Raw genomic sequence first — 57,671 nt, forward strand, 5'->3', positions numbered from 1 at the left:
AGCCATAAGGCATACCTCGATTCTTTATGTTACCTCTATTATACTATTATTTCTGGGAAATAGTTATATTTTATAATCAAGTTCCTTTTTATCTTTATAAAGTTGAAATAAAGCAACAAATTAATGAAAACAAGCTTTCCTGCTTATGGTATAATAGTTTCATGGATAAAAAATATGAAAAAATTTCCCAAGATTTGGGTGTAACCTTAAAACAAATTGATACAGTCCTATCTTTGACAGCTGAAGGAGCTACTATTCCCTTTATCGCTCGTTATCGGAAAGACATGACTGGAACCCTAGACGAAGTAGCTATTAAGGCAATTATCGACCTTGATAAAAGTCTAACAGCTCTCAACGATCGTAAAGAAGCTGTTTTAGCAAAAATCAAAGAGCAAGGCAAGTTAACCAAGGAATTAGAAGAAGCAATTCTTTCTGCTGAAAAATTAGCAGATGTCGAAGAACTTTATCTTCCCTATAAGGAAAAACGTCGCACCAAGGCAACGATTGCGCGTGAGGCGGGACTATTTCCTCTTGCTCGCTTAATCTTACAAAATGAATCTGACCTAGAAAAAGAAGCAGAAACATTTGTCTGTGAAGGTTTTGAGACTCCACAAGATGCTTTAGCGGGTGCAGTTGATATCTTGGTTGAAGCTCTATCTGAAGATGTCAACTTGCGTTCAATGACTTATCAAGAGGTACTTAGACATTCTAAGATTACTTCCCAAGTCAAGGACGAAACTTTAGATGAAAAACAAGTCTTTCAGATTTATTATGACTTCTCAGAAACAGTTGCCAATATGCAGGGATATCGCACTCTTGCGCTTAATCGTGGTGAGAAGCTTGGTATCTTGAAAATCGGTTTTGAGCATGCGGTTGAACGTATTCAAGCCTTCTTTGCTGCTCGTTTCAAGGTTAGGAATGATTATATTGACGAAGTCATTCAGCAATCTGTTAAGAAGAAGGTATTACCAGCTATTGAGCGCCGTATTCGTACTGAATTGACAGAAAAGGCAGAAGAAGGAGCTATCCAACTCTTCTCAGAAAACCTTCGGAATCTCCTTCTCGTAGCACCACTAAAAGGGCGCGTGGTTCTTGGATTTGACCCAGCCTTTCGTACAGGTGCTAAGCTTGCGGTCGTTGATGCGACTGGTAAGATGTTGACAACACAAGTTATTTATCCAGTCAAACCAGCTTCTGCTCGTCAGATTGAAGAAGCTAAGCGTGATTTAGCAGATTTGATTGGCCAATATGGTGTTGAAATCATTGCTATCGGAAATGGAACTGCTAGCCGTGAGAGCGAAGCCTTTGTTGCTGAAGTTCTCAAAGATTTTCCAGAAGTCAGCTATGTCATTGTTAGCGAAAGTGGTGCTTCTGTATACTCTGCCAGCGAACTTGCCCGTCAAGAGTTTCCTGACTTAACTGTTGAAAAACGTTCAGCCATTTCTATCGCTCGTCGTTTGCAAGACCCCCTTGCTGAATTGGTTAAAATCGATCCCAAATCTATCGGTGTTGGTCAATACCAGCACGATGTTAGTCAAAAGAAATTGTCTGAAAGTCTGGACTTTGTCGTAGATACAGTCGTTAACCAAGTTGGTGTAAATGTCAACACAGCCAGTCCAGCGCTACTTTCCCATGTTGCAGGGCTTAACAAAACGATTTCAGAAAACATCGTCAAGTATCGTGAAGAAGAAGGTAAAATCACTTCTCGTGCCCAAATCAAAAAAGTTCCTCGCCTGGGAGCAAAAGCTTTTGAACAGGCAGCAGGTTTCCTTCGCATTCCTGAAAGCAGCAATATCCTTGATAATACAGGTGTTCACCCAGAAAACTATGCTGCAGTCAAGGAACTCTTTAAACGCTTAGATATCAAGAATTTGAATGAAGAGGCACAAGTAAAACTCAAATCTGTTTCTATCAAAGAAATGGCGCAAGAATTAGACCTTGGTCAAGAAACACTTAAAGACATTATCGCTGACCTTCTCAAACCAGGTCGTGATTTTCGTGATTCTTTTGATACCCCAGTCCTTCGTCAGGATGTCTTAGATATCAAAGACTTAAAAGTCGGACAGAAGCTTGAAGGTGTTGTCCGCAACGTTGTTGACTTTGGTGCCTTTGTTGATATTGGCATTCATGAGGATGGTCTGATTCATATCTCTCACATGAGCAAGAAATTTATCAAACATCCTAGTCAAGTCGTTTCAGTCGGTGATTTGGTTACTGTTTGGGTAAAGAAAATCGATGTCCAACGTGAAAAAGTAAATCTGTCGCTCCTTGCACCAGATGAATCTAACTGATTACGTTAGACAAGTTTCTTTAGAAGACTTCGGAAAACCTTTCAAACACCAAGCACAATGGAACTCTCGTCTACGGTCGACAGGTGGTCGATTTTTTCCTAAGGATGGTCATTTGGATTTTAATCCCAAGGTTTATCAAGAACTTGGGTTAGACGTTTTCCGAAAAATTGTCCGTCACGAACTCTGTCATTATCATCTCTATTATGAGGGAAAAGGGTATAAACATAAAGATTTAGCCTTTAAGGAACTGTTAAAAGAAGTGGATGGACTCCGCTTTGTTCCTCCCTTATCAAGTGTAAGTCAAAAAACAGCTTTGGTTTATAAATGTTACTCTTGTGGCCAACCCTATCAAAGAAAAAGACGAATTGATACCAAACGTTATCGATGTGGTCTTTGTCATGGGAATCTCATCCTACAAAATCAGCCCAAGGACTGATGCAGGGTGTTTTAGTTCATGTTATACTTATTTCAAGAATACCGAAAGAGGTACAAATCATGAATAAAAATTTTTATAAAATGAGACGAAATCGGATGATTTCGGGAGTTCTTGCTGGACTATCTGATAGATGGGATCTTGATGTGACATTGGTACGCTTCATTTTTGCTATCTTTACAATCGCAAATTTTGGACTCGGAATCATCATCTATATCATCCTAGCCTATATCCTACCAACTAAGGAAGATATCGAAGCGGAGATGTACGGAACAGGCCCACGCAAGATTAAAGAAGCCCAGCCTATTAATGACGACGAAGGTTGGTTTTGGTAACCATCTTACCATTCATTTGAAGTATTAAACCCTTGTAGTATCAAGGGTTTTTCTTTTGCTTAAAAATTTGTGGTAAACTAATAGTAGTTCATTACAAAAAAATAATCCAATCTTACAAAAATGTAAGATTACAGACCTCTTTTGTAAGGTTATGTTATGGAAACAACTCTTTTTTTAGAGTACACTTATATCAGAACGATAAATGAGCAAAACAATGAAAAATATTTTACAAAAGAAACAAACAAGTAAACCGAGTCCAAAGGATATCAAGCGAGTTGAGTTCGGCATTCAAATGATGCAGGCCAAGTTTCAATTAATGGGATATTAAAAAGGAGATTATCATGACACTATTAGATGTAAAACACGTTCAAAAGATTTATAAAACACGTTTCCAAGGCAACCAAGTAGAAGCCCTGAAAGATATTCACTTTACCGTTGAAAAAGGCGACTACGTTGCCATCATGGGTGAGTCTGGATCCGGTAAATCAACCCTACTCAATATTCTTGCTATGCTTGACAAGCCAACGCGTGGACAGGTCTTCCTAAATGGAACTGACACAGCTACCATTAAAAATTCTGAAGCATCAAGCTTCCGTCGTGAAAAGTTAGGCTTTGTCTTCCAAGACTTCAATTTGTTAGATACGCTTTCTGTTAAAGACAATATCTTACTCCCTTTGGTATTGTCTAGAAAGCCTATTACAGAAATGATGAAAAAATTGGTTGTAACGGCTGAAAATCTTGGCATCAATCAATTGCAGGAGAAGTACCCTTATGAAATTTCTGGTGGACAAAAACAACGGGTAGCAGTTGCACGCGCCATCATCACAGAACCAGAAATTCTTCTTGCTGACGAGCCAACAGGAGCTCTAGATTCTAAGTCATCTGCAGCCCTCCTTGATATCTTTGATCAGATCAACGAGCAAGGGCAAACCATTCTCATGGTGACCCACTCAACAGCAGCAGCTAGCCGAGCGAAACGTGTCCTCTTCATCAAGGACGGCATTCTCTATAATCAAATCTACCGTGGTGAAAAGACCGATCGTCAGATGTTCCAAGAAATCTCTGACACCTTGACTGTTATGGCAAGTGAGGTGAACTAGCATGTTTCGATTAACCAATAAGTTGGCCGTCTCCAACTTAATCAAAAACCGCAAACTCTATTATCCTTTTGCTCTGTCTGTCATTTTGGCAGTCACTATTAGCTATCTCTTTTATTCCCTAGCCTTTAATCCTAAAATTGGTGATTTGCGTGGTGCATCTGCTATACAATTTACCCTACAACTAGGGCTTGTCGTAGTGACACTTGCATCAGCCATTATCGTTCTTTATGCCAACAGTTTTGTCATGAAAAATCGATCCAAAGAACTGGGTGTATATGGCATGTTAGGATTAGAAAAGCGTCACTTGATTGGTATGACCTTCAAGGAACTCTTGATTTTTGGGATAGTAACAGTCACTGCTGGTATTGGGATTGGTGCCCTCTTTGACAATCTCATCTTTGCATTATTGCTTAAACTTGCAAAGATGAAGGTAGAGCTAGCCGCAACCTTCCAATGGTCCGTAGTTCTTTCAATCCTTATTGTATTTGGTCTTATCTTTTTAGTCCTTGTGTCCCTAAATGCCCTACGTATCATCCGTATGGATGCACTCCAACTCTCTCGTGAGAAAGCAAAAGGTGAAAAGAAGGGGCGTTTCCTAGTTCTTCAAACACTTGTAGGGCTAATTGCACTAGGTAGTGGCTACTATCTAGCACAAAGCGTAAAAGACCCAATTTCAGCAAGCCTTACTTTCTTTATTGCCGTCATGTTGGTAATAGTTGCGACCTATCTTTTATTCAATGCGGGTATTACAGTTTTCTTACAGTTACTCAAGAAAAACAAAAGATATTACTATAAACCCAATAACCTCATCTCTGTATCTAACCTCATCTTTCGTATGAAGAAAAATGCTGTCGGTTTAGCAACCATTGCCATACTTTCAACCATGGTTTTAGTTACTATGTCTGCAGCAACCAGCATCTACAACGGTTCTGAAAACATGAAAAAACTCATGTATCCTCACGATTTTGATGTTAAGGGAAAAAATGTAGAAGTTGAGGATTTAGAAAAGCTTTTGACTCAATATGCCAGTGAAAAGAACTTAACGATTAGCAACAAAGACGTTCTTAGATATGCCAGCTTCGGCATTTCCAGTCAAGATGGGACCAAATTAACCATCTTTGAAAAATGGCAAACCAATGTCATGCCTAAGACAGTTTTCCTAGTTTTTGACCAAAAAGACTATGAAAAAATGACTGGACAAAAGCTTCATTTAACGGATAACGAAGTAGGTCTTTGGGTTAAAAATGACCAACTAAAAGGTCAGAAAGCATTTAGTCTTAACAAACAAGAGTACCGTATCAAGGAAGAAATCCAACAAGATTTTATCATCAATCATGTTTCAAACCAGTATGCTCTCTTGATTTCGGATTATAACTACCTTGTTGTTCCAAATTTACAGAGTTTTTTGGACAAATACCAGGATTCTGCTGTCTATACTCAGTTGTACGGTGGTATGGATGTAACCGCCAGTCAAGAGGATCAGTTAAAACTAGCTAACGATTTTAATCGGTATGTGATCAACTTTAGTCATAATCTCAAGAGCGAAGACGGTATGGTATACGGTGGAGATACTGCAAGTGATGCAATTAGCCAAGCGAACGCTCTCTTTGGCGGAGTCCTCTTTATCGGTATTTTCCTCTCTATCATCTTTATGGTAGGTACTGTACTGGTCATTTACTATAAACAAATCTCAGAAGGTTATGAAGACCGTGAACGCTTTGTTATCCTGCAAAAAGTTGGCTTAGACCAAAAACAAATCAAGCAAACTATTAACAAGCAAGTCTTGACTGTCTTCTTCCTCCCTGTAATCTTCGCCTTTCTACATTTGGCATTTGCTTATCACATGTTAAGTTTGATTCTCAAGGTTATCGGGGTTATCGATACAGCCATGATGTTAACCGTAACACTTTCTATCTGTGGCGTCTTTGCTTTAGTCTATGTACTAATCTTTATAATTACTTCAAGAAGTTATCGCAAGATTGTTCAAATATAATAAGAAGTGTTTGTCAAGGAATCATAGTATTAACCCCAACGAATATTTTGGGAACGTTAAAGTTCACGATAAAAAAGATTATAGATAGACATTTCAAGAAAAAATCTTGAAACGATGTTCGCTTAAATGCATATTGGGATTATTATGGATTCTAAAAATAATTTATGAAAACAAGAGTCCCAATGAAAAGATATGGTAAGTGCTTATGAAATTAAAATTATGTATCATTGGATTCTTCTTTTGTTTGATTGCTGCAATTGGTCTGGTCACTATTAGCGATACCGAAACGCCCATACCTTTACCAATTGATGGTGCTTTTTCTATTCAAGGGAAAAGCAATCTTTCTAATAACGAAATTTACGAAATGATTCGTGACCTATCAAAAACGGAAAAAGTTACCATTTACAAGCCGATTGTTCAGAGTTCGGGTCAGTTGAAGTATGTAAATTTCGATGATGCAAACAATGAACAGTTAAAGTCAGTACCGATAATAGGGATGTATTACACCCTTGGGGAAATGGATGTAGACAGTTTGAAACCACTTACGATGACAGGACTACAAACAGTCTATATGGCTTATCCTTGGTATATAGGAGGAATCTTACAATTTACTGGAACTTTAAGAATACTGTTAATGGGTTCCATTTACTTAACTTTATTAGTTGTTTTATTTGTTGTTAGGACGAGGCAGATCAAAGAAGGAGTGATACGACGTTCTTTGGGCTTGCCTGTATACGACCTTAGAAGAGAGTATGGCATTTCTCTTATTTTTGAACTGATTATGATGGCTTTATTGATGATTTCTTACAGTTCTTTTTTGGGAAATGGTTTCTTAACCTATAGTTCTAAGTTATTTTTCTCTCTGCTTATAACGAATTTTATACTATTTCAAATCATTGATCTCATCACCTTTGTTTTATTTTGGTTGACGATTCAGATTGAAAAGCCCATTGAAATTATCAAAAACAAGGCGAAAAACAAGCTTATTTTTGTCGTATGGCTTGCTATTATTTCGATTATTATCGTTGTATCAGGAATTTTTTTACAAGAAACAAAGAGTAGCCAATCCAGTATTAACATACAGATACAGAATTTAGTACCATGGGACACAGTAAAAGACTGGAGAAGGATTGAGTTCCTTGGAATTGAAAATAACTCTGCTAAAAATGGAGAAGTAAGTGATTCGGATGGTCAGTATCTACAGATAGCTGCTTCCTTAAAAAACTTAGATTATTTATATATAGAACGATCCTCGGCCTATGTTCCAGATACATCTCATGCTTTAGAAGACTTTTCTAAACAATTAGAAAATGATGGAATAACGAACCCAGAAATAAATAAAGATCTGATTTATATCAATCAAACAGGTGCTAACCTACAAAATAAAGTGAATGGAACAAACTATCATCTTTTAGATAATAAGATAGCAACCATCTATATTCCTGAAAAATGGAAAGAAAACCAGAAATCTATTGAGAATACAGTTGTAGCAGAACAATTTATTGGAACAAACTATACAAAAGAAGAACTTGCAGTACAAATAATTCCTGATGGTGAAAAAATTTTTTATTTCAATGAGGATGCTGATATCGATCATAAAAATAAAGATATTTTTCCAATGGCAAGTGTAGCAGATAGCAAAGATAACATTGTTGTTGTGTTAGATACAGACAAAATGATCGAAAACAACAAGTTTTCTTTGGCTAGTAATATACTATATAAATCTCTTTTTAGTCCTGAAGCGGTAAAAAAAATAAATGAGATGACTACCCAGTTGAATGTTTCAATGAATCCAGTAGATGTTTACCAAATTGTGAAGTTGAAGATCCAATCCTTAGAGCACCAAATTCTACTGTCACAAATCTTGCAGAAGATAATTTACAGTATTGTCTTTATACTCATTTATCAATATGTCCAACTTTATATTGCCCTAAAACAGAATGAATATGTGAAAAAAATCATTTTGGGTCTGTCAAAAACATATATAGCAATTTCAAGTCTCAAGTACTTTATGATGACTATTACAATGGTTATTCTATTTACATTTCTTATGACAGGGCAAATAGAGCTGCTATATATTGGTCTTGCTTCTCTGCTGGTTTTGATGTTGTCAATAATCATGAGTTTTAGAAAATTATCTGAAAGCTATACTAAAATTTTAAAAGGAGATGAAACATGACAATTGACCTTTTGAACGTTTCAAAAAGTTTCGGCTCAAAAAAGATCTTTACAGACTTAAATTTAAGATTTGAATCTGGAAAAAGCTATGCATTGATTGGAGGTTCTGGCTCTGGTAAGAGTACTCTTCTTAATATTATAGGAAGATTAGAAAAAATTGATAGTGGGAATGTTTTAGTTGATGAACAGGATATTTGGAAGATAAAAGAAAGAACCTTCTTTAAAAATACTGTTGGATATGTATTTCAGAATTATTCTTTAATAGAGAACAAAACAGTATATGATAATTTGAAACTTATCACTAAAGACAAAAAAATAATAACTGATGTACTTGAAAAAGTAGGACTGTCGAGCGACCATTTACATCAAAAAATATATGAATTGTCTGGAGGGCAGGCTCAACGTGTAGCTATTGCCAGAATGTTAATGAAACCACGTAAAATTATCTTAGCAGATGAACCCACAGGAGCTTTAGATGGTGAGATTGGAAAAGAAATTATTCGTTTATTATTAAATGAAAGAGATGAAGACAAATATGTTATAATAGCGACGCATGATCCAGCTGTCTATAACAAAGTTGATGTGATCATTGATATGAAAGATATAGGGGATAATGTATGAAAAAGATAATTTATATCGCTTTGATCTTTGTAGCTGGGCTACTTGCTATTTTCTTCTTTGGAAAACAAATGATCATAAAAGAAAATACCAATAAACCAACACTGGAGTTAACAGTTTATACGGTTTCTTCTAGTGATACAGAAAAATGGAATAAAGTGAAAAAAGTAGAAACAGAAGAAGCTACATACTTCATAACTGTAAAAGAAGTAGCGTCTTCAGAAGAAGTATTTTCAAACATCATTGCAAATGGAGCTGCTATGGGGTTCGGAGTTCGTGAAGAAGAGGTGAAGCAATTTAATAATAATTTAGGAGATACTATTGAGGACTCTAAGCATAATAAACTCATTGAAATAGAATTTTTTACTTTTTCTAATGATGACGAGGGATTTGTAGTAGCAAATTTTGACTACGGTAAAGAAGAGTTGAATTCTCAGAAAAAAGATATAAAAGACTTATATAAAAAATTATATGAATCTTTTAAAGAAAAAAGTAAGTGATTGCGATTTATTTGCCTGTTTTGATAGAAAAAAGTCAATTTTTAATTCTAATATCTTATCTTGATAATCGCGCTTTTTAGTTGATAAAACTTACAAATAGTCCTGAAGAAGACAATGACATTCAGTTTACTTATATGTATCATGTGCATACAAAGTTAGGTCCATCCCATCATCAATTTATGTTTATCAATAATTGAGCAGTTGTTGCATCATTTAATATTTCAGAGGTTCAGTACCAGTATTTTATGAAAGAATCACTTTCTCATGTCATGGTTTATAATTAATACTCTTCGAAAATCAAATTCAAACTGCATTAGCGTCGCCTTGATGTACTCAAGTACAGCCTGTGGCTAGTTTGCTCTTTGATTTTCATTGAGTATTAGAGGCAAATAAGCCATTTAAACAGAGTTAGGATTCACCTTCACGACTATAAATCTAGCAAAATTGGCCAGTAGTTTAGACTCTAAAAGGTCTACTATTCAAAAACCACACAGTATTTCTTTCGGCTTGATGCTATTCAAGCTTGAAATCACTGTGTGGTTTTATTTTTAAGCTAGTTTTTCTCAGCATTATTTTTTATCTTAAATACTAAACAACTGTCCAAATAGATAAGTGACACCCATGGTCAAAAGGCCGATACAAAGGTTACGAATCATGGCTGTTTTGGTTGGTGCTTTTCCAAGTTTGGCACTTGTATATCCAGTGACTAGAAGTGAAATTGCTACAATCATAACAGTAGCAGGGATTCGATAGTCGCTTGGGAAGATAGTTATTGAAAGCATTGGCGGGAGACTTCCGAGGACAAAGGCAATAAAGCTAGATGCTGCAGCATGCCAAGGATTGGTAAATTCTTCATACTCGATACCGTATTTTTCTTCAACCAAAGCTTTAAGTGGATTTTTTAGAAAAGCTTTGTTAACTAATAGTTGAGCTGAAGTTTCGCACTCACCATTTTGAAGATAGGCTGCGTAGAGTGATTTTTTAGCAGCATCCATATCTTTATCCAAAAGTAGTTGTTCACGGGCTACAGCGGCCTCCTCCGTGTCTTTTTGAGTAGATACGGATACATACTCTCCTCCAGCCATAGAAAAGGCGCCAGCAAGGATTGCAGCTAATCCCGAAAGAAAGATAATCCAGATATTAGTTGTAGCACTGGCAACCCCTATAACAACTCCAGCGATAGAGATAATTCCATCATTAGCCCCAAGTACACCAGCACGTAAGATATTTAAACGGCCAGCAAAGTTTGCATCAATTTCATGTGTAATTTCTGACATAGTTTTCTCCTTTCTAAACATTATAATGTATACTTGAAGTGAACACAAACATATTAAACTATCTGAAAAAAGTTCTACAATTCTAATTTAAGACAAAGTAAATAGAAGTAGCCATAGCTATTTCTTATGCCAAGATATAACAAAGTTGTATTTGTAACCTAGTGGGATAGGTGATACAATGAAGCTAATGAAATCTTAGGAGGACTCACAATGACTCGTGAATTTAAATTTGAAACTCTTCAATTGCATGCAGGACAAGTGGTGGATGCTACTACCAAGTCTCGTGCTGTACCAATTTACCAAACAACATCCTTTGTATTTGATGATACACAGGAGGGTGCAGAACTCTTTGCCCTTCAAAAAGCTGGTAATATCTATACTCGTATTACCAATCCAACAACATCGGCCTTTGAAGAGCGTATCGCAGCCCTTGAAGGTGGTGTTGGTGCTCTTGCAACTGCATCAGGTATGGCTGCTATTACCTACACAATTTTAGCTCTAGCTCACGCAGGAGACCACGTCGTTGCAGCGTCAACCATCTATGGTGGTACCTTTAACCTCTTGAAAGAAACCCTTCCACGTTATGGAATCACAACGACATTTGTTGATATTGATAATCTAGAAGAAGTAGAAGCAGCGATTAAAGATAATACCAAGCTTGTCTTGATTGAAACTTTGGGAAATCCAGTTATCAATATTCCAGATATCGAAAAAATCGCTGAAATTGCTCACAAACACCAGATTCCTTTGGTTGCTGACAATACCTTCGCAACACCTTATCTTATCAATGTCTTTTCTCACGGTGTAGATATCGCAGTTCACTCTGCAACTAAGTTTATCGGTGGTCACGGTACAACTATTGGTGGTGTCATTGTTGACAGTGGTAAGTTTGACTGGGCTGTTTCAGGGAAATTCCCTCAATTAGTCGAAGAAGATCCAAGCTACCACAATATCAGTTATACTCGAGATGTTGGTGCTGCAGCTTTTATCGTTGCTGCTCGCGTGCAATTGCTTCGCGATATGGGAGCTGCCCTATCACCATTTAACTCATTCTTGCTCTTACAAGGACTTGAAACACTTTCTCTTCGTGTTGAACGTCATGTTCAAAATGCTGAGAAAATCGTTGATTTTCTTGTGAACCATCCAAAAGTTGAAAAGGTCAACTATCCAAAACTTCCAGATAGTCCTTACCATGCCTTGGCTGAAAAATACTTACCAAAAGGTATTGGTTCAATCTTTACTTTCCATGTTAAAGGTGGAGAAGCAGAAGCTCGTAAGGTGATTGACAACTTTGAAATCTTTTCGAACTTAGCCAATGTAGCAGACGCAAAATCATTGGTCGTTCATCCAGCAACTACAACTCATGCTCAATTGTCCGACTCTGATCTAGAAGCAGCAGGAGTAACTAAAAATCAAATCCGTCTTTCAATCGGTCTTGAAAATGTCGATGATTTGATTGAAGATTTGCGACTTGCTCTTGAAAAAATCTAAAAATAACTAGTTTTTATCGAATTAAGGATCCTTCTCACGAATAATTAAATGAGGAGGATTTTTTATGTATAGTATTTCATTTCAAGAAGATTCGCTTTTACCCAGAGAAAGACTTGTTAGGGAAGGAGTAGAGGCTCTCAGCAATCAAGAATTACTAGCTATTTTGCTAAGAACAGGAACAAAACAGGCCAATGTTTTTGAAATAGCACAGAAGGTCTTAAATCAGCTAACATGTTTAACCGACCTAAAAAGAATGAGCCTACAGGAATTGCAGACTCTATCGGGTATCGGACGTGTTAAGGCTATCGAATTACAAGCTGTTATCGAATTAGGCTGCCGTATCCATAAAAGGGAAACAGTGGAAATGGAGAGCATTCTTAGCAGTCGTAAATTAGCTAAAAAGATGCAAGCTGAGCTTGGAGATAAAAAACAAGAGCACCTAGTGGCGCTTTATCTGAATACACAAAATCAAATCATTCACCAGCAGACTATTTTTATAGGGTCTGCCACAAGAAGCATTGCTGAACCGAGAGAAATTCTCCACTATGCCCTAAAGCACATGGCAACATCTGTGATTCTGGTTCACAATCATCCATCAGGTGCAGTAGTTCCTAGCCCCAATGACGACCATGTTACCAAGCTTGTTAAAGAAGCCTGCGAGATAATGGGATTGGTCTTATTGGACCATCTAATTGTCTCGCATTCAGATTATTTTAGTTACCGTGAGAAGACGGATATGATATAAAAAAACCTGCATCATATACAGGTTTTACAATTCATTGACAACATAGTCAAAAAGCGTTTTATCTTTGGGGCGATTTTCAAAGAGAAATTCTGGATGCCATTGAACACCGAGATAAGGGAAACCATCTGTACTTGTTACAGCCTCGATAATACCATCTTTAGGATCATGTGCTACAACCTGAAGATTAGGAGCTAAATCTTTGATGCTCTGATGGTGGAAAGAATTTATATGAGAGATTTCTCCATAAATTTCTCGAAGAATAGTATCTGGTTCGGTAACAAGCCGCTGAGTGGTGTATTCAGCGGAAGTATCTTGCCAATGATCTTCAATATCTTGATAAAGAGACCCGCCCATGGCTACGTTAAAAAGTTGAGTACCACGACAGACAGAAAAAATTGGCTTATTTTGCTTGATTGCTTCTTTAATGAGTGCTAACTCAAAAATATCACGTTGAAGGTGGTAATCGTCACTATCAATAACTTTTGGCTCACCATAGTATTTAGGGTCTACGTTTTGTCCACCAGTTAGAATAAGTTTATCAATTAAACTAATGTAGTAACCGGCCATTTCTTCATCACCAATTGGTAGGATAATGGGGATACCTCCAGCTTCCTTAACTCCTTCAACAAAGCCTTTGGCAGCATAACTCATCATAAGATCATCATCTGGATGCGGGGTTTCATTTCCTGTAATCCCAATAACTGGTTTATTCATAAATATTTACACTTTCTAATCCTCTTTACGCATGAAATAGAGGAGAGTTTGAAGTTCACTTGTTAGATCGACATACTGAACAACCACGTCTTTAGGAAGATGCAGGTGAACAGGAGAAAAACTGAGAATACCTTTGATGCCAGCATCAACCAACAATTCAGCAACTTCCTGGGATTTAACACTAGGAACAGTAAGAATTGCTGTTTTGATATTGGCGTTTTTTAACTTTTCCTTAATTTGAGAGATTCCATAGATTGGAACACCGTCAGGAGTCTCGGTACCAACCTCTGGATGATCATCTAGGTCAAAAGCCATAACAATTTTCATCTTATTACGCTCGTGAAAGCGGTAGTGGAGGAGGGCATGTCCCATATTACCAATACCTACAAGCATCACATTGGTAATAGAATTATCATTTAAGAGATCAGCGAAAAAGTTCATGAGCTTTTTAACATCATATCCAAAACCACGTCGTCCAAGTTCCCCAAAGTAGGAGAAATCACGACGAACAGTCGCAGAATCAATACCAATTGCCTCCGCTATTTGTTTGGAATTAGCTCTTTCAATTTTTTCAGCATTAAATCTTTTAAAAATACGATAGTAGAGAGATAGTCTCTTTGCTGTTGCTTTAGGAATAGCAGACTGTTTTTCTTTCACAAAATCACAACCTTTCTATCTACTATTTTATAGAAAGTTTGTGAAAAAAGCAACAATAACGAAAAAAAACTAAGAAAAATCTTAGTTTAGCTATTTTCGTGGTAAGATTTTAAAAAACGATAGAGATCACCAAAAAGCCCCTGATAGATTTCTACTCCATTATGTGTTAATGAAGTAATAAGGGTCGTATCAGGAAGAGTTACACAACCTGATAGAGAAAGCATGAGTGCTTCATAATCTTCATATTCTTGCACACGTTCAACTTTATAAGGATCCTTGTAAGTTAATCGAAACATAACGACCTTCTATCTTTCGCTTTTTGTAAATACACCACGTTCAACCAGACTATCCATCAAGAAGTAGAATTTCTCTTGGTGAATATGTGTTTCCTCAGACTTAAAAATATCAACTAAGCGGAGTCCAGATTTATCAGTGATATTAATCTTTGCGCCTGATAGGTCTTTATTGATGATAATCTTAAGCTGGAAACCTTCTCCACTATTTGGAACTTTTTCAAGTAGACGTGTGAGTTCATAATTACCAACTTTAGTTTCAAAGAAAGTATTATCTTTAAGAGTAAATTTCTTTACAGTTGGGCTAAGTGTGTAATCGTAACGGCAATTTTTAAGTTTAATTGTTTGTTCGAATGCCATTGAGTTATCCTCCGATGATATTTTTAAGAGTATTGGCAAGAGTTATCATCTCTCGTTCTGTGTTTTGAGGTGAAATGCTGACACGAACAGACTCGTGCAAGCGATGAGAATCTTCTCCATAGAGGGACTGAAGAACATGACTGACCTGAACCACGCCAGCAGTACATGCTGAACCAGTTGAAATAGAAATCCCTTCAAGGTCTAGACGAAGTAGCAGTAGGTCGTTGCGTTGTCCTGGAAATCCAATATTGAGGACATAGGGAAGTTGCTCTTTACCCTGGTTTAGATAGTAGTTTGATCCATCCATTTCAGCTAGAAATGTTTCTTGTAGTTTTTGAACTTTTTCGAAATTAGACTCTATATGTTCAAGATCATCCTTTAGAGCTGCGACCATCCCTATAATTGCAGGAAGGTTTTCTGTTCCGGCTCTTTTTTTCTGTTCTTGATCGCCACCGTGTAGGTAGGAATCAAAATCAGTGGTAGCAGCATAAAGGAAACCAACGCCTTTGGGACCATAAAATTTGTGAGCAGAAGCGCTGAGAAAGTCAATTCCTAATTCTTCAGGTAGGATTTCAATTTTACCAACTGCCTGAACCGCATCTACATGATATACAGCCGAATGGTCATGTAATACTTTCCCAATTTCTGCAATAGGCAATAAAGTTCCTGTCTCATTATTGGCAAACATTGTAGAAACTAAAATAGTATCTTCGCGAAGAGCATTTTTGACTTGCTCTGCTGTGATTTCTTGATTTTCAGGTTCTAGAATTGTTACTTCAAACCCAAATTTTTCAACTAGATATTCAATTGGTTCAAGAACAGCATGATGTTCAATAGCAGTAGTAATAATATGTTTGCCTCGATCTTGATGGTTGAGGCAATAACCGATAATAGCGGTATTATTACTTTCAGTACCACCAGAAGTAAAGAAAATGTGTTGGGGCTTTGTTCCTAATAAACGAGCTAACTCTTGACGTGCTTCACGTAACAATTTACCCGCCTGACGCCCGTGACCATGAATACTAGAAGGGTTCCCATATGTTTCTTGCATGACTCGAGTCATTGCTGAGATAGCTGCAGCTGACATCGGTGTCGTAGCAGCATTATCCAAATATATCAAAAACTCACCTAATTTCTATTTAAATTTAAATAGTGGACTAACTGGTTTTCTTTCATGAATACGAACCATGGCATCACCAATTAATTCGCTTGCAGTAATGTATTGTACATTTTTTGGTTTTTTACTTTCTGTTACGACAGAATCTGTAACCAAGATTTCCTTAATATTAGCTGCATCAAGCAATTCTGCAGCACCGTCAACAAAAAGTCCGTGACTTGAAACTGCATAGATTTCAGTCGCTCCATCGCGTTCTAGGATTTTAGCAGCTTCAGAGAAAGTACGACCTGTATTTAGAATATCATCAATCAAGATTGCTTTCTTGCCTTCAACTTCTCCAATAATGTATCCATGGCTACGTTCAGAATCATCTTGAGCATAGTCGATGATAGCAATCGGTGCATCAAGGTACTCAGCAAGGCTACGAGCACGTTTTACACCTGAATTTTTAGGGCTAACAACAACCACATCTGAACCTGTCAAACCTTTATCACAATAATGTTTTGCAAAAAGCGGAATAGTGTAGAGGTTGTCAACAGGAATATCAAAGAAACCTTGAACCTGAACAGCGTGAAGATCAAGTGTCAATACACGACTAACTCCAGCTTTAACCAACATATTTGCAACAAGTTTAGCTGTAAGGGGTTCGCGAGAAGAAGCGATACGGTCTTGACGAGCATAACCAAAATAAGGCATGACAACATTGATTGTATTTGCACTAGCACGAACACAGGCATCAACAGTGATTAAAAGTTCCATCAAATGATTGCTAACAGGATAAGAAGTAGACTGGATGATATAAACATCATAGCCACGAACACTTTCTTCGATGTTAACTTGGATTTCACCATCTGAGAATTGACGTGATGATAATTTTCCAAGTGGAACACCTGCAGCATCTGCGATTTTTTGAGCAATTTCATGGTTTGATGAAAGTGAAAAAAGCTTCATATTCTTTGTATCTGACATTGATAAACCGTCCTCTATAAACTAAGTGAATCAGCAAAAGGAAACAATTTTAAAACAAGTGTTTTCTGTTACAGATTCTAATATTTTTTATCTCTTTTATTTTATCAAAAAAAATTGATTATTTCAGGATTTTTTCATATTTTCTATAAATCGTACTAATTTTGAAGGAGCTTTCTTGTATTCGATATCATTTGCCTGTAAAAACTCCTGAAAATCAAGACTTCCCTGGTCTCCATTTTCGACTTCCAACTCTAGTTCATAATCAACAACATCGAAGTAGCTACTTTGATCAAGTGCCATCAGTCCGATAGAGGTCTCTTTCTCATAACGAACAGTGGTTAAACAACCTAAAACAATCCATCCACTTGGTGAAACACCTCGATTTGAAAGTTCTTCTAAAATCATTCCCTGAGGAATCTTACATTCTTCTAAACATTTCTTTGCTTCTTCTAGAGTGAGAGCTTGATTGTATTCCATATTTCCAACTTTTTGAGGGATTTTTATGGTTAATTCGGCGCTATTTTCAAATGTACGAATGCGCATGGCAATCTTATGTTGACGAAGATAAAAATCAGGTGTATCTAAGTAGTAATTTTTTTGTGTAATTGGTGTAATTTCTGAAAACTGACCTTGCAATCTCTGATATTCTTCTTTACTGAGAAGTGTTTTCATTTCAATTTCTAAATGTTTCATTTTTTCAACCTTTTCTTTATATTTGAAAGCGATTTATGGTATAATAAGCATTGTATTTATTGTATCTGATTTTCACTAGAAAATCAAAAACTAGATAAATTATAGTGTAGAGAGAATTGGACGTAAGAGTTATATGATTACAGAATGGGAAGAATTTTTAGATCCTTACATTCAAGCTGTTGGAGAATTGAAAATTAAACTCCGAGGCATCCGAAAACAATATCGAAAACAAAATAAACATTCTCCTATTGAGTTTGTCACAGGTCGCGTAAAGCCAATTGAAAGCATCAAAGAAAAAATGGCACGTCGTGGGATAACCTATGACACGCTTGAACAAGATTTGCAAGATATTGCAGGATTGCGTGTGATGGTTCAATTTGTAGACGATGTGAATGAGGTTGTATCTATCCTTCGTAAAAGACAGGATATGAGAGTTGTTCAAGAACGAGATTATATCACTCATCGTAAGGCGTCAGGTTATCGTTCTTACCATGTAGTTATTGAATATACAGTCGATACTATAAATGGTGCAAAAACCATCTTAGTTGAGATTCAAATTCGTACCTTAGCTATGAACTTTTGGGCGACGATTGAACATTCACTCAACTATAAATACCAAGGTGATTTCCCGGAAGAAATTAAGGAAAGGCTTGAGATTACTGCCAGAATTTCTCATCAGCTAGACGAAGAAATGAGTAAGATACGTGCTGATATCCAGGAAGCGCAAGCACTCTTTGATCCTTTGCACAGAAAATTAAATGACGGGGTAGGAAACAGTGACGATACCGATGAAGAATACAGGTAAACGAATTGACCTTATTGCCAACCGTAAACCTCAGAGTCAAAAAGTTCTTTTTGAATTAAAAGATCGCTTAAAAAAGAATAATTTTATCCTGAATGATAAGAATCCAGACATCGTTATCTCTATTGGTGGAGATGGCATGTTACTGTCTGCATTTCATAAATATGAAAACCAACTCGATAAGGTGCGTTTTATTGGGGTCCATACTGGTCACTTAGGTTTTTATACGGATTATCGTGATTTTGAGTTGGATCAATTAGTCACAAATTTACAGCTGGATAATGGAGCTCGAGTTTCTTATCCGCTCTTAAGTGTTAAAATATTTCTTGAAAATGGAGAAGTCAAGTCTTTCCGAGCACTAAATGAGGCTAGTATTCGTCGAGCGGATCGCACTATGGTTGCGGATGTTATTATTAATCATGTTCCTTTTGAACGTTTTCGAGGAGACGGCTTGACGGTTTCAACGCCAACTGGAAGTACAGCCTACAATAAATCACTTGGTGGTGCTGTCCTACATCCGACCATAGAAGCATTACAATTGGCGGAAATTGCTAGTCTGAATAATCGAATTTATCGAACACTTGGTTCTTCAATCATTGTTCCTAAGAAAGATAAAATCGAACTAATACCAACTCGAAATGATTATCATACTATCTCTATCGATAATAGTATCTATTCTTTCCGAAATATTGAAAAAATAGAGTACCAAATCGACCACCACAAGATTCATTTCGTTGCCACTCCAAGCCACACCAGTTTTTGGAATCGAGTTAAGGATGCCTTTATTGGTGAGGTGGACGAATGAGGTTTCAGTTTATTGCTGACGAACATGTCAAGGTCAAAACCTTTCTGAAAAAACATGAAGTTTCTAAAGGGTTACTTGCTAAGATTAAGTTTCGAGGTGGTGATATTCGAGTCAACGGGCATCCACAGAACGCTACCTATCTCTTAGATATTGGGGATGAGGTTGTCATTGATATTCCTCCAGAAGAAGGTTTCGAGACATTGGAAGCAATTGATTATCCGCTAGATATTCTATTTGAAGATGATCATTTCTTGATTATTAATAAACCCTTTGGTGTTGCATCTATACCTAGTGTCAATCATTCTAATACTATTGCCAACTTTATCAAGGGTTACTATGTCAAACAAAACTATGAAAACCAACAAGTCCACATCGTTACCAGACTTGATAGAGATACCTCTGGCTTGATGCTTTTTGCTAAACACGGCTATGCGCATGCTAGGTTAGACAAGCAATTGCAAAAAAAGGCTATTGAAAAGCGTTATTACGCCCTGATTAAAGGAGAGGGTCATCTGGATCCTCAGGGAGAAATCATCGCACCAATAGCCAGAGATGAAGATTCCATCATCACTAGACGGGTCGCAAAAGGTGGGAAATATGCGCATACTTCCTATCAGATAGTAGCATCTTATGGGGATATCCATCTAATTGATATTCGTCTCCATACTGGGAGAACCCACCAGATTCGGGTTCATTTCTCGCATATTGGATTTCCATTACTCGGAGATGACCTTTATGGTGGAAGTTTAGACCACGGCATAGAGCGTCAAGCGCTTCATTGCCATTACTTATCGTTCTATCATCCTTTCTTAAAAGAACAGTTGGAGCTAGAAAGCCCACTACCGGATGATTTTAACGCACTTATTACACAGTTATCAAATAATAATTTATCTTAAAAGGAGTCAAAACTCATGGAAGTTTTTGAAAGTTTGAAAGCCAACTTAGTTGGTAAAAATGCACGCATTGTTTTACCTGAAGGTGAAGAACCACGTATCCTTCAAGCGACGAAGCGTTTGGTAAAAGAAACAGAAGTTATCCCAGTTCTCCTAGGAAACCCTGACAAGATTAAAATCTATCTCGAAATCGAAGGAATTACAGAAGGTTACGAAGTCATCGATCCAGAACATTACCCACAATTTGAAGATATGGTTGCTTCACTTGTTGAACGTCGTAAAGGAAAAATGACAGAAGAAGAAGCGAGAGAAGTACTCATCAATGATGTTAACTACTTTGGTGTTATGTTAGTTTATATGGGCTTGGTTGATGGTATGGTTTCAGGAGCTATTCACTCTACAGCTTCAACAGTTCGTCCAGCTCTTCAAATTATCAAGACTCGTCCAAATGTTAGCCGTACATCAGGTGCCTTCCTTATGGTTCGTGGTACTGAACGTTACTTGTTTGGTGACTGTGCTATCAACATCAACCCAGATGCTGATGCTCTAGCTGAAATCGCGATTAACTCAGCTATCACAGCTAAGATGTTTGGTATCGAACCTAAAATTGCTATGCTTAGCTATTCAACTAAAGGTTCAGGTTTTGGTGAAAGTGTTGATAAGGTTGTCGAAGCAACAAAAATCGCTCATGAGCTTCGTCCAGACCTTGAAATTGATGGTGAATTGCAATTTGATGCTGCTTTCGTTCCAGAAACTGCAGCTCTTAAAGCACCAGGAAGTAATGTAGCTGGACAAGCTAATGTCTTTATCTTCCCAGGTATTGAAGCTGGTAACATTGGTTACAAGATGGCTGAACGTCTCGGCGGATTTGCTGCAGTTGGACCGGTATTGCAAGGACTTAACAAACCTGTAAATGACCTTTCTCGCGGATGTAACTCTGACGATGTCTACAAATTAACTCTAATCACAGCTGCACAAGCTGTTCATCAATAAAATTTTTATCCCTCTTTTCCTCTTGGTAAAGGGGGATTTCCCTTTTATTTAGATACCATTCATCTGCAAAAATAGCTAAAATATGGTAAAATAGTCAGTAATCATATATGTTTTATAAAATAAGTTTGTATGAAGAAAAGGAAATAAAATGGCAACTATTCAATGGTTTCCTGGACATATGTCAAAAGCGCGTCGTCAAGTTCAGGAAAATTTAAAATTTGTTGATTTTGTGACGGTTTTAGTTGATGCACGTTTGCCCTTGTCTAGTCAAAATCCGATGCTGACTAAAATCATCGGAGATAAACCAAGACTATTGATTTTGAACAAGGCAGACCTTGCAGATCCAGTATTAACAAAAGAATGGCGTCAACATTTTGAATCCCAAGGCATTCAAACACTTGCCATCAACTCTAAGGAGCAAATTACAGTTAAAGTTGTAACGGAAGCTGCTAAGAAACTCATGGCAGACAAGATTGCTCGTCAGAAAGAACGTGGAATTCAAATTGAGACCTTGCGTACCATGATTATTGGGATTCCAAACGCTGGTAAATCAACTCTGATGAACCGTCTGGCGGGTAAGAAAATCGCTGTTGTTGGTAATAAACCCGGTGTTACTAAGGGTCAACAATGGCTTAAAACCAATAAAGATTTGGAAATCTTGGATACTCCAGGTATTCTTTGGCCAAAATTTGAAGATGAAACCGTAGCACTCAAGCTTGCTTTAACTGGAGCTATCAAAGATCAGTTGCTTCCAATGGATGAAGTAACGATTTTCGGTCTTAATTACTTTAAAACACATTACCCTGAAAAGCTTCAAGAACGTTTTAAACAAATGAATTTGGACGACGAAGCTCCAGAAATCATCATGGATATGACACGTATCCTTGGTTTCCGTGATGATTACGATCGCTTCTATAATCTCTTTGTCAAGGAAGTTCGTGACGGAAAACTTGGTAACTATACCTTAGATACATTGGATGATCTCAATGGCAACGATTAAAGAAATAAAAGACGCATTAGCAAAGATAACAGATCTTGAAAGTCCCCTTTTTAAGGAGTTTGAAAATGATTCTCGCTCAGGTGTACAAAAGGAAATTGAAAAGCGTAAGAAAGCTATTCAAGCTGAAATTGATGAAAATCTGCGCCTAGAAGGCATGTTATCTTATGAAAAAGAGCTTTACGCTCAAGGTTTTAGCTTAATTGCTGGTGTAGATGAGGTCGGACGTGGCCCATTAGCTGGTCCTGTTGTTGCTGCGGCAGTCATTTTACCTCAAAATTGTAAGATTAAAGGTTTAAATGACAGTAAAAAAATCCCTAAGAAAAAACACGAGGAGATTTTTCAGATTGTCAAAGAGAATGCCCTAGCAATCGGTATTGGGATTATGGATAATCATGTCATTGACCAAGTCAATATCTATGAAGCAACGAAACTAGCCATGAAGGAAGCTATCTCTCAACTTGAACCTCAACCAGAACACCTTTTGATTGATGCAATGAAGTTGGATTTGCCGATTTCTCAAACATCCATCATCAAAGGAGATGCGAATTCCCTATCCATTGCAGCTGCATCCATCATTGCTAAGGTTACAAGGGATAAGATTATGGATAACTATGACCAGGAATTCCCAGGTTATGATTTTTCTCAAAATGCTGGTTATGGAACGGCTAAACATTTAGAAGGTATAGAAAAGCACGGATTTACACCCATTCATCGCACAAGCTTTGAACCGATTAAAACGATCGTTTCAGAAGCTGAAAAAGATAATTAAAGGAGAAAATTATGGAGGAACAGTCGGAAACATTTAGTTCCAAGAAAGAATTTGCCTTTGCGTCAAGTACAATTCTATCTCAAGTAGGGCGAGGAATTATCGTTGGATTAGTCGTAGGCCTTATTGTTGGGTCGTTTCGGTTTTTGATTGAAAAGGGCTTTCATGTCATCCAAGGGCTTTATCGTGATCAAGATAATCTTGTACGTAACCTGTTGATGATTTCCTTGCTTTATCTTGGTATTTGCTGGCTTAGTGCCAAATTAACACGCTCAGAAAAAGATATTAAAGGTTCTGGTATTCCTCAAGTTGAAGCGGAGTTAAAAGGTCTCATGTCTCTCAATTGGTGGAGTGTCCTCTGGAAGAAATACATTCTAGGTATCTTGGCCATTGCGAGCGGACTCATGCTCGGTCGTGAAGGTCCCAGTATTCAACTAGGTGCCGTAGGAGGAAAAGGAATTGCCAAATGGCTGAAATCTAGTCCAGTAGAAGAACGTTCTTTAATCGCAGGTGGAGCTGCTGCTGGACTTGCCGCAGCCTTTAACGCTCCAATAGCAGGCCTGCTTTTTGTAGTAGAAGAAGTCTACCATCACTTTTCAAGATTTTTCTGGGTTTCTACCTTGGCTGCTAGTTTAGTAGCAAACTTCGTTTCTCTTCTCATCTTCGGGTTAACACCTGTTCTTGATATGCCTGATGATATCCCTCTCATGAGTCTAAGCCAGTATTGGATTTATCTGGTAATGGGAATTTTTCTTGGACTCTCAGGTTTTCTTTATGAAAAAGCCGTTCTGAATGTCGGCAAAGTTTATGAATGGATTGGCCAAAGGCTTCATATTGATAAAGCTTATCATCCAATTTTTGCTTTTATCCTGATTATTCCTGTGGGAATATTCCTACCACAGATTCTTGGAGGGGGTAATCAGGTTGTCTTGTCCTTAACGGAACAAGATTATAGTTTCCAAATTCTTTTAATTTACTTCATCATTCGCTTTATCTGGAGCATGATTAGTTACGGAAGTGGACTGCCAGGTGGTATTTTCTTACCGATTTTAGCATTGGGTTCATTACTTGGTGCTCTAATAGGTGTTATTTGTGTCAATCTTGGACTTGTTACCCAGCAGCAATTTCCTATCTTTGTGATTCTTGGAATGAGTGGTTATTTTGGGGCTATCTCAAAAGCACCTTTGACAGCAATGATTCTTGTGACGGAAATGGTTGGTGATATCCGAAACCTCATGCCTTTAGGGATGGTGACCCTAGTTGCCTATATTGTCATGGATTTGCTCAAAGGAGCGCCTGTCTATGAAGCCATGCTAGAAAAAATGCTACCTGAATCAGCAACTGATGATGGAGAAGTTACACTAATAGAAATCCCAGTTTCTGATAAGATAGCTGGTAAGCAGGTACATGAACTCAATTTACCACATAACGTACTTATCACAACCCAGGTACATAACGGTAAAAGTAAGACAGTTAATGGATCAACAAGAATGTATCTAGGTGATATGATTCATCTCGTAATTCCAAAAAGTGAAATTGGAAAAGTAAAAGATTTGCTTTTATAGAAGTATTATTTTACATAATTTTTATTACGAAAAGTTATAATAAATTTTGAAAGGTTTCTCTATGAAAAAAAATAAGGCAATTTTGGTATATTTGCTAGGAACATTTATCCAATTAGTATCAGTTTGTCTAGTTTTCTTTCTATTGAATCGTTATTCTGTTCAGTCTAATGTATTAACTATTTCAGGAATCATTCTAGGTGGAATTTCTTCAGCTCTCTGGGGAATAATTGTTGCTAATCGATATTTTCATATTCATTTTAAGAAGATTTTAAAAGATTTTTTTAACATTCATACTAGTTATAAACACTATTTATTATCTTTCTTCCTAATTATATTTGATTTTTCTTTCATATTGTTTGGTGGGAAAATGTTAGAATTTAACTGGTATCTCCCTTTTTTGATGTTCTTCAAATTTATTTTATTTGGAGGAATAGAAGAGATTGGATGGCGATATGTATTTCAACCAATTTTACAAGAACATTTGCCGTATTTCCTCTCCACAATCTTAACCTTTTTTAGTTGGGCTATTTGGCATCTGTTGTACTTTTACATAGATGGTTCTCTGGCAATATTACAATTGACGCCGTTTCTAATTGGATTACTGACAAATTCTTTCATACTATCAGCACTATATATTAAAACAAACAATCTCTGGATTTGTGTAATGACTCATTCAATTATTAATGTCTTGTCTCAACTAACCATAGATACTAATCAATACGAAACTTACTTGATAAAAATCTTCGTCATCTTAGTTTCGTGCTATATGGTAATGAATAAAAAAGAAGAGTATAGTCGTAACTGATTGTATTAGTAAACTTTCATTTTAATAAAATGAAATATAAAACTCCAAAACCAAATCAAATATGATTTGGTTTTTATGATAATAAGAATCAAATTTTACTTGAATTACATTTACTAGAGTTGAAGATCGACAGAGGAGCATTTAGCAAAAAGTATAAAAAATTTTAATCATAATAAATTAATTAAAAGAAAAACTAAAAAAATTTTTGGTAAAACTAAAAATTTATGTACAATTGACTTAACTAGAGCTAAACCATTGATAAAACTGAATTAGAAGGATAAAGTACACTCATTAAGCAGTTTACTTTATTTTTGTTTTGTACATTATTTTAGAGTGGTATTTTGTATATTTTCTAGTACATCACATACTCTAATCTAAGAAATTGTTTTGTACATTTTTACTCTAATAGGTGTAGAAGAAGTAGTGGTTCAATTGTACATTTTTTTGCTCATTTAATTTTCTATTGAAAAAAAGCTATTGGATATTCATAGTCAATAAAATTTCGAACTTTCTTTTTATATTTTCCATTATAAAAGAATATTAGGAATAATCTGTTAATTTTTAGTTTTTGTTATTTTTTTGAGCAACAAAAAACATAAAGTTATAATTTTGTGACAAATACCTTGAAAACGAGTTGTTAACGTGATAGAATAAGGTTAGAAAGGAAATATAAAGGTATAGGAGATGAATAAACAAATTGGTAACAGAATAGCAGAATTAAGAAATGCTAAATCTTTTTCTCAAGAACAAGTAGCTGAAAGAATTGGAATAAGTAGACAAAAATATGCTCGTATTGAAAACGGCATTAATAGCGTGACATTGGAAATTCTTGTAAAACTAGCTAACGTTTTTGATGTCAATGTTAATGATATTACGAAAGTCCTTGAACAAGAAGCGTCTGTAGCTTATAGATCAGGAGAACAAAAACAATCAACACGTGATATGCTTTATATGATTGATTTATTCTATGCAAACAAGCGTTTGTATGAAAAATTAACTTATCAGGATAAGGAATAGGTAACTCAATGGATAGATTACGAGAAAAAGAGATCCGAAAGAAGGCAAATGAGATCAGAGAACAATGCACCACAACAAGGTATGGTATTTCAAATCTTTTCAAAGACTGTGAAAATTTTAAAATCAAGCTTTTTCGCTATCCTATGGGTGAGGATGCTGATCTTGGTTTTACATTAAAGAGAGATAACGATATTATTATTTTTACGAATACAAGTATACGTCTTTCAAGGGAAATCTTTACACTTGCTCATGAAATCGGACACGCAGTTCTCCATTTTGAAAATAAAGAGGCTTTTTTTGATAATAATTCAACTGTGTCGGGTTCAGACGCTGATGAAAAAGAACATGAAGCAAATTATTTTGCAGCTTGCCTGTTGATGCCACAAGAGAAAGTGGAAAGCTTTATTGATTTCGAAATAGAGGATAGTGAAAGTATTTCAGCAAGAGATATAGCAAAAATGATGGTGGAGTTTAACGTTAGCTTTGACATGGTAGTTAATAGATTATGTAGTTTGCAGCTTATTGATGAACATAAAAAAACGTTATTGAATGTTGCTAAAGTAGAAACCAAAGTAGGGAATCTTATTAATTCAGTTGGTGGTGGTTCTGCTTTAAATCGACCTAGCGAGGAAATAGTCATTCCTGAAGAGTACTCAGAGTATGCACTCTATAACTTTAATAATGGGGCAATGCCGAAAGAAACATTGGAAAAAGTTTTAGGATATTATCATCTTTCACTTGAAGACTTTGAGGATGAAATTGAACAAAATAATATCTTTAGTCAGGAAGACGATGCAGAGGATATAAATTTGGATGATTTAATTGGAGGATTAAGTGATTGAACGCTTCACTGGATACAAATACTATTATTCATTTTTATAGAGCAGGATGTCAAAATATTCTTTTTGGGTATTTTGATTCTATCTATATTTGTGACCAAGTCTATTCAATTGAATTGAAAAACCATGGACAAGATATCCTGTCTAATGTAAACTTAGACATTCAAGCAGGGAAACTGGAATTATTTTCACAGGAAAAAATGGCTAGTAAAGGGATCCTCCAGCTTTTTAAGGAACACACTAAAGATCAAGAAATATTGTATAATTTGGGGGATAAAGGCGAGGCACATGCTATTGCTTTAGCAAAAACACTAGGGGCATGTTGTCTAGTCACTGATGATACAAAATTCGGTGGACCATATGCAAGTCTTTTGCAATTTGATGATGAAGTTATGCCTTTTACATTTGCGGAAGTTATTATTCTCTATTATATTTTTGGAACAATAGATGCTTCTAAAGCAATATCGTATTTTGATAAAATCAATATCACATCAACAATGAATTGGGATTTTGAAACACAGCTAAAAAATTTTTTAAGACGGTTTAACCCAAATAAGGATAGTAAAGATGCTAGGTGGCTCGATAAGGCGTTAAAGGAACAAAAAGTTAGCCTAAAATATAAAATACTAAATATGCGACAATCTTTAAAAACAAATAACCAATAGACATAAACGAAATCAATAAATTCTCTCAACTTTAATGCAATTGTATTGCCGATTATGTTATAATAATGGTAACGTGCTTCATAGAGTGATTTTTAAGCACATTTTAATAGCATTAAGCTAAAAAATAAACCGTATCAAACGGTTAAAAATGTTTTGATATAGGAAGGAAAACGATGATACAATCCATCAGCACACATTCTGTTGTCTTGGAAAGCGAGGCTTTCCAATGAGTAAAAATTTTTCTTCTGCAAGATTAAAATTTAGAAGTAAATACCTGACACGTGAGAAGTTAGAAAAATCATTCGTTCCAGTTGATGGCAAAATCTTAACTAACATTTCCATAAAAAATAAGGATAATGAACCGAATGAAGAGTTTTACAAGTGGGAGTTTATTTATGCTCTTATTGATGCCCAGTTATTCAATAAAGATTTGATTGGGACGGAGATTTATTTTCCTAAAGGAAACAAAAATTCTAATCCAATAAAAATTGATGCAGTCATTTTTTCTGATAGTAATTGGAGAAATTTATATAAAGAATATAGAGATAATAAGAATCAAGATGCACTTAGTGAATTGAGAAAACTTGCAATTGTCATGATTGAGTTCAAAAAAGAAAGTGATAAAACAATTGAACAGGTTTTTAATTCACAAATTAGAGCTGCCATCAAGGAGTCTGACAGTCTTTTTACATTAGGAGTTTATTACAATGAAGGTCGATTATATCTTTTTAAAAAAGATATCGGCGGAACAATCTCAAGGTATGATAACAGCAAAAATTTCCCAACTAGCCAGCGAATATTAGAACAATACCAGCTTGAACTAACTGATCCTTACCACGTTATTCCGAGTTATGATGAATTAGATAAAAAGATAAACGGTGTTAATTTAGAAAAATCACAGTTAAAAATAGAAGATTTAGATGTTGTTGATAGAATTTCCGATGAGAATCTTAGAAAATCGCTAAATAATATTTTAAGACAACTTTCTGAGGATAGTTTGTTTAACGAGGAAGGGTATTTACTTTTAATTCAACTGCTTGCGTTAAAAATTTTTGATGAAAATGAATCTGAAAAGTATGGTCAAGAATTAAAATTTCATATTTCTGAACATGAAATGCTAGTTAATGGAGATTTGTTAAAATCAGATACCAGAATTTTCATTGAACGCTTAAAGTCAATATATAAGAGTGCTAAAAAACAATATAAAAACATTCTTTCGGAAAATAAAATTGACTGGAATAATTCTCGTCATATTAGAGTGGCGCAAACAATTGTTCAGGAATTTCAACGATATTCTTTTACAAAATCATCTAGAGGTGATTTGTATCAACTGGTGTTTTATAATTTTGCAACCAAATTCAAGAAAGAAGAGAATGCACAGTTTTTAACACCAATTCCTATTATCGACTTTGTAGTTAGTTTAGTTAATCCTAAAAGAACAGAGACTATTTGTGATCCTTGTTGTGGAATAGCAGACTTTTTATCAGTGAGTTACGCTAATTCTGACTTCAAACTTAAAGATAACAACCTGTTCGGCTTGGATAACGACTATAATATGACAGTGCTTGCACAATTGAATATGCTATTAAATGGCGATGGAAATGCAAACATCCATTATGTTGAGGATAAAGGTTCAATCGACCATAAATTACTTGATGATGGAAAAATAATAGCTTTAGATGAAAATTATCATCTAAGTGGAAATTGGGATAATAGACCAGATGGAACGGAGTTGATGAAATATGATGTTGTTCTTACTAATCCACCATTTGGTAAAGGTCGTAATCTAGATTTAAAAAAATCTGAAGATCTTAGAGTAGCTAAATTTTATGAAACATACGAAAAATATATTGAGACCAATCCTAAAGATGGACTGGATTTAGGTGTTGTATTTTTAGAAAATGCCGTTCGCTCTATTAAAGAAAATGGAAGATTTGGTATAGTTTTAAGTAATAGCATAGCATCTAATAAGAGCTTTGAATTTGCTAGAGAGTGGCTTTTGCATCAAGTACGGATTGTAGCATTGATTGACTTACCTCCAAATATATTTGCAGAGACGGGTGTAAATACGACTATAATCATTGGCTACAAGCCACCTAAGTCAGAACTGGAAAATTTAATCAAAGATGATTATTCAGTTTTTGTAAGAGAAGTAGCGAATGTAGGATATACGAAAAAAACACTTAATAGAAACGTTATTTTTGAAAATGATTATAAGTTAAATCCAAAAACATTTGAAACAATAATAAATTCAGAAACAGGGGAGAATTTATTAAATGAGGATTTTTCAGAAATAATATCAGACTTCAGAGAATGGTGTTTACTTCAGGAAGACACATTACGAACAAAATTTTTATCGGGTAGGTAATTATGGAAAGTATTTTATTACCTAAAGATATATCTATAAGTCAGATTTTATCAAACAAGAAAAATCTTTCGGCAAATAACTATAAAAAAATTGCAATAAAGAATATCAATATTGTAAAATTAGCTGAACTTTTAAATGAGGAAATTCCTTATCAAAAAGGAATTGAAACTGGTTCAAGTTTATATTTGAGTAATTTAAAATCATCAGTTAATTACATAAGGAATAGCTGCTTAGACAATATTAACTATGTAACTCAAAGCAACAAATCTTTGTACCTTAATGATAAAAAGTTAGTTGACAGTGAAAAATTCACTTTATCTGAGCAAGATATTTTGTTGTCAGTTGATGCAAATATAGGGGATGCGTCATTGTTTTTATCAGAAAACCAGAACAAATATATATTTTCTTCAGGTCTGGTGAGATTGAATATTGGTCATGGTTTTAACAAATATTATCTATTTGCATTTCTAAGAGATGAATATTTTAGGAAACAGTTGGATGCAATGACTCCAAAGGGGTCTACAATTAGGCATTCTGGCAATAGATTTTTAGAATGTTTAATTCCTCTTCCCAATAATAATGAAACGTGGGTTATCAAACTTATAGAAAACTTGGTGAAAAATCTTACATATTCTGAAATACAAGCTAAAAATAATTTGCATAATATTTATAATATATATGATAATTTACTCTTGATAAATAAAAATGAACTCAAAAGCACTACTATTTCTCAATTGTTTCATAATTTTAGGTTAGATGCTGGTATTCACTCAGAAGAAGTACAGAATTTTTTTAACTGTATTGAAACTTACCCTAGTGGTTTTTCATCACTTGAAGATTTGGGATATAAGACTAAAAGAGGTCCTAGTTTACAAAAGAGGGATATTGGACGTTCAATTATTTCTCGACGCTATATTCCAAATTATCCAATTTTAGTTTATCCTAGCGACATATCAAATTTTGGTTTTGTTGGAAGAACGTCATCTATAGGAACAAGTGGAAAGATATGGTTTTTACAAAAAGATGATATATTATTTTCTGCTGAGGGTAATATAGGAAAAACTTTTGCAATCTGTGATAACTCATTAAAGTTTACTACTAATATACATGGTATTATTATTACTCCAAAAACAAAGAAACACTCCATACAAAATACAATACTGATTACTACATTTTTAAATTATATGAAACACAAAGGTATTATGGATAAAATTTCCGTTGGTGGTCAAGGTGGAAGTTTTGCTGTTCAATATTGGGACATAATCAAGTTTCCAAATATTAGTAATGATAGTTTATCTGAAATATCTAAGTTATACTATAGCGGACAGAGCATAAATCCATTTGAATTTGACTCTGAAAAAATAAGGCATTTAGGAATATATGAGATTAGTAATCTCAGAGTATTATGCAGGTCCTTATTGGATACTATTCTGTCAGATATTAAAAATGATACATTGAAAGATAAAGACTATTATTTAAGCATTTTAAATGATTGATTTTATTAAAATTGAAAAAGACGATTTCCTTCCAGAAATCGTCTTTTCTGCTTTTTCGTCAACTGTAGTGGGTTGATGAAAAGATAACACCAAGAGAGGTCGAGATTCGTTCTCTCTTTTCGTATGTTCAAAGCGATGATTATGCCATTTTGAAGTTTTCATAGTTCTTAAAACCATAAGCATTCCGTTTGATAATCTTAATCAGGTTGTTGCTTGCTTCAAGTGTAAACTGGTATATATAGTTCCCTTTTTTTACTGTTCAATAGGCGTGAAGTTACCTACTTTTTTCCCAATTATGCGATGTTTTTTTCGTAAGGCGCATAAATAACATCATACTTCTTATTTATCGAAACAAGTCGTAGATAGTTTTTATGAAGGTACACTTTTTTTACATAGGTTTGATTGTTAAATTTCACTGCATAAATTTGTCCATCTTCGATATTTGTTGATTACTTAATCAATACCACATCGCCATCAGGTAAATCAGGCTCCATTGAATCACCTACAACCCATGAGACGAAATCATGAGGGATATTTTCGGTTGAATAAGTAAGAGTATAATCTCCATCACCAAAGTAGGAGTAGCCCGTTCCTGCAGAAAGACCTTCATAGGTTTTATAGCTGAAGAGATCAACAACTTTGTTATCGAATTTTTCTTGTTCTTCAAGTAATTCTGAGCAATAGACAACAACTTTGAAATCAAACAAGCTAAAAACAACTCTAAAGATCATTAAATTGATATTGGAGTGCTTTTTATTGCCAAAATGTACATTTGAAAAATTTTTAGTTTTCACTTAAATAAAGTACATTTTACAGAAGATGAACATCTTTAAAAATTTCCAGTGTTCACTTAAATAAAGTACATAATTGACAATGATTAGCTCAAAAAAATTTTTTGGTTATCTAAAATACAATTGCAAAAATTTAGATATTGCATATATCACCTATTACATTTTTCCGAAAAACTATAATTTTCTTGAAAAATATATCTAGCTATGCTATACTACTAGTATAGAAAGATTTGGAGAAAAACATGAAACGCGAGATCTTATTAGAACGGATTGATAAACTCAAACAAGTGATGCCCTGGTATGTTCTGGAATATTATCAATCAAAATTAGCCGTCCCCTACAGTTTTACAACCTTGTACGAATATTTAAAGGAATACGATCGATTTTTCAGCTGGGTTTTAGAATCTGGTATATCGAATGCTGACACCATGGCAAATATACCTTTAGATGTACTTGAGAATATGACAAAGAAAGACATGGAATCTTTTATTCTTTACTTACGTGAACGCCCTTTGCTTAATGCTAATACGACAAAGAATGGTGTCTCCCAAACAACCATCAACCGTACTTTATCAGCGCTTTCTAGTCTTTATAAGTACTTGACTGAGGAAGTTGAAAATGAACAAGGGGAACCTTATTTCTATCGCAATGTTATGAAGAAAGTTGCTACCAAGAAAAAGAAAGAAACTTTGGCTGCTCGAGCCGAAAATATCAAGCAAAAGCTCTTTTTAGGCGATGAAACAGAGGGTTTTTTGAATTATATCGATGAGGAATACCCCAAAACTCTCTCAAATCGTGCCCTATCCTCTTTTAATAAGAATAAAGAGCGAGATTTGGCAATTATTGCACTCCTTCTTGCCTCTGGTGTACGTCTCTCTGAGGCAGTAAATCTGGATCTTCGAGACCTTAATCTCAAGATGATGGTGATTGATGTAACTCGAAAAGGTGGAAAACGAGACTCGGTCAATGTTGCTGCCTTTGCTAAACCTTATTTAGAGCAATATCTCGCTATTCGAGACAAACGTTATAAGACAGAAAAGACTGATACAGCTCTCTTTCTAACTTTATATAGAGGTGTTCCAAACCGTATTGACGCTTCTAGTGTCGAAAAGATGGTAGCCAAGTATTCAGAAGACTTCAAAGTACGCGTAACACCCCATAAACTGCGTCATACACTAGCAACTCGTCTCTATGATGCGACCAAATCACAGGTTATGGTCAGTCACCAGCTAGGACATGCTAGCACACAAGTTACCGACTTGTATACCCATATCGTTAATGATGAGCAGAAAAATGCCTTGGATAGTTTATAATGATACATAATATAGTTTATGTAATATTTAAAATAGAGCGATAGATTTTTGATTATCTAACGCTCTTTTTTTGTTATTATAAAAATTCAATCCAATAATTTCTGTGTGGCTCAATTATAACTGGCTTTCCCCAAAATGACTTTAGATAAGCCAGATTCGCAGGGGTTACGGGTCTTTTTTCTTCATTGTACTTCTCAGCACTTTCTTTCGTTAAAAAACATTTAACAGCTTCATATGGCGTACCGTCACTAGCTGTACGATCAATATCCATATAAGCAATTTCATCACCTTTTTGAGGACTGTCAGTAAGAAGTTTTCCAATAAAGTAGACTGTTTTATTTTTCATTAATTCATAAGCTTTACAATTTTCAAGTCGGTTATTCGCTGCTGCATACATAATACAAAAACTATCCACGATGTCTTTCATTGGCATTAACGCTTCTTTGCTTACGATGATTTCCTCAGGAGCAAGACCCCCAATAATCAAGTCTTTAAAATGAGCTTGCTGAATAACATTGTCTAAGGCCATTCCCAGAGGGATTTGTACAGCTTGAAAACCTAAAGGTTCTAACTCTTGTCTTTTCTTATCGAAGTGTTCTTGTGTGATACTGACATTCAAATCGTATGGATTTGTAGTTTCTTGTTTCTTAAAAAATGCTACCACAGTACGATCTAACTGTTCAAATAGACCAAGATTTTCAACTGGAATCTTTATCATTATTAATTTTTCCTCTATATATTTAAAATTTCCACTATATTATACTCTCATGATGATCGATTATCAAGTTTAAATAAAAAAGAAATCCACATTACATGGATCTCTCTTTCTTTATTCCACCACTGCCTCAGCAATTTCTTCTGCAGTGATTCCTGCGAAGTAACGACCTAGGTTAATGGTTTGAAGTGCTTTAAGTACATCTTCGCGTTCGTATTTAACACCACGAAGGACATCTTCTACTGCTGCTACATCTTCGATACCAAAGAAGTCACCGTAAATCTTAATGTCTTGAATTTTTGATTCAATAACATTAGCAAAGATTTCTACCTTACCGCTTGGGAATTTTGTGCCACGACGGACATTGTATTCAGGAGACTTTCCATAGTTCCAGTCCCAAGTCCCAAACTTAGTTTCTTTGATTCGATTAATTTCAGCCAATTCCTCATCTGAGAAGACATACTCTGTCATTTCAGGGTATTCTTTTTTCATGTATTCCAAAAGTAAGTCACGAAATTCTTCTACAGTAATTTTTTCTGGCAATTCGTCTACGATATTGGTTACTCGTGCGCGAACTGATTTAAAACCTTTTGATTCGAACTTGTCTTTAGAAACCTTAAGTGCGTTAGCTAGGACTGACAAATCTACGTCAAATAGAAGACAACCATGGTGCATGATACGGCCATTGATATAGGCTTGTGCATTTCCACAGAATTTCTTACCGTCGATTTCTAAATCGTTACGGCCTGTAAATTCAGCTTTAACACCAAGTTCAGCTAAAGTATTGATAACTGGAGTAGAGAAGCTCTTGAAGTCAAAGGCCTTGTTTTCATCTTCTTTTGAAATGATTGTATAGTTAAGGTTGTTCAAATCATGGTAAACAGCTCCACCACCACTGATTCGACGGACTACTTCAATTCCATTTTCACGAACATAGTCACGGTTAATTTCTTCAACCGTATTTTGGTGACGTCCTACAATAATAGATGGTTTGTTAATCCAAAGAAGGAAGATTTGATCCTCGTCCAAAAGGTGTTTAAAAGCATATTCCTCTAAAGCAATATTAAAGGCAGTGTCGTTTGAATGATTGATAATGTATTTCATAGTATTTCCAAAAATCTAGTTTTTAAATTCTGTTCATAGCAATCCAATTTTCTAAAGTGGTAAAAAGAAATGTAACGATAACACGTTACATTTCTCGGAAAAATTGAGACAAGAGGCTCAATTTTAAGGCATGGAACTCTAATAGAGGTCGCTGCCGTCCGTACTACTTTAAGAAAATTTAGTTAAAAACTTATTTATTTTTTCTTAGGTGAATGGATGGCCATTCCAAGAACATCAGCAAATGCTTCGTACATAACTTCTGAGTATGTTGGGTGTCCGTGGATTGTCTTAAGCATTTCTTCAACAGTGATTTCCATTTCAATGATACTTGACGCTTCATTGATCAACTCTGCTGCTGCAGGACCAATGATATGAACACCAAGGATTTCACCATATTTCTTGTCTGCAATGACTTTAACGAAACCTTGAGCCGCATCTGATGCAATGGCACGACCGTTAGCCGCAAAGTTGAATTTACCAATTTGAACATCATATTTTTCACGAGCTTGTTCTTCTGTCAAACCAACTGCTGCTACTTCTGGAAGTGTGTAGATAGCTGCAGGAGTTAAGTTCAATTTGGCAACAGCGTGGTTTCCTTTAAGGGCATTTTCAGCGGCAACTTCACCCATACGGAAGGCAGCGTGAGCCAACATCTTAGTACCGTTGATATCACCTGGTGCATAGATACCTGGAACAGAAGTTTCCATGTATTCATTAACCTTGATACGACCACGGTCTAATTCAAACTCAACATCTCCGATACCTTCAAGATCTGGAACACGACCGATTGAAAGAAGGGCTTTATCCGCGATGATATCATCTTTTCCTTCAACCTTGATACGGAGCTTGCCATCTTCTTCGATAATTTCTTGGAGTTTTGTATCAGTCAAGATTGTCATACCTTTACGTTCAAGGATTAAACGAAGGTTCTTAGATACTTCCGCATCCATAGCTGGAACAATACGATCCATCATTTCGATAACAGTAACTTTTGAACCAAATGTCATGAAAGCTTGTCCAAGTTCGATTCCGACAACACCGCCACCAATGATGACAAGGCTTTCTGGAACTTCGTTCATTTCAAGGATATCATCACTAGTCATCACAAGAGATGATTCCATACCAGGAACGTTGATTTTGCTTACTTTTGAACCACCAGCAAGGATGATCTTCTTAGTTTCAAGCAATTCAGAACCATTTACCAAGACATTCTTATCTTTAGTAATAGTACCGATACCTTTATGAACATCAACGCCGTAGCTACGAAGTAGTCCTGCAACACCACCAACAAGAGTATTAACAACTTTAGATTTTGTTTCTAAAAGTTTGTCCATATCAACTGTGAAGTTAGGATTTTCAATCACGATACCTCGATTTGCAGCATGACCGATATTCTCGATAATTTCAGCGTTATGGAGGTAAGTCTTAGTTGGGATACATCCGCGGTTCAAGCATGTTCCACCAAGTTCAGATTTCTCAACAAGAGCAACCTTACCACCTAATTGAGCTGCTTTAATAGCAGATACATAACCAGCAGGTCCACCACCAATAACAACGATATCGTAAGCATCATCGCTCTTACCATCATCGTTTGAAGCACTTGCAGCAGGTGCTGGACTAGCTTCAGGTGCTGCTGCGCCAGCTGTTGGGATATTTTCCCCTTCCTCACCAAGATAACCGATAACTTCAGTAACAGGAACAGTTTCACCATCACCTTTAAGGATAGCGATCAAGTATCCATCTTCTTCTGCTTCTAATTCCATGCTGACTTTGTCAGTCATGATTTCCAAAAGGATTTCTCCTTCTTTTACAAATTCTCCGACTTTTTTATTCCATTGGACGATTTGTCCTTCTGTCATATCCACGCCGGCTTTTGGCATAATTACTTCTAAGGCCATATCTTACTTCCTTTATCTATATTTCTAATAATAAATACTTTAAACCAACATTGAGATTGGGTTTTCAATCAAAGCTTTCAGGTCTTTCATAAACTTAGCACCAGCCATACCATCTACGACACGGTGGTCAATTGTCAATCCAAGACTCATAATTGGACGAATCACGATTTCACCATTTACTACAACAGGTTTTTCAACTGTTGAGCTAACACCGAGGATGGCTGAGTTCGGTTGGTTGATGATAGGACCAAATGATTGAACACCAAACATTCCCAAGTTACTGATAGTGAAAGTTGAATTTTGCAATTCGCTAGGAGCTAGTTTACCATCCAAAGTACGTCCGATAACATCTTTAAATGCAACAACCAATTCAGACAAGGTCATCTTTTCAGCATTGTAGACAACTGGTGTCATAAGACCATTATCCATACCAACAGCCATCGCAAGGTTGACGTAGTTGTGGGTGATAATTGTCTTACCATCTTCCGTTAATGACGCGTTAATGTATGGGTGTTTCATAAGAGTCTTAACAACCGCTAGAGAAAGCAAGTCTGTAACAGTGATTTTCTTACCAGTTGCTTCCATAATTGGATCAAGAACTTTCTTACGAAGGGCAAGCAATTCAGACATATCTACATCATAGTTAAGCGTAAAGGTTGGAGCAGTTAAGTATGACTCAACCATACGTTGAGCAATAACCTTACGCATAGGAGTCATCGGAATGCGTTCGATTTCTCCATAAGGCGTTACGTTGTCTGGAACTTCTTCCACTTTCTCAATTTGAGCAGGTGATTTAATGGTGTCATTTTCGATATTTTCAGGAAGATAGGCCAAAACGTCCTTCTTCATGATTTTACCACGATGACCTGTTCCTTGGATTTCTTGCCAAGCAATATTATGTTCTAATGCAATTCGTTTTGCGAGTGGTGAAATGCGAACCACGTTAGTGTCTTTATATGTTTCCACGTCTTCTTTGTGGACACGACCGTTTGCGCCTGAGCCAGAAATGTCATAGAGATTAATTCCTAAATCATCCGCTAATTTTCTAGCTGCAGGAGTCGCTCTTAGCTTATCATCAGCCATGACCTCTCCTATTCTATTTATGATGCAAAGGGCATCAAAAGTCACAGTGAAAATGGGAAAATTGACGAAGAAACTTTAGTTTCTAAGAAAGTTTATCTTTTTCACACAGACTTTAGCCCGAGTTCATTTTTAAGATATCAAGAACGTAGAGGACAAAGAAAAAATAGGAGATTGAGGCTGTGTTCGATGAACACAAGGAAATCTATCTTTTTTCACAGTCCTCCGTCCGGATTCAATTCTACAAGCAACTTGGATACACACGTATCTCAAGTTGCTACGATTGCCGCTATCAGGCGGTCAACCTAGTAGACTTACTAATTCGTTCGTCGAATAGAATCGATTCGACTCACTCATGTCGCATTTTATCTATTTCAAAATGAAAGATAAAACCACGAATATGTTACATAATTTATTTTATGTATTATTGTTTGTTATGAGTTTTACGGATTGCATCTTTGATGCTTTCAACTGTCGGAATCATTGCATTTTCAAGATTTTGTGCATAAGGCATTGGTACATCCTCACCTGCACAACGGCGAATAGGTGCATCTAAATAATCGAACGCTTCTGATTCTGAAATAATAGCTGAGATTTCACCGATAAAACCACTTGTCTTGTGGGCATCGTTGACAAGAACTACTTTTCCAGTCTTCTTAACTGAATTAATAATGATGTCTTTATCAAGTGGAACCAAAGTACGTGGGTCTACTACTTCTACTGAGATGCCTTCTTCGGCCAATTCTTCAGCTGCTTGCATAACACGACGAAGCATTTTTCCGTATGTTACTACTGTTACATCAGTTCCTTCACGTTTGATTTCTCCGACACCAAGTGGGATAGTATAGTCTGGGTCAACAGGTACTTCACCTTTTTGGTTAAATTCTGATTTGTATTCAAGAATGATAACAGGGTTGTTGTCACGGATAGAAGACTTAAGAAGTCCCTTCATATCAGCTGGTGTACCTGGAGCTACAACCTTCAATCCTGGGATATGCGTAAACCAAGATTCCAATGATTGTGAGTGTTGAGCTGCAGAACCAACTCCATTACCGGCCGCACAGCGGATTGTCATTGGTACTTGCCCTTTTCCACCAAACATGTAACGAGTTTTAGCTGCTTGGTTGACGATATTATCCATGGCAATAACTGAAAAGTCCATGAAAGTCATATCAACGATTGGACGAAGTCCAGTCATAGCAGCACCAGCAGCAGCACCAGAAATTGCAGCTTCTGAAATTGGACAGTCACGTACACGTTCTGGTCCAAATTCTTCAAGCATACCTACAGATGTACCAAAGTCTCCACCAAAGACACCGACATCTTCACCCATCAAGAGTACATTTTCATCACGACGCATTTCCTCAGACATTGCAAGGATAATGGTATCGCGGAAAGACATTAATTTTGTTTCCATATTTCTCTACTTCTCCTTAGTCTGCGTAAATATCTTCAAAAGCTGATTCTAGTGGAGGGAATGGACTTTCTTCTGCAAACTTAACAGATGCTTCCACTGCTTCCTTGACTTGAGCCTGAATTTCTTCAAGTTCTTCTGCACTAGCAATTTTATTTTCGACTAGGTACTTGCGGAGGTTTTCGATTGGATCTTTTTCCTTCCACTCATCGACTTCTTCACGTGTACGGTATTTACCAGGGTCTGATGATGAGTGACCAAGCCAACGGTAAGTTACGCTTTCGATTAAGACAGGGCCTTTACCAGAACGAACATGGTCAACTGCTTTCTTAAATCCTTCATATACATCAATTACATTGTTTCCGTCAGGAATAAACATACCAGGAATACCGTAAGCAGCGCTACGCTCGTGAATATGCTGAACATTAGTCATTTTCTTGATGTCAGCAGAAATTCCATAACCGTTATTGATACAGTAGAAAATAACTGGAAGATTCCAAATTGAGGCCATATTAACAGCTTCGTGGAATACACCTTCGTTAGTCGCTCCATCACCAAAGAAGCAGACAACGATTTTACCAGTATTTTTCATTTGTTGAGTAAGGGCAGCACCTACTGCAATCCCCATACCACCACCAACAATACCGTTGGCACCAAGGTTACCTGCATCAAGGTCAGCGATGTGCATTGATCCACCTTTACCTTTACAAGTTCCAGTATACTTACCAAGGATTTCAGCCATCATACCATTAAGGTCGATTCCTTTAGCAATGGCTTGACCGTGACCACGGTGGTTTGATGTGATAAGGTCATCTTCATTAAGAGCTAACATAGCCCCAACGTTAGCAGCCTCCTCACCAACAGAAAAGTGCGTCATTCCTGGCACTTTCCCTTTTTTTACTAATTGAGCAATTTTTAAATCCATACGACGAATTTCTTCCATCTTACGGAACATCTCAAGCAAAAGATTTTTATCTAAAGTTGACATAATCTTGCCTTTCTATGTTTAATTTCTTACATTTCTATTCTAACTTATAGGTTAATGAGAGTCAAAGAATATGCTTGCTATTTTTTCACAATATAAAAAAAGAAAAGTCAATGAAATCAAGACTTTTCTTTACATAAAATGACTATTTCACAAAGTGATTTTCAAGGATACTTTCAACGAATTATTTGAATCTTTTCATAATAACTTGTAAACGCCACTGATAGAGTAAACCACTGATTACTAAACTTATGATAAGACCAATCCAGTACGAATAAGCGCCTAGATTTGTCGAATAGTCCAAAAGCCATCCAAGAGGAATAGCTACCCCCCAGTAACCAAGGAGACCGAGATAGAAAGGTATGCCTGTATCTTTATAGCCTCGTAAAATACCTTGTAACGGAGCAGCAAATGTATCAGCCAACTGGAAAAATAGGCTATAGGTCATAAAACTTGCAGATAATTGAATAAATTCAGGATCATAACCGTAAAGTCTCGCAACATTTTCTCGGAAAATATACAAAAAGGAGAGAGTCAAAACTGCGAATACCATAGCAGATAAACGCCCAATTTTGATGTATTTCTTAGCATCTTCTAGCCTTTTGGCTCCAACTTCGTAAGACACCACAATCGCCATTGCTGTTGAAATACTCATAGGAAAGGCGTACATGAGAGATGAAAAGTTCATAGCAGACTGATGACTAGCTATTATCAATGATGAAAACTTCGCCATAATCAAGCCAACTGATGAAAAAATAGCAACCTCTGCAAATACGGTTCCACCTATCGGTAGTCCTAATCTAATTGCTTCTTTTATCTTAGCCTTATCTAAGGGTAAACGTTTCTCTAAATGCAGCTCTTTCAGTTTTTCTTGTTTAAGAAGAACTAGTATAGAAATTAACAACAAAGCCCAATAAGCCAAGGAAGTCCCAAGTCCTGCTCCTGCACCTCCTAACTCAGGTAAACCAAAGGCTCCATAGATTAGTAAATAGTTAAAACCACTATTGAGAGGTAGCAATAAAAGCATTAAATACATGGATAGTTTGGTCAGTCCCAGCGCATCAAGTAATGAACGAATAACACTAAAGAGTAAAAGTGGAATAATCCCGATTGCTAAAAACCATAGATAGCGTACTGCTATATCAGCTACTGCTGCTTCTAAACCCATATTGTTTAGAATTAGTGGCGCAGCAAGAAAAACTAAAGCAAATAGAACAATTGATAAACCAAGTGAAAGATAAAGAAATTGATAAAAATCAGAAGCCACTTCATTTTTCTTTCCTCGACCCAAATGATGTCCAACTATAGGAACCAAGGCTGAGACAATACCAGTTAGGAAGGTGAAAAAGGGATTCCATAGACTTGTCGCCATTGATACCCCAGCCAAATCTATAGTATTATACTGGCCAGTCATGGTCGTATCGACAAAAGAAGCGGAATAATTGGCAAATTGATAGACTAGAATTGGAAAGAAAATCTTAAGAAATAAGATAAATTTGTCTTTAAAATGATGGGTTGGGTACATATCGTCTCTCTCTAATTAATGATTCGAAAGAGCAGATTTCACCTAGTTCTTATAGACAATCTGTCCATTACAGATTGTGTATTTGACCTGCCCTTTCAAAGATTCACCGATAAATGGTGAATTCGCTGCTTTAGAAGCAAAATGACTATCCACGATTCGGTCCGCTTTATCATCAAAAATTGTAATATCCGCTGGACCGTTTTCTGATAGATAACCTGCTTCAAAGTTATAAAGTTTTGCTGGGTTGTAGGACATTTTTTCTAACAATTGCATTAAACTCAACTCGCCAGCTTCCACCAAATAGGTTAAACCTAGTGACAAAGAAGTTTCCAAGCCTGTCATACCTGATGGCGCTTTGGTAATATCCTCAACATTTTTCTCGTCAGCATGGTGAGGCGCGTGGTCAGTAGCAATGACAGAAATGACTCCAGATTTTAAACCTTCAATGACAGCACGACGGTCTGATTCCAAACGAAGAGGTGGATTCATCTTAGCGTTACTTCCTTTAGTCAAAAGCAGAGCTTCAGTCTTCGAAAAATGCTGTGGAGCAACTTCTGCAGTTACGTTTGCTCCCATATTTTGAGCAAACTCTACAACTTTAACACTCTCTTCCTTAGACAAATGCTGGATATGAACATGGGCTTTTGTTGCATAGGCGATCATGACATCACGTGCAATCATTGCATACTCTGCAACCCCTGTAGCGCCACAAATATGGAAGTGTTCTTTAGCAATGTTTTCATTAAAACCTAGCGTACCATTAAGACCAGGATCTTCTTCGTGCAGACTGATAAAAGTGTTGAGTTTTTTAGCCTCTTCCATAGCTTCTTTAACTACTTTACTACTTTCAAGAGGAATTCCGTCATCAGAAAAACCAACTGCCCCTGCTTCTAAAAGGGCTTTAAAATCAGTTAAGTCTTGACCATTAAAGTTTTTGGTAATTGTAGCCACAGACTTAACGTTAATTTTTTCCTTGGCTGCTGATTGAAGAACTTCCTCTAAAGTCTCAACATCGGAGATAGTTGGATTGGTATTAGCCATCATAACGACAGTTGTAAAACCACCTGCAGCTGCTGCTAAAGCACCTGTATGAATGTCTTCTTTATGTGTTTGACCTGGTTCACGGAAATGAACATGGATATCTACCAATCCAGGTGCTACAACTAAGCCTGTTGCATCAATGACTTCTGCACCTTCTTCACTAATTTGTGATGCAATTTTTATAATTTTCCCTTCATCAACCAAAACATCACAAACTTGATCCAAACCAGACTTTGGATCCATTACACGGCCATTTTTGATTAGTAACATATCTATACTCCTTTACTCGTAGAAATCCACTTGTGTGTCCAATAATTTATCACCATCATAGACAAACTTGGCTGAAAAGAAGGGTTTATCCTCTAAGAGCCACTCAACAAAGGTGTGGTCACCTTCCCAGGTCGGCTTGCTAAGAACTTCATCATAAGGAACCCATTCTAAGGTACCTTCATTACAATCAATCAATTCACCCTCAAATTCAGTCACCTTAAATACATAGGTGTACCAGTCTAAATCTGGTGTGAATTCAGGAAAAGTGATAACTCCCTTTAAAACCGGCTTAGCCTTCAACCCTGTTTCTTCTAATATCTCACGTGCAGCACATTCTTGTGGAGTTTCCCCGCGTTCTAACTTACCACCTACACCGATCCATTTTCCTTCATGAACATCATTAGGCTTTTTATTGCGATGAAGCATGAGCAATTCTTTTCCATTATCAATATAGCAAATTGTCGCTAACTGAGGCATTTTCTCTCCTTATCTAAGCCATTCGATTGGCTCTTGTCCTGTCTCTTTTAAAAATGCATTGGCCTTAGAAAAAGGCTTGGAACCCCAAAATCCTCTGTAAACAGAAAGAGGACTTGGATGGGCTGATTCGATAATCAAGTGGTGAGGGTTGGTAACCAAGGCCTTCTTTTTACGTGCATATGCTCCCCAGAGTACAAAGACCACTGACCTATCTAGATCATTGACAACCCGAATCACGGCATCAGTAAAAGGCTCCCATATCTGCCCAGCATGACCATTGGCCTGCCCAGCAGGAACCGTCAAGCAAGCATTGAGAAGTAAGACACCTTGCTCAGCCCAAGACGTTAAATCATGGGACTTCTTAGCTCCGATGTCATCCGACAATTCTTTCAAGATATTTTGCAAGGACGGCGGCGCTGGGATAGCATCGGGTACAGAAAAACTCAAACCCTGCGCTTGATCTGGCCCATGATAGGGGTCTTGCCCTAGAATCACCACCTTCACTTCTTCAAGCGGTGTTGTCAAGAGAGCCTGAAAAACCTTCTCCTTAGGTGGATAAACAGTTCCCTGAGCATAGACCTGTTCCATAAATTGATTGATTTTCCCAAAATAACCTTCAGGTAATTGCTCCTTAATCAAAGCATGCCAAGATGAGTGTTGCATCGCCAACTCCTTTATCGTATCCATCTAAAGGCACGTCTTAATTCATCCGTACCATTTTTAAAAAAGCATAAACCATGTGCAAGAATGATCTTATCCGGTTTCCAGTTTAACATACGGGCAAAGGAAACCTTTGCTTCCCTTTGCCTTCCTATAAAAGTCATCCGATAGTCAATAGGAGTTTGACCATCAGGAGCTGTTACACGAGCTAAACGATAGAATCTTCTGCGAATTGGACTAGCTATTTTTTCAGGTTCAAAATTCTCTATAAGGTCTGTTAAAATAAGTGTTTTAGTTGATTTATGAAAAAACACCACCTCTTCGATGACAGAACTTCCCTTAAAAATAAGCTGTTCAATCTCATCAGACCATAGGTCGGGAGCCATATCTGTTAAAGGAGCATCAAATTTTACCTTGACATTCTGACTTTTCGCTCTCTCTTCAACTCCTGGACTAGACCATGCTTGTGCATGAGGATATCTTTTTCTCCAATCTGAAATATAGGCGTAGTGAATCTTATTTGGTGAAATCAGGTAAGCGACTTTGCCCAAAGCGTCCAGTTCAGTAAACAGTCCCTCATTTGGCGCAATCGGAGAGTGAATCCAAAGTTTGCCATCATTTAACTTAACCACCGTCATACGTGTCTGAAAAGGAAGTTTGAAGATCTTCACGTCCATTTGAATCAAATCACCATCTACTATCCAGATATTTTGATCAACTTCCTTTAGTGAATACAACGGTTCATAAAGAGAAAGAATTGGCCTAGACATCATTTACTGCTACCGCTCCTTCATTTATACTGCCTCTATTATAGCAAAAAGTGGCTATCTAAACCACTTTTTACAATTTATCTAAGATTTCTAGCAAAGCCTGATAAGAGTCGACTTCATAAGTTGGATGAGCTTGGGTCATATTTTCCAGATGATGAGGATTGTACCAGATAGTATCGATGCCAGCATTATTCCCCCCCTGAATATCAGCTGATAAGGAGTCGCCAATCATAAGGGCATGATCTTTATCAAAGTTAGGGATTCGAGCTCCAATTTTCTCATAAAATGCTGCATCTGGTTTTTGGGTATGGAGTTGCTCTGAAATGAAGATTTCCTTGAAAAATGGTGCAATACCAGATTGTTCCAAACGTCCTGTCTGAATAAAGGTAATTCCATTTGTAGCACCATAGAGTTCATAGCCCTTTCTTATCAATTTTTTTAATAAATCTTCTACACCTGGGAAAGTCTGCCCCTGTTTCGATAGGAAAAACTGGTAGCGCCCTGCTAAGTAGGCCCCATCTTTTTCAATACCAAAATGAGCAAACAATTTTGCAAAACGTGTATTGACCAATTCTTTTTTTGTAATCTTTTTTAGCTCCAAGTCCTTCCAAAGTAATTTGTTCATAGGTACATAATAATTCTTGTACGCTTGGATATCCTCTACTCCTTCTTCTTCTAAGAGTTGCGTCAGAGCTATATCCTCACCAGCATCAAAATCGAGTAGTGTGTGATCTAGGTCGAAAAGTAAAAATTTATAATACAATTTAGAAATTTTCCTTTCTAAAAATACATTTAAAATATTATAGCATAATTGCATATCTATAGACAAATAGCTATTGCAATTAGCAATGATTACATAAAATAAGTTTTTGTTAAACGAATATCAACTTTTAAAGCTATAGAAATTATTTAAAAATTTCTTAAAAAAATATATACTCAACTTCCATTTCACATATTTAAATTTGCTGTTAATATTATTTTGTGCTATAATTCACTATGTAGGAATTTTTAGTTCTAGACTAGAAGGAGGAGTGTTAAAAAAGTCTATAAAATTAAACTACAAGATATTTAATCAACTATTGCTTAAAGTTAGAAAATACAATTTCTTAACTTTTAAATTTATTATTATTTATAAGAGGGAAGATTATAATGAGTAATAAGAAAAAATTTAGTATTTTCTCATTTTTGATTTGCGTTCTGACAACTATTTTCGTTTTTAGTTTTAATAAAACTTTTGCTGAAACTCCTGAGGTTTCAGTATCTGGAAAATTCGTAGATACAATCAAAAATGTTAAAGTATCAAATAATGAAGGCGGAGACCTCAACTGGGACTTGCAACAGTGGGCAACCTTCCGAATTAATGCCGATTATGATTTATCTGGGAAGAATGTTAAAGCTGGAGATTCAACTGTCGTTACAGTTCCGGATGCTTTAATGATTACTTCAACTTCGTTTAAGATTCGTGATATCAATACAAATGAAATCATTGCGAACGCTGATGTAAACCCAGATAATAAATCCATTACAATTACCTATACAGATTATGTTGAAAAACACTCAGATACAAGTGGAAATTTCTTCTTCTATGCTCGTATAGATTTCAAAAAACACCCACAAAAAGGTGAGGTACCGGTAGAAATCACCATTAACAAAGAAACAAAAGTTGCTGGTAAAGTTTCATTTACAGGTATCGGAGACGGCAACCCAAGACTTTTAACAAAGACTAGCTGGGTTAATAGTGGAAATCATAAAGAAGTTCAATACACAATTTCTGTCAATCGTAACAAACAAAATATCAAGGGTGTAACAATTGAAGATCACTTGAGATTTACTAATGCATCCTATGTAAAAGATAGTATCAAAGTTATCAAAGGTAAGTTTTCTTACGAAACTGGTGAGTGGGTATTCTCTAATCGCGTCGACGTAACTGATCAACACAAGATAACAATCAGTGAAGATGGACAATCATTTGTTATTGATTTAGGTGATATTACTGATCAAGATCAATACCGTATCGATTATAAAGTACAATTGAATTATGAACCTATAGATGGTGAACTTTTGAAAAACGAGGCAACTCTTAAAGGTAAAGAGATTGAGAGCAAAGATGTAACTAACATTGCTGCAGTTCAAATTGCTGGTGGTGCTGGTGTTGGTTATGTGTACTCAATCAATATTCATAAAGTAGATGATGCAAATCAACCTCTTAAAGGTGCTAAGTTTAGAGTTGTTCGTCAAGCAAATAATCAAGTTATTGGTGAGTTTGAGTCAGATGAAAATGGTAACATTGCAGTTAACAAATTGTTAAAAGATAAGTATATCTTAACTGAAATTGAAGCTCCTTCTGGTCACGTTATTAAAGACGCTGATACTGTAGTTAATGTTGAAGATTTTGGAACAGATCACGCAGTTACAAAAACAATCGTGAATCCGAAAGAAGAAACCACTACTACTGAAGCAACTACGACTTCTACAACTACAACAACAGAAGCTCCTACAACAACAGAAGCTCCTACAACAACAGAAGCTCCTACAACAACAGAAGCTCCTACAACAACAGAAGCTCCTACAACGACAGAAGCTCCTACAACGACAGAAGCTCCTACAACAACAGAAGCTCCTACAACAACAGAAGCTCCTACAACAACAGAAGCTCCTACAACGACAGAAGCTCCTACAACAACAGAAGCTCCTACAACAACAGAAGCTCCTACAACGACAGAAGCTCCTACAACGACAGAAGCTCCTACAACGACAGAAGCTCCTACAACGACAGAAGCTCCTACAACAACAGAAGCTCCTACAACGACAGAAGCTCCTACAACAACAGAAGCTCCTACAACAACAGAAGCTCCTACAACAACAGAAGCTCCTACAACAACAGAAGCTCCTACAACGACAGAAGCTCCTACAACAACAGAAGCTCCTACAACGACAGAAGCTCCTACAACGACAGAAGCTCCTACAACAACAGAAGCTCCTACAACAACAGAAGCTCCTACAACGACAGAAGCTCCTACAACGACAGAAGCTCCTACAACGACAGAAGCTCCTACAACAACAGAAGCTCCTACAACGACAGAAGCTCCTACAACGACAGAAGCTCCTACAACAACAGAAGCTCCTACAACGACAGAAGCTCCTACAACGACAGAAGCTCCTACAACAACAGAAGCTCCTACAACAACAGAAGCTCCTACAACAACAGAAGCTCCTACAACGACAGAAGCTCCTACAACGACAGAAGCTCCTACAACGACAGAAGCTCCTACAACTTCGGTAACTACTACTGAAGCAACTACAACTCCTTCATCAACTTCCGAAACAACAACTAAGGAAGACAAGCCAGGGCTTCCAAATACAGGTGAAAGTAAAGGAACATTGATTACAATCATTGGAGCTGTAACTCTAATTTCATCAATCGTTGCCATTGCATTTTTTCGAAATAAAGGAAAAAAATAAAAGTAAGATAAAATAAAAGTTGATTGATTATCTAAAAGGACTATTTAACAAAAATAGTCCTTTTTCTTTTCCAAATTAATGAATCATTTTCTACAAACATTGTTAAAATAAATGTTTTAATTTTTTCAGTGAATTTAATATTATTTTATACTTAAAACAGTTAATTGTTTGAAATTTTATTTATTTGTGATACAATTCACTTTATAGGATATTTTTTTGATAATTGACTAGTAGGAGGTGTGTTTTTAATAGTGTTGTCTTGAAAAAGTAACCTATAAAGTTATGCATATATTTGTAAGTTTTGGTAATAACATACAAATATATGTGAAAATTTGGAGACAAATAGGAGAAGAAGATGAAAAAAAATAATCTAAGTAGACTTGCAAAAGTCTTCTTTCTTGTATTTTTACCATTATTATTCATAGTATTTTCGCAATCTGATGTGGTAAAAGCTGGAGATGTCAGTAACAACATTAGTTCGCTGACTGTTTCATCAAATGAAATTACAGATGGAGGACAAACATCTGTTAAATTTACATTTGACGAACACGTACAAAAAATCCAACCAGGTGATACATTAAAAGTTAATTGGACTAGTTCTGGTACAGTCTTTGGGGTTGGTTTTAAAAAGACTATTCCTCTAAGTATTGACGGAACTTACGTTGGAGACATGGTCATTACTGATGGCTCTGCAACTGTTACTTTCAATGAAGCTATCAAAAACCTTCAAAACATCCGTGGTTGGGGTGAATTTGAGATTGAAGGTCATAACAATACAGCAACTGATAAAGAACATGTTGGTAAATTTACTATTATCAGTGGAGTTAAGACCGTAGATTTAAACGTTAAAAAAATGGCTACTGGTGTTAATAGCGCTCCATTCTATCTCAAAGCAGGTGATATGCACGCTGACGATCCTGAACACATTCTTTGGGTATTAACCATCAATGCAATGAACTTAGAAGTGGACGGCGACGTTCGTGTCGAAGACGAAGTTCAAGGCGGACACAAATTAGTGCCAGACAGCTTTAAAATTACAACAACAGGAAACAAACCTGGCTACTATTCTGGCGCTACAGCGATTGAAGATTTCAAAGCAGCGTTCCCTGGATCAACATTTACAGTGGATGCTTCAGGAAAATTTGTAGTTACGATTCCTAAAGACCTTATCAACAAGACCGGCGTTCTTATTTTCTACCAAACTAAAGTAGAGAATGAAAATCAAAAGAAATTCTTGAACAATACTAAAGTATGGTATCAAGTCAAAGGTGAACAAGCAGTTATTGCCAAGGTAGTGAACGCTTCGGTAGCTAATATTAACGCAAACGGTGGTGTGGATGGCGATCAGACTTCAACTATAACAACTACTACTGAAACAACTACGACTTCTACAACTACAACAACAGAAGCTCCTACAACAACAGAAGCTCCTACAACAACAGAAGCTCCTACAACAACAGAAGCTCCTACAACGACAGAAGCTCCTACAACGACAGAAGCTCCTACAACGACAGAAGCTCCTACAACAACAGAAGCTCCTACAACAACAGAAGCTCCTACAACAACAGAAGCTCCTACAACGACAGAAGCTCCTACAACAACAGAAGCTCCTACAACAACAGAAGCTCCTACAACAACAGAAGCTCCTACAACGACAGAAGCTCCTACAACGACAGAAGCTCCTACAACAACAGAAGCTCCTACAACGACAGAAGCTCCTACAACAACAGAAGCTCCTACAACAACAGAAGCTCCTACAACAACAGAAGCTCCTACAACAACAGAAGCTCCTACAACGACAGAAGCTCCTACAACAACAGAAGCTCCTACAACGACAGAAGCTCCTACAACGACAGAAGCTCCTACAACAACAGAAGCTCCTACAACAACAGAAGCTCCTACAACGACAGAAGCTCCTACAACGACAGAAGCTCCTACAACGACAGAAGCTCCTACAACGACAGAAGCTCCTACAACGACAGAAGCTCCTACAACGACAGAAGCTCCTACAACAACAGAAGCTCCTACAACGACAGAAGCTCCTACAACGACAGAAGCTCCTACAACAACAGAAGCTCCTACAACAACAGAAGCTCCTACAACAACAGAAGCTCCTACAACGACAGAAGCTCCTACAACGACAGAAGCTCCTACAACGACAGAAGCTCCTACAACGACAGAAGCTCCTACAACTTCGGTAACTACTACTGAAGCAACTACAACTCCTTCATCAACTTCCGAAACAACAACTAAGGAAGACAAGCCAGGGCTTCCAAATACAGGTGAAAGTAAAGGAACATTGATTACAATCATTGGAGCTGTAACTCTAATTTCATCAATCGTCCTAGTAGCATTCTTGCATAAGTCAAAAAAGATTAATATAAATTAGGAACTTAAAGAGGATTTACTTTTAATGAGTAAATTCTTTTTTATATTTCTGATTAACAATAAAAAATCGATAACTGTTTATAGTTATCGATTTTAAAATATTTAATCTTTTTCACCAAGTTTACTATTGATTGTCATCATAATGCTTGCAATTTTTTCTCCCCAATATGGATCTGAAGCATAAAGGACATTCATACCTGATGATTTATTTCCTAGGTGTGTTCTCCCATTATCAATGTAATTTTCGCGAATCCACTTGGCTGCACCTAAGATACCCTTATCAACATCGTCAAAGCTTTTAGCTGAATCATATGGTGTTGTATCATAAGCAGCGATACCAAAGAAGTTATTTTTATCCTTAGCAATCTGACTACGTCCCCATGCGCTTTCTAGAGCGCTGTGAGCTATAAGGTAGAGTGCATTTATTTGATAGCGTTCTTCAGCTTCTTTAAAGATAGCTCCCTTACCTGCCAAACGACTTCCTTTGATATTCATAAGAGAATATACTTTATCTAATTCTTCAGCTGTGTAATTAGTTGGTTTTCTTAAATCCCTGAATAAGAAAGGATTTTCAACTGTAAAGTTTTCAAAGTTAATACCATCAGCTGAATAATATTTTTTACCAATAGCCATTGATGAACTATGAGGGGCTACACGGATACTTGCGTATGGTGATAATTCATGATAAAGATAATTACCATCAGATGCATAGTGAGGAATGAAGTCACTATCTGAGCTAACCGCTACTAGATCACTCTTGTTCATATATCCTGAAAGACCTGAAATTTTGACTGGAAGTCGACCGTCTTTGGTCTCGGATCCATCAATCGATACAATACTTCCTTGCGAAATATAGCTGAGTTTTTCACCAGAAGCACTATATACATTTGCTGTAATTGGTTTTACTTTATAGTATGCTGCTGTATCGGAAATCCATTTTCCATTGCTTTGAAAAGAATAGTCTTTACCGTTAATGGTGAAATTACCAGTTACATATGCCCCATCTTCTTTGAGATAATACCAGGCGTTATAACTTTTATCAAAAATCCACTCATTCTTGGCCATATAACCATAAGATTTGAGATAGTAAGAGCCTTGCCATTGGTTTTCAGCATAAGCACCATCAGATTTTAAGTAGAACCAACTATCGTACTTCTTATCAAAGAACCATTCACTTTGAGCCATGGCCCCACTATCTTTTAGATAATATTTCTCTTTCCATTGGCTACTTAACATGTCACCATCTTTATGAAAAGAGTACCATGAACCATTGATTTTTTCCCATTTATCGCGGATAGCTTTTCCTGAATCAGTAGCATAATACCACTTATCTTCGAGTTTTGCCCAGGCATTTTCCGCCATAGCTCCACTAGTCTTGAGAAGATAGTCTTTATAAATAGTAGCACTTAGCATGACACCAGATTCATCAAATCGATACCATAGGCCATCAATCTTTGCCCACTTGTCACGATTGATTTTTCCTTCTTGATTACCGTAGTACCATTTATCACCAATTTTTACCCAGCTATTTTCAGCTAAGACACCACTTGCTTTGAATAGATAATTATCGTAAACAGCATTGCTAATCATGATACCATTTTCATCGAATCGATACCAAACACCAGCTATCTTTTTCCAATTATTACGAGTAACTTTCCCGTCCTCAGTGGCATAATACCATTGGTTGTCAATTTTAACCCAAGAATCCTCAACCATAGCACCACTTTTACTTAAGAGGTAGTCATCATAAACAGTATCACTAAGCATCACACCATCCTGGTTAAAATAGTACCAGCGACCTGCTATTTTTTTCCAATTTGTGACAGCCTTTTTATTCTCATAATAACGCCATTGGCCATTTTCTTTTTGCCAGCCATCTTTATTAACTTCCTCAACTTTTGTTTCAGTTGTTGTTTTTTCCTTATTTTCAGGTGTTTCTTTCTTCGGCGTAATTTGCGAAGATTCTTTGTTTAGATCTTCTTTTGAATTTTGGTTTCTATCCTTATCTTGGCTTATTGATTGTTTTTGATCTTCTTTTCCAATATCATTAGGTACAACCTGTTCTGAAGTTTGAGCTTTATTTCTAGTTTGTGAATCCTCGGCATAAACAGTAGATTTTGCAAAGCCAGCAATCGAGAGAGCAACTGTACTTGCCAGTAAAATCCTTTTCATTGTATTCTCCTTATCATTATATAAATGATGTATTTGTTTTTGATACATAATGTTTAAAAAACAGCAATTATCCATTATATTATACAATATTCTATTAAAGATAAAAGTAGAATAATTAAGAAGAAAGAAAGTTGTAATATTGTTAAAACAATTTAGAAATAAAAGTCAACAAAAAGTAGTCGAACAATATCTGAACGACTACTTATTTTATTCTAATAATTAACCTTCTATTACTTTGGTACTTTTATTAGTTAGAAGCGGATTTATAAATATAGATAGAATAGCTATGATTGCAAAACTAATACCTACATACCAATATGGTGCATCAAGCGTGGTTGAACGACCAGATAGATTGACAATACCTCGGAATAGTGTCCCTGTTGTAACAATAGCTACTGCCGAATTCCATAAATTAAGGCTAATTCTTGAAAAATACGGAAGAGATTTGAGCAAGATTGCTAGTATTATCCCACCAACCAGAGGTACAACGAACAAGTAATGCATATGAAGTGATGTCTCTCCAAAACTAAATGCTTCATAAATTCTAGAAAAAGCAAAGAAGAAAAGCGTAATTAGTGTATAAGAGATGACAGTTTTTTTAAAGAGTTTTTTGTTAGGATTAATAACCGATGTAGACAATATCACTCACCGCCCTTTCTGAAATTTTGTTTCCTCCAGTCGTTGGCTTGTTAATAACCTGACCGTTGAAGTAAAGCGTAGATGATCCACCACCATCAAGATTGTAGGTCGTTTTTACACCATAGGATTTCATAACTTCAGCTAGCTGGTAAAGAGAGAGTCCTTCACTTTCAGAAGTACGTCCGTCAGAAACTACAATAATGTAGTGGTTTTCATCGATAATACCAATAGCTGTACGTGGATTCGAAGCCATAGCTTGTCCAACTTCTTGGTTTTTTCCTACTGCTATTTCACCATTTTCTACCAAAGCTGGGCCAAAAGCCAAAAGATTGACAACCCCATCTTTAACTAGTTGGTCAGCTGAAATTTGATCTTCGTAAATAATCTTGAAAGAACCATCTTTATAAATGGCTAAATCACCATTATTAGAATTTTCACGGACAGTATCACGATAGACGACTCCATTACGGATAACATATCCTGTAGAGTTAGCTCCGTAGTAATCTCCGTTGACCGCTAGAATAGCATTGTTAGCAGCAGCGGTTTCAGAAGTTTTTGCAGTTACGTTGGTCCCAAAGGCATTTTGGGCGAATGCTGTTTTCAGATAATCTGATGAGCTTACTGTAACATCTGCAAGGTAGACTTGCGTGCTATTAACTGTCGTTTCAGACAAATTTACGGAGATATTATCGTCCTTATAACTTGAGTCTGTTACTGTTGCTGTTTTTGCTGCCTGACTTGCCATCGCAGTATTTGTACTAGTGCTAGTTGTTGCTACTGTCGAAATAGTCTCAGCAAGAACAAAAGTCTTCAACATAGAGTAGCTAAAGGATCCTGTCAAAAGTAATCCGACAACCGAAGCATAAGCATATCGTTTCTTTAAAAATTTCATAGTACAGTTGATGTCCTTTCCTTAAAAATGAATTTCTTCTGAATGGTCCAAGAAACAGCAAAGAGAAGAATTCCAACAATTATCTTAACAATTAAGAGATTCATTCCAAATACTGCATAGAATAGACGAATAAGTAGCGTATCAAGAATAAAGAGTCCAAGTGCTAGCCCAAAGTATCCCATTCCTGTTTTTACAAGACTATCCTCATTCTTAAAAACTAATTTTTTATTGGTTGAATAGTTGAAAATTGAGCTAGTCACACGAGCGATACCGTTAGCAAGAAAAATTCGTATACCAGTTAGAACTGTTGGTAAAAATAAAATCGCTAGAGCATAGACGATATAATCAACAACAAAGCTACTAAGAGATGACAAGGCGAATTTAAAGATATTCTTATAAATCATGAGACCATCTTTTATTGGTCGGAAGTGTGAGCCCTCATTATCATTAATATAGACCGTTTCGATTGGCACTTCTAAGATTTCATATTCTCTGCTTGCTTCCAGAAGCATGTTCATTTCGTATTCATAACGTTGACCTTCTATTTTCAACATGAAAGAAATGAGATTTGTTGTAAAAGCGCGAAGTCCTGTTTGTGTATCTGTCACTCCTACTCCTGTTTGTAATTTAAAGAGTGCTTTTGTCAAGCTATTCCCAAAACGGCTACGGAGGGGGACTTTACCTGTGAAGGCACGCACACCCAAGATTAGTTTGTTAGGATTTTCAGAAGCTTTGTTAGCCGTACGGAAAATATCCCAAATCTTATGTTGACCATCTGCGTCTGCTGTGACTACTGTTCCATAACTATTTTGTTCTTTGATAAATTGGAAGGCAGTTTTTAGTGCTTGCCCTTTCCCTTGATTCACTTGGTGACGGAGTATCGTAGCATATTGCTCAGCTTTATCAAAAATTTTTGACACTTTGATGAACTGCCGTCGTCGATAACTAGAATATGAAAATCACTCTTTTCATGGATTTTTTCGATGAGTTTGATAAGTTTATTATCAGGTTGATAAGCTGGAATTACTATATAGTTCATACCGGCACTCCTTTCTTAGTAATAGTATAACTATACAGAATATCGCTTAAAGATAACTTATATCAGTTTTCTTCAAGAAAAAGTTAAAGAAATTTTAAGATAAGGACAGGTTTTATCTAGCAAGTAAAAATAATCAAGGTTAATAAATATACAAAAAGTCCTCAAACAGCAAGTCTACTTGAGGATAAAATTTATTATAAAAGAGGAAATTTACTCTATTTTTTCTCTTAATTTCTCAACGAAGAGATAGGCCGCAGGGCAGGTTAAAGTGTTTTTGATAGTCAGATTATTGATTTGATAAATCTTTTTTCGGTCAGTATGAGGAAATTCTCGACAAGCCTTGGGACGAACATCGTATATAGAACATAGATTATCGCCACCTAGAAATGGACAAGGCATAGATTTAAAAACCTTATCTCCATCTTCATCAACTTGTAAGAATTCGGCTTCGAAGGCAGGAAGTTTCATCTTAAAATACTTAGCAATGCGTGTGATATCAGCTTCTTTAAAGTCGGGACCAAGAGTTTTACAACAGTTAGCACAAGCTGTACAATCAATCTCTTCAAACACTTCTTGGTGAATCTCTAGAGCAATCTTATCCAAATTTTTAGGAGCTTTTTTCTTTAGGTTTCCTAGAAATTTTCTGTGTTCCTTTTGTTTTTGTAGTGCTAATTGATGATAGTATTCAATATCGATTTCTTTTGGCATAAATTCTTTTACATCCTTTTCTGAAACTAGTATACCATAACTGAAAACAAATAAAAACTACTGCCAAAAAGGCAATAGTTTTAATAGGTTAGTTAACCTCGACTACTTCTACAGTATCCTTGCCAAGTAAAATTAGATGTTTCTCAATTCTGTCTATCTGATAAGAACGAGATAGAGCCTCGGCATATAGTTCTAACTGACCACGGTAACGTTCAATAAGTTGACTTGAAAACTCGTATCTGTCGGTCTTATAGTCAAATAGAACAATCTTATCGTCATAAAGCAAATAACCATCTAAAATACCACGGACAACAAAGTCTTCCTGACTCTTCTCGTCTCTTTTTAACATAGAGAAGGGTTGTTCACGATAAAGCTTGTCCTGATTTGCAAGAATCTCTTGACCAAGAGCTGTATCAAAGAAAGACAAGATTTTTTTAAGATTAACTTTATCTTTAACAGCAGAGCTTGCTTGCACTTGCTCTAAAGCCTCTGTCAAAGTCTCTAAAGTAGGTTTCTTATCGAGATTAATTCGTTGCATGAGTTCGTGAGT

The 57,671-nt window shown here is 36.3% G+C and carries 52 protein-coding genes and 3 pseudogenes (2 of these 55 cut by a window edge); 26 read left to right on the forward strand and 29 right to left on the reverse strand.

The window, feature by feature from the left end:
* Positions 1 to 6, reverse strand: partial view of an SPJ_0845 family protein gene (locus ACWPVF_RS04625; protein ID WP_454384981.1) — the 5' end (the start) only. 126 nt of this gene lie to the left of the window's left edge; the window shows 6 of its 132 coding nt (coding positions 1-6); its start codon is at positions 4 to 6; its stop codon lies beyond the left edge, outside the window.
* A gap of 155 nt (positions 7 to 161) precedes the next feature.
* Here ACWPVF_RS04625 and ACWPVF_RS04630 point away from each other — a divergent pair, with 155 nt between their 5' ends.
* From ACWPVF_RS04630 to ACWPVF_RS04665, 8 genes are all read left to right on the forward strand, one after another.
* Positions 162 to 2,291: a Tex family protein gene (locus ACWPVF_RS04630; protein WP_454384983.1), complete on the forward strand. Its 2,130-nt coding sequence runs from the start codon at positions 162 to 164 to the stop codon at positions 2,289 to 2,291.
* Positions 2,278 to 2,727: a SprT family protein gene (locus ACWPVF_RS04635; RefSeq protein WP_454384985.1), complete on the forward strand. Its 450-nt coding sequence runs from the start codon at positions 2,278 to 2,280 to the stop codon at positions 2,725 to 2,727. The genes ACWPVF_RS04630 and ACWPVF_RS04635 overlap by 14 nt, the downstream gene beginning before the upstream one ends.
* Before the next feature lie 59 nt (positions 2,728 to 2,786).
* A complete protein-coding gene (locus ACWPVF_RS04640) occupies positions 2,787 to 3,059 on the forward strand; it encodes a PspC domain-containing protein (protein ID WP_195184413.1) in 273 nt (90 codons plus the stop codon).
* A gap of 341 nt (positions 3,060 to 3,400) precedes the next feature.
* The gene (locus ACWPVF_RS04645; RefSeq protein ID WP_006152604.1) at positions 3,401 to 4,159 is read left to right on the forward strand and encodes an ABC transporter ATP-binding protein; all 759 of its coding nucleotides are present in this window, start codon (positions 3,401 to 3,403) and stop codon (positions 4,157 to 4,159) included.
* A gap of 1 nt (position 4,160) precedes the next feature.
* Positions 4,161 to 6,152, forward strand: coding sequence for an ABC transporter permease (locus ACWPVF_RS04650; RefSeq protein WP_454384987.1), 1,992 nt, complete (start codon positions 4,161 to 4,163; stop codon positions 6,150 to 6,152).
* A gap of 205 nt (positions 6,153 to 6,357) precedes the next feature.
* Positions 6,358 to 8,331: a hypothetical protein gene (locus ACWPVF_RS04655; protein WP_049496196.1), complete on the forward strand. Its 1,974-nt coding sequence runs from the start codon at positions 6,358 to 6,360 to the stop codon at positions 8,329 to 8,331.
* Complete coding sequence (locus tag ACWPVF_RS04660; RefSeq protein ID WP_045616094.1) at positions 8,328 to 8,951, forward strand: ATP-binding cassette domain-containing protein; 624 nt, start codon at positions 8,328 to 8,330, stop codon at positions 8,949 to 8,951. Before ACWPVF_RS04655 ends, ACWPVF_RS04660 begins: the two co-directional genes overlap by 4 nt.
* A complete protein-coding gene (locus ACWPVF_RS04665; RefSeq protein ID WP_045616096.1) occupies positions 8,948 to 9,448 on the forward strand; it encodes a hypothetical protein in 501 nt (166 codons plus the stop codon). Before ACWPVF_RS04660 ends, ACWPVF_RS04665 begins: the two co-directional genes overlap by 4 nt.
* A gap of 581 nt (positions 9,449 to 10,029) precedes the next feature.
* Here the strand turns inward: ACWPVF_RS04665 and ACWPVF_RS04670 are convergent.
* On the reverse strand, positions 10,030 to 10,725 hold the full coding sequence (locus ACWPVF_RS04670; protein ID WP_454384990.1) for a VIT1/CCC1 transporter family protein: 696 nt from the start codon (positions 10,723 to 10,725) through the stop codon (positions 10,030 to 10,032).
* A 210-nt stretch (positions 10,726 to 10,935) separates the two neighbouring features.
* Here ACWPVF_RS04670 and ACWPVF_RS04675 point away from each other — a divergent pair, with 210 nt between their 5' ends.
* Positions 10,936 to 12,216, forward strand: a complete 1,281-nt coding sequence (locus ACWPVF_RS04675) for an O-acetylhomoserine aminocarboxypropyltransferase/cysteine synthase family protein (RefSeq protein WP_454384992.1) — start codon at positions 10,936 to 10,938, stop codon at positions 12,214 to 12,216.
* A gap of 64 nt (positions 12,217 to 12,280) precedes the next feature.
* Positions 12,281 to 12,961 (forward strand): RadC family protein, encoded by a 681-nt coding sequence (gene radC, locus ACWPVF_RS04680; protein WP_414259097.1) that lies wholly within the window; start codon positions 12,281 to 12,283, stop codon positions 12,959 to 12,961.
* A gap of 24 nt (positions 12,962 to 12,985) precedes the next feature.
* Here the strand turns inward: radC and ACWPVF_RS04685 are convergent, their stop codons facing one another.
* The 7 genes from ACWPVF_RS04685 to ACWPVF_RS04715 all read right to left on the reverse strand — a co-directional run bounded on the left by ACWPVF_RS04685 (position 12,986) and on the right by ACWPVF_RS04715 (position 17,764).
* Positions 12,986 to 13,675 carry a gamma-glutamyl-gamma-aminobutyrate hydrolase family protein gene (locus tag ACWPVF_RS04685; RefSeq protein WP_178895020.1) on the reverse strand — a complete coding sequence of 230 codons (690 nt, stop codon included), beginning with the start codon at positions 13,673 to 13,675 and terminating at the stop codon, positions 12,986 to 12,988.
* 15 nt (positions 13,676 to 13,690) lie between these two features.
* A complete protein-coding gene (locus ACWPVF_RS04690; protein WP_414307695.1) occupies positions 13,691 to 14,332 on the reverse strand; it encodes a redox-sensing transcriptional repressor Rex in 642 nt (213 codons plus the stop codon).
* An 86-nt stretch (positions 14,333 to 14,418) separates the two neighbouring features.
* Positions 14,419 to 14,628: a DUF4649 family protein gene (locus ACWPVF_RS04695; protein ID WP_454384995.1), complete on the reverse strand. Its 210-nt coding sequence runs from the start codon at positions 14,626 to 14,628 to the stop codon at positions 14,419 to 14,421.
* A gap of 9 nt (positions 14,629 to 14,637) precedes the next feature.
* On the reverse strand, positions 14,638 to 14,985 hold the full coding sequence (locus ACWPVF_RS04700; protein ID WP_045616108.1) for a DUF1831 domain-containing protein: 348 nt from the start codon (positions 14,983 to 14,985) through the stop codon (positions 14,638 to 14,640).
* Positions 14,986 to 14,989: 4 nt separating this feature from the next.
* Positions 14,990 to 16,105, reverse strand: a complete 1,116-nt coding sequence (locus ACWPVF_RS04705) for a cysteine desulfurase family protein (protein ID WP_454384997.1) — start codon at positions 16,103 to 16,105, stop codon at positions 14,990 to 14,992.
* A gap of 15 nt (positions 16,106 to 16,120) precedes the next feature.
* Positions 16,121 to 17,071, reverse strand: coding sequence for a ribose-phosphate diphosphokinase (locus ACWPVF_RS04710; RefSeq protein ID WP_454384999.1), 951 nt, complete (start codon positions 17,069 to 17,071; stop codon positions 16,121 to 16,123).
* Between the two features lie 123 nt (positions 17,072 to 17,194).
* Positions 17,195 to 17,764: a CYTH domain-containing protein gene (locus tag ACWPVF_RS04715; RefSeq protein ID WP_454385001.1), complete on the reverse strand. Its 570-nt coding sequence runs from the start codon at positions 17,762 to 17,764 to the stop codon at positions 17,195 to 17,197.
* 133 nt (positions 17,765 to 17,897) lie between these two features.
* Between ACWPVF_RS04715 and ACWPVF_RS04720 the strand changes: the two genes are divergently transcribed.
* From ACWPVF_RS04720 to ACWPVF_RS04780, 13 genes are all read left to right on the forward strand, one after another.
* A complete protein-coding gene (locus tag ACWPVF_RS04720; protein ID WP_045616114.1) occupies positions 17,898 to 18,569 on the forward strand; it encodes a GTP pyrophosphokinase in 672 nt (223 codons plus the stop codon).
* Positions 18,553 to 19,371, forward strand: a complete 819-nt coding sequence (locus ACWPVF_RS04725) for an NAD kinase (protein ID WP_016465841.1) — start codon at positions 18,553 to 18,555, stop codon at positions 19,369 to 19,371. Before ACWPVF_RS04720 ends, ACWPVF_RS04725 begins: the two co-directional genes overlap by 17 nt.
* Positions 19,368 to 20,267: an RluA family pseudouridine synthase gene (locus ACWPVF_RS04730; protein WP_414307692.1), complete on the forward strand. Its 900-nt coding sequence runs from the start codon at positions 19,368 to 19,370 to the stop codon at positions 20,265 to 20,267. The genes ACWPVF_RS04725 and ACWPVF_RS04730 overlap by 4 nt, the downstream gene beginning before the upstream one ends.
* Positions 20,268 to 20,282: 15 nt before the next feature.
* Entirely contained in the window at positions 20,283 to 21,257 is a 975-nt protein-coding gene (gene pta / locus ACWPVF_RS04735; RefSeq protein WP_414266958.1) for a phosphate acetyltransferase, read from the forward strand.
* A gap of 148 nt (positions 21,258 to 21,405) precedes the next feature.
* The gene (gene ylqF, locus ACWPVF_RS04740) at positions 21,406 to 22,257 is read left to right on the forward strand and encodes a ribosome biogenesis GTPase YlqF (RefSeq protein WP_414307691.1); all 852 of its coding nucleotides are present in this window, start codon (positions 21,406 to 21,408) and stop codon (positions 22,255 to 22,257) included.
* Positions 22,244 to 23,026, forward strand: coding sequence for a ribonuclease HII (locus tag ACWPVF_RS04745; RefSeq protein ID WP_414307690.1), 783 nt, complete (start codon positions 22,244 to 22,246; stop codon positions 23,024 to 23,026). The genes ylqF and ACWPVF_RS04745 overlap by 14 nt, the downstream gene beginning before the upstream one ends.
* Positions 23,027 to 23,037: 11 nt before the next feature.
* Entirely contained in the window at positions 23,038 to 24,588 is a 1,551-nt protein-coding gene (locus ACWPVF_RS04750) for a ClC family H(+)/Cl(-) exchange transporter (RefSeq protein WP_414307689.1), read from the forward strand.
* Between the two features lie 61 nt (positions 24,589 to 24,649).
* The gene (locus ACWPVF_RS04755; protein WP_414307688.1) at positions 24,650 to 25,393 is read left to right on the forward strand and encodes a CPBP family intramembrane glutamic endopeptidase; all 744 of its coding nucleotides are present in this window, start codon (positions 24,650 to 24,652) and stop codon (positions 25,391 to 25,393) included.
* 684 nt (positions 25,394 to 26,077) lie between these two features.
* Positions 26,078 to 26,410 carry a helix-turn-helix transcriptional regulator gene (locus ACWPVF_RS04760; protein WP_195347955.1) on the forward strand — a complete coding sequence of 111 codons (333 nt, stop codon included), beginning with the start codon at positions 26,078 to 26,080 and terminating at the stop codon, positions 26,408 to 26,410.
* An 8-nt stretch (positions 26,411 to 26,418) separates the two neighbouring features.
* The gene (locus tag ACWPVF_RS04765) at positions 26,419 to 27,252 is read left to right on the forward strand and encodes an ImmA/IrrE family metallo-endopeptidase (RefSeq protein ID WP_414307687.1); all 834 of its coding nucleotides are present in this window, start codon (positions 26,419 to 26,421) and stop codon (positions 27,250 to 27,252) included.
* Positions 27,249 to 27,914, forward strand: coding sequence for a PIN domain-containing protein (locus ACWPVF_RS04770; RefSeq protein WP_414307686.1), 666 nt, complete (start codon positions 27,249 to 27,251; stop codon positions 27,912 to 27,914). The genes ACWPVF_RS04765 and ACWPVF_RS04770 overlap by 4 nt, the downstream gene beginning before the upstream one ends.
* A 226-nt stretch (positions 27,915 to 28,140) precedes the next feature.
* Positions 28,141 to 30,282: an HsdM family class I SAM-dependent methyltransferase gene (locus ACWPVF_RS04775; RefSeq protein ID WP_454385007.1), complete on the forward strand. Its 2,142-nt coding sequence runs from the start codon at positions 28,141 to 28,143 to the stop codon at positions 30,280 to 30,282.
* Between the two features lie 2 nt (positions 30,283 to 30,284).
* Entirely contained in the window at positions 30,285 to 31,778 is a 1,494-nt protein-coding gene (locus ACWPVF_RS04780; protein WP_414307684.1) for a restriction endonuclease subunit S, read from the forward strand.
* A gap of 92 nt (positions 31,779 to 31,870) precedes the next feature.
* Here ACWPVF_RS04780 and ACWPVF_RS04785 read toward each other — a convergent pair.
* Positions 31,871 to 32,001 (reverse strand): annotated as a pseudogene (locus ACWPVF_RS04785) (transposase); the annotation flags it as partial.
* Positions 32,002 to 32,071: 70 nt separating this feature from the next.
* Positions 32,072 to 32,509 (reverse strand): annotated as a pseudogene (locus tag ACWPVF_RS04790) (S24 family peptidase).
* Between the two features lie 302 nt (positions 32,510 to 32,811).
* Here ACWPVF_RS04790 and xerS point away from each other — a divergent pair.
* Positions 32,812 to 33,882 carry a tyrosine recombinase XerS gene (gene xerS, locus ACWPVF_RS04795; protein ID WP_045616124.1) on the forward strand — a complete coding sequence of 357 codons (1,071 nt, stop codon included), beginning with the start codon at positions 32,812 to 32,814 and terminating at the stop codon, positions 33,880 to 33,882.
* A gap of 76 nt (positions 33,883 to 33,958) precedes the next feature.
* Here xerS and ACWPVF_RS04800 read toward each other — a convergent pair whose 3' ends face one another.
* From ACWPVF_RS04800 to ACWPVF_RS04855, 12 genes are all read right to left on the reverse strand, one after another.
* Positions 33,959 to 34,600 (reverse strand): hypothetical protein, encoded by a 642-nt coding sequence (locus ACWPVF_RS04800; RefSeq protein ID WP_045616126.1) that lies wholly within the window; start codon positions 34,598 to 34,600, stop codon positions 33,959 to 33,961.
* A gap of 111 nt (positions 34,601 to 34,711) precedes the next feature.
* Positions 34,712 to 35,701 (reverse strand): lipoate--protein ligase, encoded by a 990-nt coding sequence (locus ACWPVF_RS04805; protein WP_045616128.1) that lies wholly within the window; start codon positions 35,699 to 35,701, stop codon positions 34,712 to 34,714.
* Positions 35,702 to 35,895: 194 nt separating this feature from the next.
* Positions 35,896 to 37,599 carry a dihydrolipoyl dehydrogenase gene (lpdA, locus tag ACWPVF_RS04810; protein WP_045616130.1) on the reverse strand — a complete coding sequence of 568 codons (1,704 nt, stop codon included), beginning with the start codon at positions 37,597 to 37,599 and terminating at the stop codon, positions 35,896 to 35,898.
* Positions 37,600 to 37,638: 39 nt separating this feature from the next.
* Positions 37,639 to 38,682, reverse strand: a complete 1,044-nt coding sequence (locus ACWPVF_RS04815; protein ID WP_045616132.1) for a dihydrolipoamide acetyltransferase — start codon at positions 38,680 to 38,682, stop codon at positions 37,639 to 37,641.
* A gap of 421 nt (positions 38,683 to 39,103) precedes the next feature.
* Positions 39,104 to 40,096: an alpha-ketoacid dehydrogenase subunit beta gene (locus tag ACWPVF_RS04820; RefSeq protein WP_006150669.1), complete on the reverse strand. Its 993-nt coding sequence runs from the start codon at positions 40,094 to 40,096 to the stop codon at positions 39,104 to 39,106.
* A gap of 16 nt (positions 40,097 to 40,112) precedes the next feature.
* Positions 40,113 to 41,081: a thiamine pyrophosphate-dependent dehydrogenase E1 component subunit alpha gene (locus tag ACWPVF_RS04825; protein ID WP_045616134.1), complete on the reverse strand. Its 969-nt coding sequence runs from the start codon at positions 41,079 to 41,081 to the stop codon at positions 40,113 to 40,115.
* Positions 41,082 to 41,262: 181 nt separating this feature from the next.
* Positions 41,263 to 42,603 (reverse strand): MATE family efflux transporter, encoded by a 1,341-nt coding sequence (locus ACWPVF_RS04830; protein WP_454385012.1) that lies wholly within the window; start codon positions 42,601 to 42,603, stop codon positions 41,263 to 41,265.
* 42 nt (positions 42,604 to 42,645) lie between these two features.
* Positions 42,646 to 43,914, reverse strand: coding sequence for a dihydroorotase (locus ACWPVF_RS04835; protein WP_045616139.1), 1,269 nt, complete (start codon positions 43,912 to 43,914; stop codon positions 42,646 to 42,648).
* 12 nt (positions 43,915 to 43,926) lie between these two features.
* Positions 43,927 to 44,391: an NUDIX hydrolase gene (locus tag ACWPVF_RS04840; RefSeq protein ID WP_001135775.1), complete on the reverse strand. Its 465-nt coding sequence runs from the start codon at positions 44,389 to 44,391 to the stop codon at positions 43,927 to 43,929.
* A 9-nt stretch (positions 44,392 to 44,400) separates the two neighbouring features.
* A complete protein-coding gene (locus tag ACWPVF_RS04845; protein ID WP_414307930.1) occupies positions 44,401 to 45,054 on the reverse strand; it encodes a uracil-DNA glycosylase in 654 nt (217 codons plus the stop codon).
* Between the two features lie 11 nt (positions 45,055 to 45,065).
* On the reverse strand, positions 45,066 to 45,821 hold the full coding sequence (locus tag ACWPVF_RS04850) for a DUF4336 domain-containing protein (protein ID WP_045616188.1): 756 nt from the start codon (positions 45,819 to 45,821) through the stop codon (positions 45,066 to 45,068).
* A gap of 70 nt (positions 45,822 to 45,891) precedes the next feature.
* A complete protein-coding gene (locus tag ACWPVF_RS04855; protein WP_414307683.1) occupies positions 45,892 to 46,584 on the reverse strand; it encodes a YjjG family noncanonical pyrimidine nucleotidase in 693 nt (230 codons plus the stop codon).
* A 386-nt stretch (positions 46,585 to 46,970) separates the two neighbouring features.
* Here ACWPVF_RS04855 and ACWPVF_RS04860 point away from each other — a divergent pair, with 386 nt between their 5' ends.
* Both ACWPVF_RS04860 and ACWPVF_RS04865 read left to right on the forward strand, forming a co-directional pair.
* Positions 46,971 to 49,283: an Ig-like domain-containing protein gene (locus ACWPVF_RS04860; protein WP_454385015.1), complete on the forward strand. Its 2,313-nt coding sequence runs from the start codon at positions 46,971 to 46,973 to the stop codon at positions 49,281 to 49,283.
* Between the two features lie 355 nt (positions 49,284 to 49,638).
* Positions 49,639 to 51,672 (forward strand): collagen binding domain-containing protein, encoded by a 2,034-nt coding sequence (locus ACWPVF_RS04865; protein ID WP_454385017.1) that lies wholly within the window; start codon positions 49,639 to 49,641, stop codon positions 51,670 to 51,672.
* A 101-nt stretch (positions 51,673 to 51,773) separates the two neighbouring features.
* Here ACWPVF_RS04865 and ACWPVF_RS04870 read toward each other — a convergent pair whose 3' ends face one another.
* From ACWPVF_RS04870 to addA, 6 genes and pseudogenes are all read right to left on the reverse strand, one after another.
* A complete protein-coding gene (locus ACWPVF_RS04870) occupies positions 51,774 to 53,843 on the reverse strand; it encodes a glucosaminidase domain-containing protein (protein WP_414307386.1) in 2,070 nt (689 codons plus the stop codon).
* A 219-nt stretch (positions 53,844 to 54,062) separates the two neighbouring features.
* Complete coding sequence (locus tag ACWPVF_RS04875) at positions 54,063 to 54,488, reverse strand: hypothetical protein (RefSeq protein WP_414307387.1); 426 nt, start codon at positions 54,486 to 54,488, stop codon at positions 54,063 to 54,065.
* Positions 54,463 to 55,374 carry a phosphodiester glycosidase family protein gene (locus ACWPVF_RS04880; RefSeq protein WP_454385020.1) on the reverse strand — a complete coding sequence of 304 codons (912 nt, stop codon included), beginning with the start codon at positions 55,372 to 55,374 and terminating at the stop codon, positions 54,463 to 54,465. Before ACWPVF_RS04880 ends, ACWPVF_RS04875 begins: the two co-directional genes overlap by 26 nt.
* Positions 55,371 to 56,413 (reverse strand): annotated as a pseudogene (locus tag ACWPVF_RS04885) (glycosyltransferase). Before ACWPVF_RS04885 ends, ACWPVF_RS04880 begins: the two are co-directional and overlap by 4 nt.
* 210 nt (positions 56,414 to 56,623) lie before the next feature.
* Positions 56,624 to 57,121 (reverse strand): YkgJ family cysteine cluster protein, encoded by a 498-nt coding sequence (locus ACWPVF_RS04890; RefSeq protein ID WP_006150658.1) that lies wholly within the window; start codon positions 57,119 to 57,121, stop codon positions 56,624 to 56,626.
* A gap of 88 nt (positions 57,122 to 57,209) precedes the next feature.
* Positions 57,210 to 57,671: the final stretch of a helicase-exonuclease AddAB subunit AddA gene (gene addA, locus ACWPVF_RS04895; protein WP_414307390.1), read on the reverse strand. Its footprint extends 3,189 nt past the window's final position; only the last 462 of its 3,651 coding nucleotides appear in the window; the start codon falls outside the window, past its right edge; its stop codon occupies positions 57,210 to 57,212.

This window comes from Streptococcus sp. Marseille-Q7087, assembly GCF_965111935.1.

Excerpts from the sequence above, each read along its gene's own strand:
- ACWPVF_RS04850 (WP_045616188.1), bottom strand. The coding sequence starts at position 45,821 with ATGTCTAGGCCAATTCTTTCTCTTTATGAACCGTTGTATTCACTAAAG.
- ACWPVF_RS04640 (WP_195184413.1), top strand. The coding sequence starts at position 2,787 with ATGAATAAAAATTTTTATAAAATGAGACGAAATCGGATGATTTCGGGA.
- lpdA (WP_045616130.1), bottom strand. The coding sequence starts at position 37,599 with ATGGCCTTAGAAGTAATTATGCCAAAAGCCGGCGTGGATATGACAGAA.
- ACWPVF_RS04780 (WP_414307684.1), top strand. The coding sequence starts at position 30,285 with ATGGAAAGTATTTTATTACCTAAAGATATATCTATAAGTCAGATTTTA.
- ACWPVF_RS04720 (WP_045616114.1), top strand. The coding sequence starts at position 17,898 with ATGATTACAGAATGGGAAGAATTTTTAGATCCTTACATTCAAGCTGTT.
- ACWPVF_RS04695 (WP_454384995.1), bottom strand. The coding sequence starts at position 14,628 with ATGTTTCGATTAACTTACAAGGATCCTTATAAAGTTGAACGTGTGCAA.
- pta (WP_414266958.1), top strand. The coding sequence starts at position 20,283 with ATGGAAGTTTTTGAAAGTTTGAAAGCCAACTTAGTTGGTAAAAATGCA.
- ACWPVF_RS04730 (WP_414307692.1), top strand. The coding sequence starts at position 19,368 with ATGAGGTTTCAGTTTATTGCTGACGAACATGTCAAGGTCAAAACCTTT.
- ylqF (WP_414307691.1), top strand. The coding sequence starts at position 21,406 with ATGGCAACTATTCAATGGTTTCCTGGACATATGTCAAAAGCGCGTCGT.
- ACWPVF_RS04820 (WP_006150669.1), bottom strand. The coding sequence starts at position 40,096 with ATGGAAACAAAATTAATGTCTTTCCGCGATACCATTATCCTTGCAATG.
- ACWPVF_RS04675 (WP_454384992.1), top strand. The coding sequence starts at position 10,936 with ATGACTCGTGAATTTAAATTTGAAACTCTTCAATTGCATGCAGGACAA.
- ACWPVF_RS04800 (WP_045616126.1), bottom strand. The coding sequence starts at position 34,600 with ATGATAAAGATTCCAGTTGAAAATCTTGGTCTATTTGAACAGTTAGAT.
- ACWPVF_RS04840 (WP_001135775.1), bottom strand. The coding sequence starts at position 44,391 with ATGCCTCAGTTAGCGACAATTTGCTATATTGATAATGGAAAAGAATTG.
- ACWPVF_RS04845 (WP_414307930.1), bottom strand. The coding sequence starts at position 45,054 with ATGCAACACTCATCTTGGCATGCTTTGATTAAGGAGCAATTACCTGAA.
- ACWPVF_RS04825 (WP_045616134.1), bottom strand. The coding sequence starts at position 41,081 with ATGTCAACTTTAGATAAAAATCTTTTGCTTGAGATGTTCCGTAAGATG.
- ACWPVF_RS04755 (WP_414307688.1), top strand. The coding sequence starts at position 24,650 with ATGAAAAAAAATAAGGCAATTTTGGTATATTTGCTAGGAACATTTATC.
- ACWPVF_RS04760 (WP_195347955.1), top strand. The coding sequence starts at position 26,078 with ATGAATAAACAAATTGGTAACAGAATAGCAGAATTAAGAAATGCTAAA.
- ACWPVF_RS04655 (WP_049496196.1), top strand. The coding sequence starts at position 6,358 with ATGAAATTAAAATTATGTATCATTGGATTCTTCTTTTGTTTGATTGCT.
- ACWPVF_RS04700 (WP_045616108.1), bottom strand. The coding sequence starts at position 14,985 with ATGGCATTCGAACAAACAATTAAACTTAAAAATTGCCGTTACGATTAC.
- ACWPVF_RS04835 (WP_045616139.1), bottom strand. The coding sequence starts at position 43,914 with ATGTTACTAATCAAAAATGGCCGTGTAATGGATCCAAAGTCTGGTTTG.
- ACWPVF_RS04765 (WP_414307687.1), top strand. The coding sequence starts at position 26,419 with ATGGATAGATTACGAGAAAAAGAGATCCGAAAGAAGGCAAATGAGATC.
- ACWPVF_RS04715 (WP_454385001.1), bottom strand. The coding sequence starts at position 17,764 with ATGAAACATTTAGAAATTGAAATGAAAACACTTCTCAGTAAAGAAGAA.
- xerS (WP_045616124.1), top strand. The coding sequence starts at position 32,812 with ATGAAACGCGAGATCTTATTAGAACGGATTGATAAACTCAAACAAGTG.
- ACWPVF_RS04815 (WP_045616132.1), bottom strand. The coding sequence starts at position 38,682 with ATGGCTGATGATAAGCTAAGAGCGACTCCTGCAGCTAGAAAATTAGCG.
- ACWPVF_RS04725 (WP_016465841.1), top strand. The coding sequence starts at position 18,553 with ATGAAGAATACAGGTAAACGAATTGACCTTATTGCCAACCGTAAACCT.
- ACWPVF_RS04890 (WP_006150658.1), bottom strand. The coding sequence starts at position 57,121 with ATGCCAAAAGAAATCGATATTGAATACTATCATCAATTAGCACTACAA.
- ACWPVF_RS04710 (WP_454384999.1), bottom strand. The coding sequence starts at position 17,071 with ATGTCAGATACAAAGAATATGAAGCTTTTTTCACTTTCATCAAACCAT.
- ACWPVF_RS04805 (WP_045616128.1), bottom strand. The coding sequence starts at position 35,701 with ATGAAATACATTATCAATCATTCAAACGACACTGCCTTTAATATTGCT.
- ACWPVF_RS04860 (WP_454385015.1), top strand. The coding sequence starts at position 46,971 with ATGAGTAATAAGAAAAAATTTAGTATTTTCTCATTTTTGATTTGCGTT.
- ACWPVF_RS04750 (WP_414307689.1), top strand. The coding sequence starts at position 23,038 with ATGGAGGAACAGTCGGAAACATTTAGTTCCAAGAAAGAATTTGCCTTT.
- ACWPVF_RS04645 (WP_006152604.1), top strand. The coding sequence starts at position 3,401 with ATGACACTATTAGATGTAAAACACGTTCAAAAGATTTATAAAACACGT.
- ACWPVF_RS04685 (WP_178895020.1), bottom strand. The coding sequence starts at position 13,675 with ATGAATAAACCAGTTATTGGGATTACAGGAAATGAAACCCCGCATCCA.
- ACWPVF_RS04630 (WP_454384983.1), top strand. The coding sequence starts at position 162 with ATGGATAAAAAATATGAAAAAATTTCCCAAGATTTGGGTGTAACCTTA.
- ACWPVF_RS04660 (WP_045616094.1), top strand. The coding sequence starts at position 8,328 with ATGACAATTGACCTTTTGAACGTTTCAAAAAGTTTCGGCTCAAAAAAG.
- ACWPVF_RS04865 (WP_454385017.1), top strand. The coding sequence starts at position 49,639 with ATGAAAAAAAATAATCTAAGTAGACTTGCAAAAGTCTTCTTTCTTGTA.
- ACWPVF_RS04635 (WP_454384985.1), top strand. The coding sequence starts at position 2,278 with ATGAATCTAACTGATTACGTTAGACAAGTTTCTTTAGAAGACTTCGGA.
- ACWPVF_RS04670 (WP_454384990.1), bottom strand. The coding sequence starts at position 10,725 with ATGTCAGAAATTACACATGAAATTGATGCAAACTTTGCTGGCCGTTTA.
- ACWPVF_RS04870 (WP_414307386.1), bottom strand. The coding sequence starts at position 53,843 with ATGAAAAGGATTTTACTGGCAAGTACAGTTGCTCTCTCGATTGCTGGC.
- ACWPVF_RS04745 (WP_414307690.1), top strand. The coding sequence starts at position 22,244 with ATGGCAACGATTAAAGAAATAAAAGACGCATTAGCAAAGATAACAGAT.
- ACWPVF_RS04880 (WP_454385020.1), bottom strand. The coding sequence starts at position 55,374 with ATGAAATTTTTAAAGAAACGATATGCTTATGCTTCGGTTGTCGGATTA.
- ACWPVF_RS04650 (WP_454384987.1), top strand. The coding sequence starts at position 4,161 with ATGTTTCGATTAACCAATAAGTTGGCCGTCTCCAACTTAATCAAAAAC.
- ACWPVF_RS04665 (WP_045616096.1), top strand. The coding sequence starts at position 8,948 with ATGAAAAAGATAATTTATATCGCTTTGATCTTTGTAGCTGGGCTACTT.
- ACWPVF_RS04775 (WP_454385007.1), top strand. The coding sequence starts at position 28,141 with ATGAGTAAAAATTTTTCTTCTGCAAGATTAAAATTTAGAAGTAAATAC.
- ACWPVF_RS04830 (WP_454385012.1), bottom strand. The coding sequence starts at position 42,603 with ATGTACCCAACCCATCATTTTAAAGACAAATTTATCTTATTTCTTAAG.
- radC (WP_414259097.1), top strand. The coding sequence starts at position 12,281 with ATGTATAGTATTTCATTTCAAGAAGATTCGCTTTTACCCAGAGAAAGA.